This window comes from Microvirga terricola (assembly GCF_011777495.1).
Classification (GTDB): domain Bacteria; phylum Pseudomonadota; class Alphaproteobacteria; order Rhizobiales; family Beijerinckiaceae; genus Microvirga; species Microvirga terricola.
In genome coordinates this window covers 113,813-157,934 of record NZ_JAATJS010000007.1, presented here as the reverse complement: position 1 = coordinate 157,934, position 44,122 = coordinate 113,813, and the positions used below count along the sequence as shown (strand labels likewise).

Sequence of the window (44,122 nt, the reverse complement as noted above, 5' to 3'; positions counted from 1 at the left end):
CATTCCCGGCAAGTCGAATGCGGAAGATCACGTGTCGAACTCCACCTGGTGCGGGCGCAAGGCCCGCACCGTGGTCGAGAACGTGGAGCAGATCGTAGCGGGCGAATTGCTGATGGCGGCGCAGGCGCTGACCCTCGTTGAGCCGCTGGCGAAGGACTATCCGCTCGGCCGAGGCTCGCAGGCGGCGATCGGGGCTATCCGCGCAATCATCCCGCCCGCGCTCGACGGCGACCGCTGGTACGCCACCGAAATGCGCCAGGCGCTCGATCTCGTGCGCTCCGGCGCGGTGGTCGAGGCGGTCGAAAGCGCCATCGGCGGACTGGAATAAAGAAAAAGGCTCGGCCATGCCGAGCCCATCGCTGAAAGAATCGTCAGTAGCAGCGGCGAACGCCGCGGAAAACGACGCGCCCGCTCGGCGTCACTACGCGCTGACGCACCAACCGGCAGCGCGGCATGGGGCGCACGCCGCATTGGCGCACATTCTGATAAACAACGCGGCCGTTGGGAAGGACAGTTCTTACGCGGCGCACGACGCAAGCCGCATCCTCCACGAGAGACGGCGCTTGTCCCGGCAGCGCGTTGAACCGAGCCTGCGCTTCGGAGGCAGCCCAAAAGCTGCTGCCGAGCAAGAGAAGCATGGCGGCTGGAATCACAGCTCTCATGATGAATATCCTTCTTCTTGTGAGGGACTGTCGACAACGGCTCCGCTATGACATGGTTCCAATGAAGGTGAGATGAATCCCATGATGCCTCGCGTGACCATCCAGCCTGTCTCCGCCGACGATGCGGAGGAATTGATCATGGCTAATCTCGCAAGCATTGCGCTGCACGAGCCATGGGTCTCGCCCTGCCGCGATCATGCATCCTTCATGGCGTATCTCGCGCGTTGCGATGGAGAGAAGACCGTGGGGCTGATCGCGCGCGAGCGCGAGAGCGGGCGGATCGTCGGTGTGATCAATATCAGTGAGATCGTACGCGGCCTCTTTCTCAATGCCTATCTCGGCTACTACGGCATGGCGGGCATGAACGGGCGCGGGTTGATGGCCGAGGCCGTTGCGCTTGCGGTGACTTATGCCTTTCACACGCTCGGCCTTCATCGCGTGGAGGCGAATATCCAGCCAGACAACAAGGCATCGCGCGCGCTCGCAGAGCGACTGGGCTTTCGCAAGGAGGGATATTCACCGCGCTATCTCAAGATCGCGGGCGAATGGCGCGACCACGAGCGTTGGGCAATTCTGGCGGAGGAGTGGGACGCCGCGAAAGGAGAAGTTTCGCGCTAAAGCTTCTTTTGCAGAAAGACGCGACTATTACCCACCGGGTAATCCGGCAGCTCGCCGAACCGCACATAGCCGAGGCGTTCATAAAGCACCGCAGCTTTGGGGTTGAGCGTGTCGAGCCATGCGGAGTGGCAGTCGCGACGGCGCGCTTCATCCTCTGCCATCGCGATCATTCGCGTAGCGAGACCTAAGCCACGCAATTGATCGGGCACGAAGAGAAGCTCGATGGCGAGCCATCCGCTTGCCGTGCGGCCCAGAAGGCCGCCAAGCGCCGCGCCGCTCTCAGGATCACGAAGCGCAATCGCGATGTCTTGACCCGGAGCCGAGTTATGAAAGAGAGCGCCGTTGTGAGCGCGAAGGCCGGTGCGGATCGTCCGGTACAGATCGCTATCGGACTCGCCCGGCGGCTCGAAAGCCGGATGCGGCGCCTTTGCGGCGGCGTTCACGCGACGATCCTTCTGACTGTTTCCAACAGTACACGCGCCGCGACATCTGCATCCTCGACCGTGATCGACTCTGCGGGGTTGTGGCTGATGCCGCCCTTGCAGCGCACGAAGAGCATGGCGACAGGGCAAAGCTCCACCATCGCCATCGCATCGTGACCCGCGCCGGACGGCAGATAACGTAGCTCGAGGCCGAGGGATGAGACGCCTGCCTCGAATGCGCTCATGAGGCCGCGATCCATGGGTGTCGCGGGAGAATCCATAAAGGGATCGAAATGGAACGTCACGCCGCGCCGCGCGGCGATGGCTTCGCATTCCCGCACGATCTCGGCGACCATCGCGTGGCGCACCACATCGTCGGGCGAGCGCGCATCGAGCGTGAAGTCGACCCGCGCAGGAATGACGTTGATCGCGCCAGGTTTCACCTGTGCGACGCCGACGGTGGCCACCGTGTCGGGCTGATGCGCGCCGATGCGCTCGATGGCGAGCGTCATCTCCGCGACGGCGGCGAGCGCATCGCGGCGCATATTCATCGGCACTGTGCCGGCATGGCCCGCTTCGCCGGTGACGAAGGCACGCGCGCGGGTTGCGCCATTGATGGCGGTGACGATGCCGATGGGCCGGTTCTCGACCTCCAGTAACGGCCCCTGTTCGATATGCACTTCGAGATAGCCGCGATAGCGCTTGGGATTGCGCGTGAGCGCGGCAATGCCGTTCGGATCGCCGCCGAAGCGCGCCAACGCATCGCGCAATGTCACGCCGGCCGCATCCTCGCCGTCGAGCCAGGCCGGGTTGTAGCGGCCGGAGAGTGCGTAGGACGTTGAAAGATTCGTCGGGAAGCGTGCATTCTCTTCGTCCCCGAAGGCAATCACTTCGATGGGGCAGGAGGGAACGATGCCTCGCGCCTTCAAAGCCTCGGCGATGACGATGCCGAGAATGACGCCGAGGTTGCCGTCATAACGGCCCGCATCGACCACGGTGTCGATATGCGAGCCGATGATGAGCGCTGGCGCATCGGGGTTGCGTCCCTCGATGCGGCCAACGACGGAGCCGAGCGTATCGATATGCGCTGTCAGCCCCGCCTCCTGCATGAAGCCGCGCGTCGCCTCCGCGGCAGCGCGATGGGAGGGCGAGAGATAAAGCCGCGTCAGGCGCTCCGGCTCGTCGCTGTAGCGGGCGAGCGCATCGAGCAGCGCCATGGCGCGACGGCCGAGGGAGAGGTCGGAGGAGTGCGTCATGGCAAGAAGAGTTTCAGGAACCGCTGCGCTTCGCAAGAGGCTTAGGCGGCGACGCCGAGTTTCTTCTGCAGGCTGGTCGACGAGGTCGTGTATTGGAAGGTCAGCCGTTTGTCGGGATAGACGTAGCGATGCACCCGCTGCGCCGCGAGCGCGCCTTCATGGAAGCCGGAGAGAATGAGCTTCAGCTTGCCGGGATAGGTGTTGATGTCGCCGATGGCGAAGATGCCCGGAACGTTCGTCTCGAACTTTTCCGTGTCCACCGGGATCAGGTTTTCGTGCAGGTTCAGGCCCCAATCGGCAATGGGACCGAGTTTCATGGTCAGTCCGAAGAAGGGCAGGATCACATCGCAATCGACCTTGAAGGTCGAGCCGTCGTCCTTGCGGATCACCGCGCCTTCGAGCACGGGCGCGTCGCCCACGAGAGCGGTGACCTGCCCGAGGTGCAGATCCATGTCGCCAGCGGAGACGAGAGAGCGCATTTTTTCCACCGTGTGCGGCGCGGCGCGGAAGGCGTCGCGGCGGTGGAGAAGCGTCAGGCGTTCAGTGATGGGCTGAAGGTTCACGGTCCAGTCGAGGGCGGAATCGCCGCCGCCGATGATCAGCACGCGCTTATCGCGGAACATCTCCATGCGGCGCACGGCATAGAACACGCTGGTGCCCTCATAGGCCTCGATGTTCTCGATCGGCGGCTTCTTGGGCTGGAACGATCCGCCGCCCGCCGCGATGATCACCGCCTTGCAGAGGAAGGTCGTACCGTTCTCTGCGGTTTTCACGCGGAACAGAGGCGCTTCGGGCGTGCCGAGGGATTCGAGGCTTTCCACCATCTCACTCAAGTGGAAGGTGGGATGAAACGGCTCGATCTGCGCCATCAGATTGTCGACGAGGCCCTGCCCCGTGACCATCGGAAAACCGGGAATGTCATAAATCGGCTTTTCCGGATAAAGCTCGGCACACTGGCCGCCGACCTTGGGCAGAATGTCGATGAGGTGACATTTGATGTCGAGGAGCCCCAGTTCGAACACGGCGAAAAGGCCGACCGGCCCCGCACCGATGATGACGACGTCGGTTTCGATTTTGTCGGTCATGACAGGCTCCTTCGGCCTTTCGAAAAGCACGGTCCTACGCGTTTGGCAATGCGCCCAGGCCTGGCAGCTCTTCCTGATGTGGTAAGGTCTCGGCCCGGCGAAAGTTCGGCTTGCTGGGCGTGGCCTTGGGTGACACAGTTGAGGCAAATAGTCTCAAAGCGATGGCTCCATGCTTCTCCCGCGCCTTCATGCCCTATCCGACGGTTGCCGTGCCGGAGGAAAAAACCGGCCCGCTCTCAGGCCCCATATGCTGGCGCTCTCCGGCATCAAGACACGGACCGCTCCGACGGTGCGCAAAATGTTGGAGGCCGGCGCGCGGTTCGTCGGCAAGACGATCACGGACGAACTTACCTTCTCCATGAACGGAAAGAACGCCCATTTCGGCACCCCGGTGAACGGGGCCGCACCGGGGCGCATTCCGGGGGCTCCTCGTCCGGCCCGAATGAACCTGGTCACGGGCGGCAGAGTTACCGGAACGGGGGCCATGGGGGAATGATATGAGCCATCCAGACGTCCACCCGCACGCGCCGCATGTGGTGGTGGCAAGCTGTTGCGTGCTGGGCGAGGGAGCCCTGTGGGATCACCGCACCGGCACGGTCTATTGGGTCGACATCAAGAACCCCGGCATCTGGCACTACCAGCCCAAGACGTTGAAGCACGATCGCATCGAGGTGCGCGAGCCCATCGGCTTCATCGCCCTCACCGCGGACCCGGACATCGTCATCGCCGGGTTCAAGTCGGGCCTCGCAAGGCTTCACCTGTGGGGCGGCGAGGTGCAGCCCCTCGTGGCGCCCGAACCGGACAAGCCCGACAACCGCATCAATGACGGCCATGTCGGCCCTGACGGTCGTCTCTATTTCGGCACCATGGACGATCTGGAGGTGAGCCCGACTGGCTGTTTCTGGCGCTGGGACGGCCATCGTCTGACGGCGTTGCGTGAAGGCATCGTCATCACCAACGGCCCGGCCTTCAGCCACGACGGGACGGTGCTCTACGCCACCGATACGGTCGGCAGGATCGTCTATGCCCACGATATCGTCGATGACGGGCTGGGGCCGCCCCGTGTGTTCATCCGCTTTGAGGAAGGATGGGGTTTTCCCGATGGCATGACAGTGGATGCGGAAGGGCATCTGTGGATCTGCCATTGGGGTGCGTCCCGCGTCTCGCGCTTCGCACCCGACGGCTCGGTGGAGCGGATCGTGCCCGTGCCGACCGCGCAGGTGACCAAATGCGCGTTTGGCGGCCCGGATCTTACGACGCTCTACATCACCACCGCGGCCATTGGGCGTGATGCCCACATCGATCCGATGGCGGGGCATCTCTTTGCTGTCGAAACCGGCATTCCGGGCGTGAGGGCGAATATCTTCAAGGGATAGCCAATGACCATCGAGCGGTTCGGCTCCGTCGACGGAAACGACGTCCTGGAGATCACGCTTAACGGTCCGAACGGGGTGGACATGCGCGTGCTGACCTGGGGCGCGGTGATCCGCGATCTCATGGTGCCTTTGACGGATCGTCTGCAGCGCGTCGTCCTCGGGCTGAATTCGATTGAGGATTATGCCGCCCATTCGCCCTATTTCGGCGCCATCGTCGGACGCTACGCCAACCGTATCGGCCATGCGCGCTTTCACCTGGGCGGACATCTGTTTAGGCTAAATGCGAATGAGGGGCGAAACCAGCTTCACGGCGGCGCGAAAGGATTCGGCACCCGCGTGTGGACCTTGATCGACCATCAGCCATCAAGCGCAACACTGGCGCTGGTTTCCGCCGATGGCGATATGGGCTATCCGGGGCGTCTCGTCGCGACATGCACCTACGAACTGAAAGAGCCGTGCACGGTGCGGATCGTGCTCGAGGCGGTCTGCGACAAGCCGACGCCGGTCAACCTCACGACGCACAGCTACTTCAACCTCGACGGCAGCGTGGACATTTCGTCCCACCATCTGATGATCGCCGGGCATTTCATCACGCCGACGTCGCCCGATCTCATCCCCACAGGCGCAATCGAAGGCGTGGCCGACACGGCCTACGATTTCGCGACCTTGAGGCCGATTGGCGCGGCGCAGCTCATGACGCACCGCATGTCCTACGACATCAACTACGTGCTTCCCCACCACTCCGGCGATTGCGCCCATGCGGCGACGTTGAAATCGATCAGGAACAGCTTGGCCATGGAGCTTTGGACCACGGAACCCGGCGTTCAGTTCTATGACGGCCACATGCTCGATATTCCGGTGCCGGGCCTAGGCGGCGCGCATTATGGCCCCCATGCCGGCTTGTGCCTGGAGCCGCAGCGTTTTCCGGATGGCCCTAATAAGGCCCACTTTCCACCGTGTATCTTGGAGCCGGGTCAGGTGTCGCGTCAGGTCAGCGAGTTGCGTTTCGCGTTGTCGGACGAGCACCACAGGCCCGGCTGAGCTTATCTGTTGAACAATCGAGGGAAAGCCGACGATGCCTGTACTAGACGCGAAAGCTTTGGAAACGGACCCGGAGGGTGCGGCTTTCCTGCTGAGCGTTCTGCGTCAGCAAAAACCAGCGAACTCTTCGCCCCGGAATATCGAAAGAGACATTCAGGTTCAGTTCCGCTGGCTCAGGCGTCGCACAAGACTTCTGCAGGTCAGTCTGCTCGGGCTTTAATCCTCCGCTGTCCTCATGCTGCGGGCGTCGTCGTCAAGCCGCGCTTGGCGAGAAGCGCCTCCGCCGACGGCAGGCGGCCACGGAAGGCCGTATAGGCTTCTGCCGGATCGCGCAGGTTTCCTGCGGAATAGATGAAGCGCTTGAGTTTCTCGGCCATCTCCTTGTTGAACGCGTCGCCCGTTTCCTCGAACGCGGTGAAGGCATCCGCGTCGAGCACTTCCGACCAGAGATAGCTGTAATAGCCGGACGAATAACCGTCACCGGAAAACACATGCGCGAAATGCGGCGTGCGGTGGCGCATGATGATCTCGCGCGGCATGCCGATGCGGGCAAGCGATTCCTTCTCAAAGGCGGAGACATCGAGATCGCCCGAGATTGTGCGCTTGTGCAGATCGATGTCGACAAAGGCCGAGGCCAGATACTCGACCGTCGCAAAGCCCTGATTGAAGTTGCGCGCCGCCATCAGGCGCTCCAAAAGCGCTTCCGGCATCGGCTCGCCCGTCCGGTAGTGCGTGGCGTAGCGGCGCAGGATATCGGGCTGCGAGAGCCAGTGTTCATAGAGTTGTGAGGGCAATTCGACGAAGTCGGTGGAACCGCTTGTGCCCGCAAGCAGCGGATAGGTCACGTTGGAGAGCAGCCCGTGCAGCGCGTGGCCGAATTCGTGGAAGAGCGTGCGCGCGTCGTCGAAGCTCAGCAATGACAGTTCGCCCGGCGAAGCCTTGGCGAAATTCATCACGTTGACGATGATCGGGCGAATGTCGCCAGAGAGTTTTTCTTGCGAACGGAAGGCGCTCATCCAAGCGCCGCTGCGCTTGGAGCTTCGCGCGAAATAGTCGCCGATGAAAATGCCGACCGGGTTTCTGGCCGCATCTGTAACCTGCCAGGCACGGATATCCGGATGATAGCGCGGAAAATCCTTCAACTCTTCGAAGGTCAAGCCGAACAGGCGCTGCGCCGTGTCGAAAGCCGCATCGATGATGCGGTCGAGCTGGAAGTAAGGCTTGATGGTGGCTTCATCGAGGTTGTGCCGCGCCATGCGGACTTGATCGGCATAATAGCGCCAGTCCCACGCTTCGATTTCGATGTTGTCGCCTTGCGACTGTGCCTGCGCCTGCAGATCGTCGCGCTCCCGCTGCGCGCGGGCGCGGGCGGGCGTCCACACTTCGTTGAGGAGCTTGAGCACCGCGTCCGGCGTTTTCGCCATGGTGTCGGCGAGCTTGAAATCGGAGAACGTGGCGTATCCCAGAAGCTTCGCGCGCTCGGCACGCAGACGCACGGTCTCGGCGATGCTCGCCTTGTTGTCCGTCGCACCGTTGCCATCGCCACGCGCGGCCCAGGCCTTGAAGGCCTGCTCGCGCAGATCGCGGCGGCTAGAGAATTGCAAAAAGGGTTCGATGCTGGAGCGCGAGAGCGTGATGGCATGCTTGCCCTTCAGGCCCGCATCGTCGGCCGCTTGTGCAGCGGCTTCACGCAGGAACGACGGCAAGCCCGCGAGATCCGCTTCCGTTTCGAGCACGAGACGGTAGGACTTCTCGTCGGCCAGCACATTCTGCGAGAACTGCGTACCGAGGCTCGCAAGACGTTCCGTAATCGCGGCGAGTCGCTTCTTGCCCTCCGCGTCGAGGCGCGCGCCCGCGCGCACGAAAATGGTGTGATAGCGGTCAAGGACGCGCGCCTGCTCCGGCGTCAGGCCGAGGCTGTCGCGGCGCTGAACAAGATCGTCCACGCGCTTGAACAGCGCTTCGTTCATGAAGATGCTGTTGCGATGCTTGGCGAGAAGCGGGGCCATCTCGCGCTCGACCGCCTGGATCGCCTCATTGGTATGCGAGCCCGCGAGATTGAAGAACACGCCGCCGACGCGCTTGAGCGCCATGCCGCTTTTCTCCAACGCATCGATGGTGTTTGCGAACGTCGCGGGAGAAGGATTGTCCGCGATAGCCGCAATCTCCGCCTGCTGCGCGGCCAGCGCTGCATCGAAGGCCGGCTTATAGTGCTCGGGCGTGATGCTCTCGAAAGGAGGGATGCCGAAGGGCGTGGTCCAGGGGCGCAGGAGCGGGTTGACGTTGTGAGACATGTCGGATGCGGTCATGGATGATGTCGTTGGTAACGTGGATGTTTCGATTCTTAGCGGTCTCAGCGCCTGCCCGAAAGGGGCGAGGCGTCATGTCCCGCGAGATAATGCCCGAGAAAGGCGACGACCCGTTCCAGGGCATCGGTGCGCGCGTCCCCACGGAAGCCGTGTCCCTGGTCGGGATAGACCATGATCTCGTGCGGCACGTCCTGCTGGCGCAGAAGCGCTTCGACCGCATAGGCGTTGGCGACGGGCACGATGGCATCGAGCGCGCCGTGGAGGACGAGCGTCGGCGGCAGATGCGCGTCGGCGGCAATCGCACCCTGCGGCAGCGGGCCGAAGTAATGGACCAGGGCCTTGATGCGCCGGTCGGCACTGGCGGCGGCAAGCCCCAGCGCGGCGCCCAATGACACGCCGATGATACCGATCCGGCTAGTATCGACCTCCGTGCGGTCCGCGACCCAGGCGAGGGAGTCGTTGACCGTCTCGAGCCAGATCTGGAAGTTTTGAAACAGCGTGTTGAAGGAGGCACGGTTCTCCTCCGTCCGGTCGAGATAGTGGATCAGATTGACCTGAAAGCCCGCCGCGGCCACGACCTGTGCGCCTTCATAATACTGCACGTTTTCGCTCAACCCATCGGCGCCGTGCAGCATGACCACGGCGGGAGGGCGCAACAGTCCCTCCACTTGAAGCGTCTCGACGGCGATATCCTTGCCGCCGCTCGTGAAGGTGCGGCGTTCCAGCGAGATCGGCATAGGGCTTAGCTTTCCCTCCTGGGCGAGAGCGACGGGAGCGACGGCGAGGGCGGCGCTCATCAAGAGCATGCGACGGGATATCGGCATGGGAGCTTCGGATTTCCAGGCGCGAATGGTTCGGACCTTAAGAGTTTAGACCCAGGGGATAACGGCCAAGCGGGCAAAAGGTCCCAAAACCGGTTGCTGTCTCAACGGCCAAGGATCGTTCCACGGCGGCGCACGTTGTCAGACAGCTGCAGTTTGATACCGGACTGGAGAATGATGACGCCTGCCGAACCGAACAGGTCTCAGCCATCATCGGAGATTGACGTCGAGCCCGCGCGCACGCCCGAGACCAGGGGCCTGATGACGCTGGTTTTCGGCATCGTGGTTTTCATGGTGCTCTATGTCGCGCAGGAGGTCTTTCTCCCCATCGTGCTCGCGATCCTGCTCGCCTTCCTGCTCGCGCCGTTCGTGGACCTGATGCGGCGGTGGCATTTGGGCCGCGTGCCATCGGTCATCATCGCCGTGCTCTTCGCCCTCGGCATCATCGCGGCGCTTGGCACTCTGGTCGGGTACCAGTTCGCGGGGCTCGCCAACGACCTTCCGCGCTATCAGGCGACCATCAAGGAGAAGGTCGGCACTCTACGTGAAAGGACCCTCGCTCGCCTGCCATCCGTCATCAGCGAAATCCGCAAGGCGGTGAAGGAAGAGCCCACGCCGCAACCCGCCCCTGCGCCGTCGCCCACGCCCCAAGCCGCTCCGCTTCCCGTCGAAGTGCATGAGCGTCCGGCAACGCCGCTCGAAATCGTGCGCAGTATCGCTGGTCCCGTTCTCCATCCCATTGCGACAGCGGGTATCGTACTCGTTGTGGTGATCTTCATCCTTCTCCAGCGCGAGGATCTACGTGACCGGATGATCCGGCTCTTCGGCGCGCGCGACCTGCACCGCGCGACAGAGGCGATTGACGATGCGGGGCGTCGGCTCAGCCGCTATTTCCTGATTCAGTTCGGCCTCAACGCGTCGTTCGGCATCATGATTGGGGTGGGGCTGTGGTTGATCGGCGTGCCAAGCCCGATTCTGTGGGGCGTGGTCGCGGCCCTGATGCGCTTCGTACCCTATATCGGCTCCTTCATCGCGGCGACCTTCCCCATTCTCGTGGCTGCTGCCGTCGAGCCGGGTTGGTCGATGGCCCTGATGGTGGCGGCGCTGTTTCTCATCGGCGAGCCGCTGATGGGGCAGGTCGTGGAGCCCCTCGTCTATGGCAGGGGCACGGGCCTTTCGCCGTTCGCGGTGGTGCTGTCCGCCATTTTCTGGACGTGGCTGTGGGGGCCTGTCGGCCTTGTCATCGCGGTGCCGCTCACGCTCTGCCTCGTCGTGCTGGGACGGCACGTGGAGCGGTTGGAATTCTTAAGCGTGCTCTTAGGCGACCAGCCTGCGCTGACACCTGCGGAAAACCTTTATCAACGCATGTTGGCGGGCGATCCGGACGAGGCGCTCGATTCCGCCGAGCACTTTCTAAAGTCCCGTGCGCCCTCGGCCTATTACGACGAGGTTGCCATCGAGGCTTTGCGGCTCGCCGCCAGCGATGCCGACCGCGGCGTGCTGACGGGTCGTCAACTGGCGCAGGTCAAGGAGGTCGCGCATGCGCTCGTTCAGGATCTGAACTCTTACGAGGATGTCACTGAGGGCGTGTCCACGCTTGAGATCGGTGAAAGTTGGAAAGCGGATGGCGCGATTTTGTGCGTGGCGGGTCGTGGACCACTCGACAAGGCGGCTGCAGCCATGCTGACGCAGCTTTTGGAAAAGCACGGCCTGGGGAGACGGACGATTCCCTATGAGGCCGTTTCCCGCTCCGCCGCTTTCAATCTCGATGTCGGTGGCGTGCAGATGGTGTGCCTCTGCGCTCTCGACATCAGCGGCACGCCCGCGCATCTGCGCTATCTGCTGCAACGGCTGCGCAAGCTCGTACCTGACATTCCGATTCTCGTCGGTCTGTGGTCGAAAGATAATGCTGTGTTGAAGGACACGAGTCTGCAAGCTGCCTTGGGAGCTGACTACTACGTCTCGTCCCTGCGAGAAGCCTTAAGTATTTGCGTGAAGCTTGCGAATGGCGAGGAGGAGCCGCGCGAATCTGGCTCCTCCGCCTCATCGGGGGATAGGCAGGCGGCAGGCGCATCGAAGCGCCGAGGCCTGCCTGCCTGACCCGCGCGGCCTTGTTAGGCCGCGGGGTTCTCTAGGAAGTTTTCTGCGTAGTGGCAGGCGACGTAACGCCCGTCCACCAGACGCGGCTGCGGGCGTTCCACCTTGCAGCGCTCCGTCACATAGGGGCAGCGGGTCGAGAACACGCAGCCCTTCGGCGGGTTGAGCGGCGAAGGCAATTCGCCCTTGAGCACGATGCGCGTGCGCTTGGTGCCGCTGACGCCGGGCGTCGAAGAGAGCAGTGCCTGCGTATAGGGATGCAGAGGCCGCTCGTAGATCTTGTCCTTCGGGCCCTGCTCGACGGCGTTGCCGAGATACATCACGAGCACGTCGTGCGCGATGTGACGAACCACGGCGAGGTCGTGCGAGATGAAGAGGTAGGCGAGGCCCATCTCCGCCTGCAGATCCGCCAACAGGTTCAGCACCTGCGCCTGGATCGACACGTCGAGTGCGGAGACCGGCTCGTCCGCCACCACCAGCTTCGGCGATAGCATCAACGCGCGCGCAATCGCGATGCGCTGGCGCTGGCCACCGGAGAACATGTGCGGATAGCGGTTGTAGTGCTCCGGCCGCAGGCCAACCTTCGCCATCATCGCGCGTGCGCGTTCAGTGCGCTCGGACGAGGACAGGGTGGTGTTGATGGCGAGCGGCTCCTCCAGGATCGTTCCCACTTTCTTGCGCGGGTTGAGCGAACCGTAAGGATTCTGGAACACGAACTGCACCATGCGGCGCAGATCCTTAGCCTTGCCGGCGGGTTGGTTGACCGCATCGATACCGTCCAGCGTCAGGCTGCCTTCGGTCGGCTTTTCGATGAGCGTGATCATGCGGGCCAACGTGGACTTACCGCAGCCGGATTCGCCGACCACAGCCAGCGTCTTGCCGGCTTCGACAGAGAAGGAAATGCCGCCGACCGCCTGCAGGCGGCCCGGCTCCTTGAACAGGCCTTGCTTCACCTCGTAGATGCGCTTCAGGCCCTTGGCTTCAACAACGGGAGCGCTCACGACGCGGCCTCCGTTCCAAGAGGATGATCGGCTTTCATGGCGGCGTCCCGGTTCGGGTCGCCGAGCGGATAATGACAGCGTACCTTGCCGCCAGCCCAATCGCGCAGATCGGGGCGCACGTTGCGCGAATGCTCGGTGGCATAGGCGCAGCGCGGGCTGAACAGGCAGCCGCGAGGACGGTCATAGAGACCCGGCACAACGCCTGGGATTGTCGCGAGACGCCCGCCTTCGCTGCGCTCCGGCAGAGCGGACAGAAGCGCTGCCGTGTAGGGATGCTGCGGCGAGGCGAAGAGATCCGTCGCGGAGCGCTCCTCCATGATCTGGCCCGCATACATCACCATCACGCGCTGGGCCGTCTCGGCGACGACGCCCATGTTGTGAGTGATCATGACGAGCGCCATGTTACGCTCTTTCTGCAGGGTCATCAGCAGGTCGAGGATCTGCGCCTGAATCGTCACGTCGAGCGCGGTGGTCGGCTCGTCGGCGATCAGGAGTTTCGGATTGCACGCAATTGCCATCGCGATCATCACGCGCTGGTTCATGCCGCCCGAAAGCTGATGCGGGTAAGCGGACAGACGGCTTTCCGCGGACGGAATGCCGACCTGCTCCAGCAGCTCGATGGCTCGGCGGCGCGCCGCCTTGCGATCCATGCCCTCATGCAGCCGCAGCGTCTCGGTGAGCTGGAAGCCGATGGTGAAGCAGGGATTGAGGCTCGTCGTGGGCTCCTGGAAGATCATCGCGACGTCCTTGCCCGTGAGCTTGCGGCGCTCGCGGTCGGACATCGAGAGGAGATCTCGCCCGTTGAAGGAAAGCTTCTTCGCCTTCACCCGGCCGGGGAAGGGGATGAGGCCCATGAGAGCCAGCATCGTCACGCTCTTGCCGGAGCCGGACTCGCCGACGACGCCCAGAACCTCGCCCTCGTCGAGCTTGAGGCTGACATCGTCGACGGCGCGCATGATGCCGCCTTGCGTCGGAAATTCGACCGACAGGTTTTCGATTTCGAGAAGGGCCATTGGTCAGCGCTTCAGTTTTGGATCGAGGGCGTCACGAAGACCGTCCCCGAGGAGATTGAAGGCAAGCACCGTGATGAGGATCGCAAGACCGGGGAAGGTCACGACCCACCAGGCGCGGAGAACGAATTCGCGGGCATCCGCCAGCATGGTTCCCCATTCGGGCGACGGTGGCTGCGCGCCGAGGCCGAGGAAGCCGAGCGCCGCCGCGTCGAGGATCGCCGTCGAGATGCCGAGCGAAGCCTGCACGATCAGAGGAGCGGTGCAGTTCGGCAGCACTTCCTTGAACATGAGGCGCAAGGTTCCCGCGCCGCTGACGCGAGCCGCGGTGACGTAATCCTTCGAGGTTTCGGTGATCACCGCTGCGCGGGCAAGACGCACGTAATGCGGCAGGATGACCAGCGCGACCGCCAGCATCGAGTTGATCAGGCCGGGGCCGAGCACCGCCACGATGACGATGGCGAGCAAGAGGCTCGGCATGGTCAGGATGATGTCCATCAGGCGCATGATGAAGATCTCGGTCGTGCCGCGCGCGAAGCCGGCGACGAGGCCGAAAATCGTGCCGGAGACGATCGAGATCGAGATCACGATCACGCCGATCAGCAGCGACAGGCGCGAGCCGTAGATCAGACGCGAGAGAATGTCGCGGCCGATGGCGTCGGTGCCGAGCGGATAGGTGATCGATCCGCCCTCCTGCCAGAACGGCGGCTTGAGCGCGATGGAGGTGTCGGTGAGGTAGGGCGAATGGGGGGCGAGAACGTCAGCCAACAGCGCCACGAGAACGACGCTGACAATGACAAAAAGGCCCGCCACTGCGCCGCGATTGGCGCTGAAATAGCCCCAGAACTCGCGGAGCGGATGGGGCGGCGTTGCCGTCGGTGCGGCAACGAGAGGAGCTTCCATGGTTTCTGCAGTCATCGGTTATGCCTGATGCGCGGATTGATGAGGCCATAGGTGAGATCGACGATGAGGTTCACGCTCATCACGATCGCGCCGACGAGAAGCAGACCGCCCTGCAGGACGGGGTAGTCGCGGCGGAAGATCGCTTCGATCAGCCACTTGCCGATGCCGGGCCAGGAAAAGATCGTCTCGGTCAGGATTGCGCCCGTGAAGAGAACGCCGACCTGCAGGCCGATGACGGTCACGACGGGGATCAGCGCATTGCGCAAGGCATGCAAGCCGACGACGCGGAAGCGCGACAGGCCCTTCGCCTTGGCGGTGCGGATATAATCCTCACCCAGCACTTCCAGCATCGCGGAGCGGGTCATGCGCGCGATGGTGGCGAGCGGCTGGGTGCCGAGCACGATGGTCGGCAGGATCAAGTGCCCCAGAGCCGACAGAAATGCCCCTTCATCCTCGGTGAAGAGCGTGTCGATCAAGAGGAAGCCCGTGACCGGCTCGACGTAATAGAGCACGTCGATGCGGCCCGAGACCGGTGTCCAGCCTATCTGCACGGAAAAGACCAGGATGAGGATGAGGCCCCACCAGAAGATCGGCATGGAATAGCCGGTCAACGAGATGCCCATGACCCCGTGGTCGAAGATCGAATTTCGTCGAACCGCGGCAACAATTCCGGCAGGAATGCCAAGCAGGAGGGCGAAGATGATCGCGCAGATGGCCAGTTCCACTGTCGCGGGGAACAAGGATTGGAATTCGGTGAGAACCGACTCGCGCGTCACGATCGACTTGCCGAGATCGCCATGCAGAACGCGCTCGACGTAGTAGCCGTATTGCACGATCAACGGTTTATCGAGGCCGAAGTCTTTCTTGAGCTGCTCATGGCGCGCGACGTCGATGCCGCGCTCGCCCGCCATGGTCTCGATCGGATCGCCCGGGACGAGGCGGATGAGGAAGAAGGCCAGCAGCGTGATCCCGATGAAGGTCGGAATGACGAGGCTGACGCGGGTGAGGATGAAACGGAGCATGTCTTGAATGGAAAAAAGGCGGAGCGGCAATGAAGCCGCTCCGCCGGAGGCCAATGTGAAAGCCTTACTTACCCTTGATGTCCACGCCGTAGAAGGTGTGGCGACCGAAGGGCGAGAGCTTGAAGTCGACCACTTCCTTGCGGACGGGCTTCAACTGCACGGCATGGGCGACGGTGAACCAGGGAGCCTGCTCCTTGAAGATCACCTGAGCCTGCTTGTAGAGCTCCGTACGGGCCTTCTGGTCGGACGTGACCTTCGCCTTGGTGACGAGGTCGTCAAACGGCTTGTAGCAGAACTTGGCGATGTTGGAGCCCGAAACGCCCTTGGCCGAGTCGCAGCCGAGGAGGGTGTGGAGGAAGTTGTCCGGGTCGCCGTTGTCGCCCGTCCAGCCCATTTGACCCATCTGGGACTCGCCCGCCTGAAGGCGCTTGCGGTACTCACCCCATTCGTAGGTCTTGATCTCGGCCTTCACGCCGATCTTGGCGAGGTCAGCCTGCATCAGCTCGGCGACGCGCTTGCCGTTCGGGTTATACGGACGCTGTACAGGCATGGCCCACAGGTCGGTCTCGAAGCCGTTCGGATAGCCCGCTTCGGCCAGAAGCTTCTTGGCGGCTTCCGGATCGAACGGATCGTCCTTAACGGCGTCGTTGTACGACCACATCGACGGCGGGATCGGGTTCTTCGCCGTCACGCCGCTCGACAGATACACGGCGTCGACGATGGCCTTCTTGTTCATGGCCATGTTGAGCGCCTTGCGGACGCGCACGTCGTCGAACGGCTTCTTCTGAGTGTTGTAGGCGAGGTAGCCGACGTTCAGACCGGCCTGCTCGAGGACCGTGACGTTCGGATCCTTCTTCATGGCGTCCAGGTCAGCCGGGTTCGGATACGGCATGACGTGGCATTCGCCCTTCTGGAGCTTGGCCCAGCGGACCGAGGCGTCCGGGGTGATCGAGAACACGAGGTCGTCGATCTTGGCCTTGCCGCCATAGTATTCATTGAACGCCTTGTAACGGATGGTGGCGTCCTTCTGGTACTGGACCAGGTAGAACGGACCCGTGCCGATCGGCTCTTGGTCGATCTTCTCGGGCGTGCCAGCCTTCAGCATGGCGTCGGCGTATTCCTTCGACTGGACAGCCGCGAATTCCATCGCGAGGTCGGCCAGGAACGGCGCTTCCGGCTGGTTCAGCGTGACCTTGACGGTGTAAGCGTCCACCTTCTCGACCGACTTGAGCAGCTTGGGCATGCCCATGTCGTCAAAGTAGGAGTGGTTCGGGCTCGTGACCTTGAAGAAGGGGTTATCCTGCTTCCACTGACGCTCGAACATGAACACGATGTCGTCGGCGTTCATGTCGCGGGTCGGCTTGAAGTTCTTGTTGGAGTGCCACTTCACGCCCTTGCGGAGGTGGAAGGTATAGACCGTGCCGTCAGCGGAGATGTCCCACTTCTCGGCGAGGCCGGGCTGCACCTGGGTGCCGCCGCGCTCGAACTCGACGACGCGGCTATAGATCTGGGTGCTGGCATCGAAGGAGGTGCCGGTCGTGTTCACGCCCGGGTAGAAGTTCTCAGGGCTGCCCTCGGAGCAATAGACGAGGGTTTTGGCCGCCAGCGGGGCGGCAGCCAGGAAAGCCGGGACGCAGATAGCTGCGAAAAGGGCTGATTTCTTCATATGAGGTCCTCTGAGACGGCCTACTGGTGGCCGTTCTGGGACGAAGTTAAGGTGCGAAGCCGCAACAATGTCAATGTGTCCTTACGGTTCGCGCCGGAATTCCCGAAAAATATAGCGTTTCATGCTTACCGGCGCCGCGTCCGCGGCGCCCCAAGTCTTGCCCGCGCTCGAATTGTGCGGCGCACAACGCTGCCGATCGCCTCGGTCTACGCTGGAAGACTGTCGCGCCCAGTCGGAGGGGCGTCGCTCGACTGGTACGGAAAAATTTCGATATTCGAACCTTCATCCACAACTTCCGCGTGGTGGCCCGCTCGGTTCGGGCCGCCTCGGGACGGAATTAGTATTGACGGGACGGCCGGATCGCCTCGGCGACGGCGTTCAGTCCAACGTTCGCTTCGTCGGAATAGCCGGTGCGCTGGACAGAACGGAAGACCGTCTCCGCATCCGTGTAGCGCCCCAGTTTAAAATAGGCCCAGCCGCGGATCAGCATGAGGTCGGTTTGTTCGGGGACGATCCTGGCGCGTTCGCTGAGTGCGAGGAGGGCCTCCGTGTATCGCCCCTCCTTGAAGGCGCCGAGTGCCCGCTGTGCCAGGATGGTGGCGTTCAGTTCCGTGCGGCGCTGGGCCGTCTGCGGCGCTTCGGACGCGGCAAGCGAAGCCTCCGAGGTCAGGTTTTTGCGCAAAAAGGCGAGTGTCTTGCCGTAGGTGGCTTCCTCACGCGTGCGGTCGCTGCCGCGCCGGATCGCCTGATCGAAGGCGGCGACCGCTTCCAGAGGTCGGTTGAGTTCCATCAGGCACCAGCCCAGGGTTAGCGCCGCATCGGGCGAGAGCGAACCTGGATTGCGATTGGTCGTGGTGCAATTGCGCGGCCCCGCGGAGCGCGGCGCTCCCTGCGTCGCTGGGTCACGCACCAGGTCGTGCTCCATGCGCTCGCCATACGACAACCGGGGTTCGGTCTCGGCTCGCGCATAGGCGGTTCGCGGAATCGCCGGTGCGCCCTCGGGGATGAGCACTGTCGCGGCGGGCGGCCGACCGCGATTGATGCCATCGGCCAGATCCGCGATGCGCTGCGAGCGGCTGCGCCATTGTGCGACGATCTTGCCGAAAGTGACGCGGTCGTTCAGGCGTTGGCTGGAAATCGCCACGCCGTAGGCCGAGGGCTCGTCGTTCGGCTTCCACTCCAGAGCCGTCAGGAACCAGTCGCGCGCCGTCCGGAACTGGCTGGTGTTGTAGGCGTACCAGCCGAGCGCCTGGCCGCCGTCGGTGAAGCGCTGTTGCGAGACGACGGGAACGATGCGGGCGACCACGCGGGGATCGAGGCGCGGTGGCGGGTCCTGACTCAACAGTGCGGTTGCGACGTCGAGATAGACCTTCAGATTGCCCGCGCCCTTGTCCCTCCAGTCGTAAGCAAAGGCCTCGGCATCCACGAAGCGATTGAGCGCCCTCAAGGACAGCGCGTAACCTTCCGCCGCCTTCGCGCCACCGTTGCGGTCGAGCGCGGTCTTGAAGAGCGCTAGCGCCTTTTCAGGATTGTTGTGGTGGTAGGCATAGTAGCCGAGAAGAATGACACTGCCCGGCTCGCTCGTTCCTTCCGCGAGCCGTTCGACGACAGCGAGGTCCTCGGCGGATACGGTCAACTTGCTGTCGGTGGAAGCGGTCTCGACCCGGCGGCGGGCGAGTTCGTCGCGAATGGCCCCGAAGTCATCCGGGTTCACGCCGCCCTTGCGCTCGAAGCGCAACAGGTCCGTCACCTGCTGCTCGGGGAGCAGCGTGAGAGCTTTCTGCAAGGTGCCGAGACGCTCGGCGGGGTTGTCGCAATTGGTCAGCAGATACGTGTAGACATCTCGGGCACGATTTTGCTGATCGGTCTTCGCGAAGGCTTCCGCCACGCGCCAAAGCACATCGACATTCGTGCAGGTGAGAAGCGTCGGCGTCTCGGTTGCGACCGACAGCACTGTCCGCCATTGGCCGTTGTCCGATGCGTTGGTCAAGCGTCGGCGCGACTCGAAGGTATCGAGCGCAGCAACAAGATCTGCCGGCGGCTTCCATTGTGGGTCGGAAGCCTGCCGCTCGGCGATGACCGCGCGTGCTTCCGCGATCTTGTCCTCGCTATAGAGCGCCCACAGTCGGTCGATGTCCGGGTCCTTGACTGCGACGGGGCCGCCTGAGAACTGCGTCAGATCGCTGGGCGGCGACCAATTGGGATAAAGCGCGCGTAGGCGCGCGATTTCCGCATCGACGCGGCGCGTGTCACCTTGCGACGCGAAATAGCGCAGGGCCGACTCATCGACCTGCAGCTGCGGCGCGGATGTGAATGCCGGATTCGTCGTCGATTGCTGTGCGAGAGTTGCGAAGGCGATGCTGCTCATCGCAATCGCTATGACACCGCGTGCTACAGGCATTGTGGATACCTTTCGCTGATGAGCGACATGGACAGCAGATAGAGCGTCGAGGGATAATAGAGCTTCGGCTCGAACATCTTCAGCATGCCGGGAAGAGGCTTTCCATCGAGAGCGCAGGCGAGCATCGCGGACAAAACGGCGTAACCTTGATCTGTCAGTCTTTCGCGAGGCTGACCGGTGACGACATTGACCACGGCGACACCTTCCTGACTTGTCGACCAGCGCTGATTCAGCGTTCTGAGCCACTCTAAATCGGTCATCCCCGCCCTTAAAAGGTAAAGAGATATCCTCAATGAGTTATAACCGAACTCGGGCGGAAAGCCGTCGGCGGGTTGCGTTTGCAGCTTTGTGCGAACCGAAACCCAGTCGGCGGGAAGGCGTGCTCTACCCGACGTCGCCTGATACAGCAGGCTGACGCCCTCCTTCCAGACTCCGCTCCAGTCATATTCTGGCGCAAGAGGCGCGAGCACCGGAAACGCCTCGAAGATCCAATAGGACAGATTGACGACCGGCCCATCCGGACGATCGTCAGCACCAAATCCCGTGGTCGCGGGAAGCAAAAGAGGCGCGTTGTTGTGGCGCGCAAAATTGTTCTTGCCGATGGCTCGCGCCATCTTCCGTGCAGCGGCCGTATAACGGGTGTCCTTCCATGCGGCGCCGGCCTTCGCCAACGCGTAGGCGACGAGAATGTCGCCGTCGCTGGCGTTGTTGCGGTCGGACACGCGCGGCCGGGCGGAGGGATCCCACTTCCACGCGACCAGCCCGTCGTCGCGGATCAGCAGTTCGGTCAGCGTGAAGGTCCAGATCTTCTCGAACGTGCGCCGGTCTCCGGCAGCGAAGGCGAGAAGCAGGCCGTAACCCTGCCCTTCGCTGTGACTGATATTGCCGTTCGCGTTGTCGATCACGCGGCCGCTATCGTCGATGAAGCGGGAGCGGTAGGCCTCCCAGTCGGCAGTGCTAATCGTCCCGGCCATTTGCAGCGGCTTGGCGCTCAATGTCGGGCCGGATGGCGCGGCAGGCGAAGTCGCGCCGAGCGCCAGAGCAAACCCGGCAATGAGCTGCAATCCACGTTTGACGCGCACGCTCATGACCGGCGTCCGAGACGACTCAACAGGAGGTGCGTCGCCAGCCCCAGCACGATGCAGCATGCCACCATGAGAAGCGCGTATTGAAGAATGTTGATCGACATCCAGTTCGCCGCGACAAGGCGCAGATTGAGGAACGAGAATGGTTGCGTCTGGACGAAGCTGAACGTGGTGGCAGGTTGAATCTCGAACTTGTCGTCGTTCCAGTCGAGCGCCGCGGCGCGGCCTGAGACTTGCGCCCACACAGGAGGGGCGGTGAGCCGTACCATCTCTTCGGCGAGAGCGTCAGCCGTCCGCGCCGTCACGAGGGTCCAGGTGCCGGAGCCTTCTCCGCGGCTTTGCGCCATGATCAGGGTCGAGCGCTGCGGCGGGTCGAAGGTGCTCGTCGCGCGCTCTTCAAACGACAAGGAAGCGAGCGAGAGGTTGAAGGTGTGCTCGGTCCACTCCTTGAAGGTGTCCAAAGTCCGCTGGATGATGCCACGCCTTTGAAGCGTGTCGGCCCAGCGGCGACGCACTTCGTCTGTCGATGCGGGATCGCCCCGATCCAGCGCGATCCGGTTGGGCGTGATGGTGAACTCCGCGCTCGCGACCTGTTGGCCCGCAGCGCTCTCTGTCACGGGTGTGACAGGGCTTGGCGGATTGAGGCGGTTCGGCGTCGGCGACGATTGCCAGACTGTGCGCAAATTCTCTGGAAGATTGACGCGGGCGAGTAATCCCGCGGGGAGTTGATCGACGGAACCGACGAAGAGAACCGACTGATCGCCGCCGGTGGCAGCGGCGGCGAACTGCGCCCGCACGGGCGCGCCGGAATCCCGCGCCATGCGGGCCAAAAGGGTGCCGGCCGCGGAATAGTTCAGCGGATCAGGGCGGGCCAGCACGACCGTCGCGGGAAGATCGCCATGCGGGAAGCTGCCGGAACTGAATGCGGCGAGATCCGGACGACGGCCGACGCGTCCGAAATTGGGAATGGAGAGCGAAGTCGAATCGAAGAGCGCGAAGCGGTTTGTTTCCGACAATGTCTCCCCGGGCGCGCAACGCTCATCGGCATCGGTCAGAAGAACGGCTTCGAAAGAGAGCTGATTGATGCCTGGCTTGAAATGCCGCATCGGGATGCGGACGGGCTGGCGTCGGAAGATGTTGCCGCGAGACGTAATGGTCATCGTCGTGCTGATGCGACCATTCACGTAGATGTCCACGTGGCTGCCCGGCTTGACGTTGGCCGTGTGTGCGGAATCGAGGAATAGCGTCGCCTCGCCGTAATCCGTGGCATAGAAATCGGATGGCAGGTTGATGGCGAAGCGCGCGCGGAAACGTCTACCTGAGAATTCCTGCGTCGGGATGCCGAGATCCGCAAAGCGAACGGACCGGTTACCGTAATAGGTCGGGATTTCCGGCCAATGCCAGGAAGCGGTGTCGATCCGGTCGCGCTCCATGCCGATGGCATTGAGAACGGGCGCGCCGACGATGTTGATGGCGGTGTCGAGATCGTTCCACGTCGGACCGGACACAATGAGGGACGGGGCGTTGGAGCCCGCCTCCTGCATCATGATCGCCAGCGGCTGCGTGGCGGCGGCGTCTGGGAGAGCGGCGACCAGGCCGCGCAATTCGCTTGCAACGCCCATGACGACCTTGATCGTGCCGACAGGCGAAGGGCCGGGGTCCGATTCCATGACGCGGATGACGGGATGCGCATAATGCCCGCGCAATGCCACCACCTGCACGAGACGAAGCAGGCGATCGCGGATTTCCGGCCGGTAGATTTTTGGTGCGACGACGCGGATGGTGGTGATGCCGGTGGCATCGAGACCGACGGCGGGAAGATCTTCGAGGCTGCGAAGAGTCTTGGGGGCGCCGTCGGCAAAAATCAGCTTCGTGCTTGCCGAATCCACGTCCGTCCAGAGTTCGTAAGTCGCCCTGACGGTGCAGTCCGTACGATGGCGCTGCGTCGCCTCCATGCGGATGATGTTTTGGCCTGCGCGTAGCAATCCGGCGCGGATGGGAATGATGACGCGCTGGATTCCTTGCGAGGACGAGATCGGAATGTCGACCACCGGCTCGCCATTGATCGAGGCGCGCAGGCGCGACGCCTCCGGCATCACCACGACAGCGTTCTGATATCCGATGGATATGCTGGCGCCACTCGCCGCTTCATCCTGGGTCAGATTGGACGACCAGGAGCGCGTGTCCACCTCGCCGTCGAGGCGAAGGGTCGCAAAGGGTAGAATCGGCCGCTCGTGGCGCGTCACCGGGCGCGCAGCTGAAGCGACAGTTGCGGGAGCCGCGGTAGGTTTACTTGTCGGCGCAGCGGGGCGTGCGGTCGCTGGGCGACCCTGAGGTGCCATCTCGAAGGGTGAAGTCGAGGGAGCCTGGGTCGCCGGTGTCGCCGCGGGCACAGTCGGGCCCGCCTGCATGTCGAACTGCGCGGGCGCAGCGGGCTGCACGGGTGTAGCAGCCGGCGCCGCCGGCTTGTCCGGAGACATACTGAAAGATGTCCCTTGCGCGAAGGCCGGTTCGCCGCCGAGCCCTGCGAGCGCAAGTATGGATATAATCAGGAGCGCGCGCACAACGACCTCTATTTTGCCGGCGGGGTAGCGACGACGGGGGCCGGCTGGACCGACGCGCCGAAGCGCTGCAGACCCGAGAGGTATGCCAGTCCGCGTCCCGTCTGGTAAATCGCGACGGTGAGGAACCAGAGCGTGCCGCGCAAGATCCCGATGTCCTGATGGCGGCGCTTCTGGAAGTGACTCCATTGCTCCGCATTGGCGAAGACCAGATCGGCGATGAGGCGGTGATGATCCGGCGTCTCGGTTAGGAAACGGCAACCGATCAGGACGCCCTTGTCGTCCATGCTCATTTTGCGCACTTCCATCGGCAATTGATTGGTCGGAAGGTCGGAATAAGGCTTGAATTCCAGCGTGCCCAAAGCCCCGCGCTTGAGCCCCGGCAGGGCCGACTCCGACAGCAGGAGGCTGATTCCGCCGACGGAGACGTCGCGGATCATCGCATGAACGAACTCGCCATCCATGAGGAAGCGGCAGGGACGCTCGGCAACGACACGGTGGCTATGGCGCCGCGTCGCGCGCTCCGACACGACACCGAGCGCGCAACCCGCGATGATGAGGTTGACGAGATTCCAGGCCCCAGTGACGAGTGTAACGTCAGCCTTGTAAGGCTCTGCCCAGACACGCACGATGGTGGCGATGACGCCGAGAACCAGAATACCGAAGATGATGAAGTATGGCGCACCGAGTTCCGAAACGCGGTTTCTGTCCATCGTCTCGTTCTTGGAGGTGACCTTGAAGGTCGGCTTGCTGGGATTGGCGATGACGGACAGCACCGCGGGCAGCAGGTAGACCATCTGGATGAATTCATACAGATCCGAAATCCACGGCCAGCGGAAGCGGCCGTAGAGATAGTTCTGCATCATGAAATTCACTATCATGTAGGTCGTGGTGTAGGCGAGGAATTCGCCGCCCGACGCGATGAAGATTTCAAGCGAGAAGAACAAGTAGCAGAGCGGCGACACCAGGAAGCAGAACCGGGTGAAGGGGAACAGCCAGAACAGCGCGCTCGACATGTAGCAGAGCCGCTGCGGCAGGCTCAGCCCGCGTTTGAACAGCGGGAAGCGGTAGCGCATGATCTGGATCATGCCCTGCGCCCAACGCGAGCGCTGGCCGATGAAGCTGGCGAAGCTGTCCGGCTGCAATCCGGCGATCAGCGGCTTGTCGACGTAAATGCTTTTCCAGCCGCGTGAGTGCAGTTCGAGCGCGGTTTCGCAATCCTCGGTGATGCTCAGGCCGCTGAAGCCGTTCGTCTCCTGCAGTGCCTCGCGGCGCAGCACGGCGGCCGAGCCGCAGAAGAAGGCGGCGTTCCATTTGTCGAGGCCGCGCTGAATGACGCCGTAAAACATTTCGTTTTCCGACGGCATGGTCTGGAACGTGCCGAGATTCCGCTCGAGCGGGTCGGGGTTGATGAAGAAATGCGGCGTCTGGACCAGGAAGAGGTCCTTCTGAGTATTGAAATAGCCGACCGTTTCTTCAAGGAAGTTTCGCGCAGGCGCATGGTCGGCGTCGAAGACGGCCACGAGGTCGCCCGTCGAATTCTCCAGCGCGTTGTTGAGATTGCCGGCCTTGGCGTGTTCGTTGCGCTTGCGGGTCAGATATTTGACATCCAGGGCCGCGCAGAGCGCCTGAAGCTCCGCCCGACGCTCGCGAGCTTCCCTCGCCAGAATGGCATCGTGCTGCTCGCATTTCTGGTCGGTCCCGCCATCGTCGAGCAGCCAGACAGTCACCTTGTCTGCGGGGTAGGACATGGCTTTCGCGGCGGCCAGCGTCGAGGCGAGAAGCGATGCGCTTTCGTTATAGCTCGGCACGAAAACGTCGACCGTCGGCAAGTGGGAGTAATCGACCTGCGGCGGCTTGCGCGAGCCCAAGGGGTTCGAGACTACGAAGAGGCTGAGAAACAGCATCATCACGCTGTACATCTCGGCCGCGTAGAGCAGAAAGGCCGGGATGTAGTTGGCGAGTTCCGTGATGGGCGGCAAGGTGCTGGTGGTGCGCCAGAAGACGTAGCGAAGCACGATGGCGGTGCCGAGCGCCAGGGCGATCAGGCGCCAAATGCCCTGCGCTCTGAAGAACTTCAGAACGACCATGCTGGCGACAACAACCAGGCCGGCGATGAGATGGGCCTGGAGACTGATGGGAAGGGCGACGAGCAAGACGATGATCGCAGCCGCGACGGCCCAAAAGGCCACAATGAGACCCTTCTGCATCACCTCATTCTCGGTCGGTTGGTTGTTGCGTTACGTTACGCTCATAGCGCAACGTTTCTTGAGTATCTATTACTATCTTCACTGTATTTCGTTGCCGTTCGAGGCAAGCTTAATGCATTTACAGTAAAGAATATTATATCAATACTATTGACTGGGCGGCGGAGGCACCAATGGGTAGCCGGACAAGGGGTTTCGCTCCGCCGCGGGCAGAGCCGCCGGTTCGAGGATCGAGGCTCTCGGCCGCGGTGCTGTGCGGATAACGGGGGCGCGGGGCTGTGTAGGAGGCAAGACAGCGCCGCTATAGGCTTCCATCCCGGTCGGATAGATCGGCGCGCCGAGCTGTCCGAGTTGCGGCTCGACGGGTGGCGGCACGAGGTTTGATCCCCAGATGTCCGACGGGAAATAGGCAGCGATCGTGAAGCCGTACATGGCACGCAACAACTGCTCCTCGGTTGCGCCGGCGGCGCAGAGGCGCAGGCGAATCGAGATCCCGTTGTTGGTGGCGAAGAACGAGGCCTGGTTGTGCTCGATCTGCTGCCACGCGTAGAGGCAGACATCGCCGCTCGCAGCGCGGCCCGTCGCAAATCCGAACGGCCCGTACTTATTCTGCACGTAGATGAGCGAAATGTTCATGGGGACGCCGGGGAGGCGCTCCTCCATTTCCTCCTGCATGCGATCATGCGTCAGAGGATTGAGCTTCAAAGTGTCTTCGACCTCCGATTGCATCCCCGCATCGTTGATGAGGTTCACATAGAAGGCGTTCTGGCCGGCTGTCCGCGACGTCGTCGACAGGGCGACCTCCTGCGAGACGCCGTTGATGAATTTGCGTTGCAGCACCGCGACCACGCTCAAACCGCCGGGCGGTGGCAGAATAATCGCTTGCGCCGCCGACACCTCGCCGGTGAGAGAAGCGTAGCGAATTTCGGGACGGGCCGCGCATCCCGCGGCCGTCGCGACCAGGGCGGTGAGGGCCGCAACTTTGGCAAGGTCGCGAATGCGCGTCCTCACGTGTCCGGGGATGGAACGGAGATACACCTTGCTGCGCGACAGCGGGGGGCGGATCCCGTTCGGAGGCAGTGAAGAAGGCATGAAGATGAATTGACCTGCAGCTGACCGGGATAAGGGAATAAATGATTAGTCACTGATGGGCAAATATGGTTAACGAAGCGTAAGCATAAAAAAAGGGGACAGAATTTGCCCCCCGAGACAGGAAATTAGGCGCGCTGCACGCTGCAGCCGCCGGCGAAGATCCCGCTGAATCAAAGAATCAGCTCAGGGAGGTGACAATTTCCGCAAGGGAATCGACAACAATTCGCGTAATTTTGCTGCCCTTCTCCGCCGAGGCGAGGCTCGGATCGCCGACCACGCCCGATCCGCCGGATATTTCCGCCATGGTGCGGAAGAGAGCCCCCTTGCCGCCACGCAGGAGATCACTGTTCGCCCAGTCGTGAGTCATCACGTGACTGTGCCCCGGCACGCGATCCTGCCGCACGCTGGCGGGATCGATGTAAAGCATGAGCGAGGTTTCGAATTCGCAGGCATGGCCGACGCCACCGAAGCCGCTTTCCTGCACCTGCAACAGGGCTTCCGTCGCGATCCGCCACCAGGTCAGCATGGCGATGCGACATTCCGGATGCTCCGCGCCGAAAGATTCCAAGATGACCTGACCGATGGCCTGGTTGCCGCCATGGCTGTTGAACAGCACAATATTGCGGAATCCGTGCGCTGCGACGGATGAGAGAATATCGCTCACATAGGCAAGGAGCGTCGTGTGTTGGACGGTGAGCGTGCCGGCGAAACTCATGTGATGAGCCGAGGCGCAGACAACGACCTGCGGCAGGATCAAAACCTTGTCAGCGTGCCTCGCATCCAGCTCGTTCAGGAAATGCGCGCCGATCCGTGCGTCGGTCTCCAGTGGAAGATGCGGGCCGTGCTGCTCGATGGCGGCGATGTTGAGGATGACGGGAATCGACCTGTCGAGCGCGTCGATTTCGAGCGTCGTCAGCTTCTCCCATTTCATGGCTTCACCGCCCAGAGTTCGATTTCCACCAGGAAGTCGCGCAAGAGCTTGGTTTCCACCGCGGTGCGCACGGGAAGCGGCGCGGGCATGAACTCCGCATAGACCTCATTGAAGGCTGGCCAGTTGTTGAGGTCCGTCAGATACACATTGACCTTGAACACGTCGGCAAGGCTGCAACCGCCGCTGCGCAAGAGCGCGGCGCAATTCTCGATGGTCGCCCGCGCCTGGGCGCGGAAGTCGCTGCCGCCGATGGTGGTGCCGTCCTGCGCGACGGCGGTCTGGCCGGAAATCACGACGATGCGTCCCGGCTTTACTTCGAGGACGGGCGAATAGGGGCCCGCGCCCGCATGCAGGGTCGCGGCTGGTGCCCTTTTCACCGGCTCGGCGGACTTCATGCTTCCCATCGGGTTCGGCAGGTAGCCAAGGAAGCCGGCGATGCGCCAGCGCCCTTCCACGCGGCGGCAGAAATACTGCGTCTGCCAGCGTAACGTGACGGTCTCGTCGTCATTCAGACGAATGTCGCCGTCGAACTTTTTGCGCGCGAGCGCGAAATCGCCATTGATCTCGATGTCGCGAAGAGTCGTCAGGTCGAAGATCGAGCGGCGCAGGTCTTCGTCGCTGATCCGACCCTTCAGCTCCTTCGATCCGGTGAGCCACGCCTCACGATAGCGGGCGATGTCCGCGAAGGTCGCGCGCCAGCTGTCCGGGTTGTCGGAAAAACGGGCATCGATGCCGAAGAAGAGATCGGGCGCGAAGTCCTTGAAGTGGCTGTCCCAATCGCCGGCGACGAAGGCGTCGATGTCCCGATGGACGAGCATCTCCCAAATGGCGTGGCGCGCCTCGTCGGCTTGCGGAAACGGATTGACGTCGGACATGGCGGGCCCTTTAGCGGATCGTGCGTTCGGAGACTTTGAATCGGCGAATAGCGTCTTCGTCCAGCTCGATTCCGAGGCCCGAACCCTGCGGCACCCGAATATGCGGGGGCTCGACCGCGAGCGGCGTCTTGAGAAGATCGTGCGAGCGGATCATGCGGCCAAAGATGTCACTCGGCCAGATGCAGCTCGCGGCGGCCGCTGCCTGATGGACATACATCGCTTCGAGAATGCCGAGATCGACCTCCGATCCATGCCAGCAATAGAGCCCCGCCATGGAGGCGAGGTTCGCGAGCGACTGGAACTTCGCAAGGCCGCCGTTGAAGTTGAACCCGTCGACCGCGCCATGGGCGATGGCGTTCACCGCCTCATAGGGACGCTGGCCCTGGAAGACGTAAGGCAGGGAGACGTGGAGCACGATGGGGATGGATGAGAACTGGCGCAGGCTCGCATAATCCTGAATCATCCAGCGCGCGATCGGATCTTCCAGCAGCAGGACGTTGCCGATCTCTTCGAGCCCACGGATGATCGGCCGCGCGCTGCCGGAATTCTCCCAACGCTGGTTGGGGTCGAAAATCACCTTCATCCCCGGCGCGTATTCCTTGATCTTGGCGCACCAGGCCACGACGTCGTCATCGAGATCGCACTTGAACTTGATAGAGTCGAAACCCTGCTGATAGTATTGGCGCGCCCAGGGGCCTATCTCGTCCACCGTGCGGTGGCTCGACCACGCGCCGATCTTGACGTGGCCGCGCACCGCGCCGCCGAGCAGGCGATGCAGCGGAACACCGAGGGACTTCGCGTAAGCATCCCAGATTGCGCATTCGAAGCCGTCATATTCGCGGCAGAGCGCAATGGGCAGATCCTGAAGCGGCAGGTCCGCGATGCTCTGGCCGAGCAGCATGTTCGACACGCCCTCGATGATGTTCCAGTTGTGATCGCGGTAAAATTCCGACAATCCGACGGTGCCATCCTTCAAGGTCATCCGCATGATGAGCTTCGGCAATTCGTCGAACTGCACCGACCACGCCTGCTTGCCGGCGACGGGGAGCATATGGAGCGGCTTGTTCAGGCTTTCCGAATTAATGACGCCCGGATGGGCGGGAACGATCACCTCTTCGAAATCGAGGCGGACGATGGTTTTATCTTTGGAATCCATAGCGCACCGGCAGGGTTGTCGGGGTGAGGAGACTAAGAGCAAAAACGTAGTTTAACAACGCAATTTCGCGCGCATCGGCGTTCACTTTCTCAAAAAATTGCGTCAAGCTACATTTTCGGTGGGATCGGGAAACAGGCCATGAGCAAAACCATCATCGTGACAGGCGGGGCGGGCGACATCGGGCAGGCGCTGTCCACGCGCTTTCTCGCCGATGGCCACAAGGTCGCGATGCTGGATAGGGACGAGGGCGCGCTCGCGGGTGTGATTTCCGCTCTCAGCTCGCCTCAGACCCTCTTCGGCGTCGCGGCGGATGTGACGGATCTGGAATCGGTGCGCGATGCGATCTCCCGTGTCGAGGCGCGGTTTGGTGTGGTCGATGTGCTCGTCAACAATGCGGGCGGCGTCGTCAGCCCGACGCTCCAGACCACCGGCGAAAAGGAATGGCTCGCCGATATCGACCTCAATCTCAACGGGGCCTGGCGCTGCGTGCGGGCCGTTCAGGACGGCATGATCGCCCGCAAGAGCGGGGTGATTCTCAACATCTCCTCGGTCAACGGCTCGGGGATTTATGGTTATCCGGCGTATAGCGCCGCCAAGGCGGGGCTTGGACAGTTGACCCGGTTTCTTGCGGTGGAATTGGGAGGGCACGGCATCCGCGCCAATGCGATTGCGCCCGGCAGCGTGAAAACGCAGGCCTGGAAGGCGCGGGTCGAAAAGAACCCGGAAATCTTCGAGCGTCTGAAGCGCTGGTATCCGCTCGGCGACATCTGTGTGCCGGACGATATCGCCGGCGTCGCCGCGTTTCTCATCGGCCCGGATGCGCGCATGATCACCGGCGCGGTTCTTCCCGTCGATGGCGGGCTCTCGGTCGGCTCGACGATGATGGCGCGAGAGTTTTGCGGCGTGGAGTTCTAAACCCGCGCTTCAATCGCCGATCGGTTGCGCCTCGGTGTGGCCGTGGAGCGCGAGCAACACTGTCCTGATGCGATGGAGCTTGCGGGCGGAAGCCGGCTGGCGCAGCGCGCCGACAAGGGCCGAGAGACAATCGATGACGAGCATCTGGCCGTAGCGCGTGCGGTTTGGAAAATTGAAATGCACCTCGTCACCCGGAACGGAGAGCGGCAGCAGGGTGGTGGCGTGCGCGGCAAGAGGGCTTTGCGGCTGCGTGATGGCAATGACGTTCGCACCCCGGCCGGCCGCAATCTCGGTGGCGTCAACCAATGAGCGCGGCTTTCCGGTGACTGAGAAGATGAGAAAGGCATCGTTCCTGTCGGCAATGGCCGCGAGCATGCGCTGCTTGTAGGGATCGGCGGAGGATGTGACGGAGAGGCCGAAACGGAAGAGACGGTTCTCCATCTCCTGCGCCATGATTGCCGAACTGCCACCGACGCCAAGGCACGCGACTTTATCGGCTTTCGCGATGATGCTCGCGGCCCCCGTCAGCGTCTTCTCGTCGAGCCCGGCGAAGGCTGTGGCGAGAGCATCGGTTGCCGATTGATAGACGTGCCGCGCGGTGCTGTCCGTATCGCCCGCCTGCACCCTGCGCTCGGCCTCGATATACATGCGTCCGACGGCGAAATCCTGCGCCAGCCGCAGCTTGAAGTCGCTGAACCCGTCGCAGCCCACGCGCCGTGCAAAGCGCATGATCGTCGGTTCGCTGACGCCGGTCTGTGCCGAGAAAGCCTTGATGCTGATACGTGTCGTGCCCTCGATGTCCTGAAGCACGCTTTCCGCCACGCGACGCTCGGCCTTCTTCAGGTTGGGCACGATCTGTTCGATGGTTTCGATCAGGTTCGTCGGGCGGTTCATCCTGCCATCCTGGCTCGCAAGGCCCGACGCCGCTTAGAACCGGATGCCCAGATAGGTTCTGTCATCGGCCCAGGTCGTCGCGGTCGATCCTTTGGGCGATGGATACAGGATCACCTTGGCGGGGTCCAGCCGCTCGGCCTCGGCGAAGGCGTCTTCCCAGGACGCGACGCCGAATTCGTCGCCGGGCTTGAAATAGCCGTCCGAGAAAATCTCGATGGTTTCGACCGAGGAGCGTGGCAGCTTTTCGATGCGGATGAAGTGCTCTGGCACGTCGAACCCGTCGAGGCAGGGATAACCGAGAATGGTCGAAGGGTCGTTCTGATAGCCGCCTTGCGCGTTGACGATGCCACCGCGCACGAGATTTTCGATGTGGTCGCGCGGCACATGCGGCAGGTCGCTCGCATTGGTGTCGATGGCTCGCTGCTCAATGAGCGCCATGTCGGCCGCGGTCAGTAAGCCGGCGAATGATTCGACGGGTTGACGCGTGCCGTGCCAGGTGATGCGGCGGGACGTCTGTTCCTGCTGCAACGGATCGGAGGTCTTCTCGCCGATCACCGGCCACGCCTGTCGGCGGAGCGTCGAGGTGATGAGGTCGAGATCTTTTTCCATGCGCAGGATGTTACGCCCGTTGATGCGCACGCCGCTGTCGCCTGCGAGCACGATGTCGATGGTGCCATCGGTGACGAGAACGAGGGCGAGAGCGGCGCCAAGCCGCACGTTCCAGTCAGTCTGCACCTTCTCAAACATGCCGTGCGCCTTGTAGGCTTCGACAATGCGGGCGGTGAGCGCGCGGACGATGGCGTGGCCGTCGTTGGTCGCATCGGGCGCGCTCAGCATATGTTCGAGCGCATTCTTGACGATGATGGCAGCGTACTGACCGGAGAGCACGCCGTCATAGCGCGTGCCCAGCCGGTCCGTGACGCCGTCGATCACCGCATAGGCGCGACCCGGCAGGATGACGAGGCGATCCTCGTTGGTGTGAGGCGCGGAAGGATCCTTCGCCTCGGAGAAAGCCTCGATCAGCATGTCGGGTCGTCTTCTTGTTGTCTTCGTTAGGTGATCAGCGGTTCTGCAGAGCCGCCTTCCACTTGGCGATCCAGTCGTTGCGGCTTTGCGCGACCTTCTTGATGTCGTAGTCGACGAGCTTGATCTCGCTCATCGGCTTCAGGCCTGCACCCGTCACGTCCTTGCGCACGGAGCGGCGGCCGATTTCGGAGACGAGCTGTTCCTGAACCGGCTTGGACAAAAGCCAGTCGATGAACACCTTGCCGTTCTCCGCATGGGGCGCACCCTTCACCAGCGCGACGCCGTCGGCCACCGTGGAGGAGCCGTCCGCCGGGTAGACGATGGCGATGTTGCCGCCGCCCTTCACGTAATCGAGCGCGTTGTCTTCCAGCGTCAGGCCGACGAGCGCCTCGCCGTCATTGACATAGCGCGGAACCGCGCCAGAGGAGTCCGACAGGTTGGTGTTGGCCAGAATCTTGTTGTTGACCTCCCAGCCCTTGTCGCCATAGGCGATCAGCACCGTCGCGAGCTGCTGGAACGAGGAGCCCGAGGTGTCGGCGCGGGCGGCCGAGATCTTGCCCTTCCACTTGGCATCGCCGAGGTCCGCCCAGCTCTTCGGATAATCCGCGGGCTTCACTTCCTTGTTGTTGACCGCCAGCACGAGCAGGATGCCGGTGTAGGGAATCCATTCGGGGCTGACCTTGTAGGCCGGCACGAGGACGGCGTCGTCCTTCGGCGTGTAGGTCGCCAGAAGATCCTTACTGTCTTCCAGCTGCTCGCCGCCGATGCTCCAGATCACGTCGGCCTTCGGCGCGGAGGATTCGGCCTTCACGCGCTTGATGATGTCGCCCGAGCCGGCCTTCACCACATCGAGCTTGAGGCCCGTTTCTTTTTCGAATTTCGGAGCCAGCGCATCGACAATCGACGCCTTGTGGGCCGTGTACACAACCACGGTCTTGTCCTGCGCCATGGCGACGACGCTCATCGATGCCAGCAGGACGCCTGCCGTCAAACCGACCTTCAACATTCTATCCCTCCCGAGAATAGGTAGCAAAGCTACGGCATGTTGCTGAAACCGATAAGTTTTGTAAAGTCGGGGCTATAGAAACGTAGTTATACTAAAACCAGGAGTGGGGCGTGGCGGATCTGAAAATCCAGGGTTTGGCCAAGAGCTATAAGGACGTGCGCGTCCTCGAGAGCATCGATCTGGACATCGCGTCGGGCGAGTTCTTTACCCTTCTCGGCCCGAGCGGCTGCGGAAAAACCACGCTGTTGCGGACGATTGCCGGTTTTCAGAGCCAGGATAAGGGCGAGATCATCGTCAAGGGCGAGCGCATCGGCACCAAGCCCGCGCACAAACGCGACATCGGCATGGTGTTCCAGGACTACGCGATCTTTCCGCACCTCACGGTTGCGGAGAACGTGGCCTTCGGCCTCAAGGCGCGCTCGCTGCCCAAGGCCGAAATCGAGCAACGCGTCATCGAGAGCCTGAAGATGGTGCGCCTCGACGGCTATCAGAACCGGCTGCCGGCGGAGATGTCGGGCGGCCAGCAGCAGCGCGTCGGCCTCGCCCGCGCCATGGCGATCCGCCCGACGCTGCTGCTCATGGACGAGCCGCTCTCCAATCTCGACGCAAAGCTGCGCATCGAATTGCGTGAGGACATTCGCGACATTCAACGGCGGCTCGGCATCACCACCATCTATGTCACGCACGATCAGGAAGAGGCGCTCGCCGTCTCTGACCGTATCTGCGTGATGAACAAGGGTCATGTGGAACAGATCGGCACGCCGTTCGAGATTTACCGCAAGCCCGTCCGCCGTTTCGCTGCCGCCTTCGTCGGCACCATGAACTTTTTGCCCGCGCGGCTGGATGGCGGAAACCTTGTCGTCGGCGGCCAGTCGGTGGCGTACCCTCACGTCGAAGGCTCGGGCGAGATCGAGGTCGCCATCCGCCCTGAAAACGTTCTGCTCGCCGGAGGAGCGGGTGAGGGCGCGGCCATTACGCTCAAAGGTGAAGTCCGTAAGGTGACTTTCCTCGGCCGTGAGGCCCATTACACCCTTAAAACCGAAGCGGGCGAAATCGTTGCGCAGGTGGCCGACCCGGCGCATGATTTCGTCACTATGGAAGGGCGCATGGTCGATATCCGCCTGCCGCTGAGCAAAGTCGCGCTCTTCCGTCCGAACGGAGACGTCGTGAAGGCGGGGTCGGCGCGATGACGACACGCTTTCGGTTTGATCTTTGGACGTTCGTGCTGATCGCGGCGTGGATCGTCCTTCTCATCCTCCTCGTCTGGCCACTCTCCTCGATCTTGCGGGCGAGCCTTTTGGACAATGACACGGGGGCTGTCTCCCTCGTCCATTACATTCAGATCTTCACGACGAAGGTCTATCAGCGCGCCATCGGCAACACCTTCATCGCCGGCATCGGCGGCATGACGGGTGCGCTCATCCTCGGCGTGACGCTCGCTTTCGTGACGACACGCTTTCACATCTATGGCCGCGCGATCATCCAGACACTGGCGGTGATCGCGCTCGTCGCGCCGCCCTTCATCGGGGCCTACGCGTGGATCGTTCTGTTCGGCGCGAGCGGCGTGGTGCGAAAAGGCCTTGCCACCATCAGCGTGTCTATTCCGCCGCTTTATGGCGTTGCAGGCGTCATTCTCGTCTTCAGCTTCAAGTTTTTCCCGCACGTCTTCCTCATCACCTCCGGCGCACTGGGGGCGATCAACCGTTCCGTCGAGGAGGCGGCGGAAAGTCTTGGCGTGTCGCCGATGAAGCGGCTTTTCACGGTCACGTTGCCATTGATCCTGCCGGCTATCGCGGCGAGCGCGCTTCTGACTTTCGTTCTCTCGATCGCGGATTTCGGAACGCCGCGCATCATCGGGCGCGATTTCAACGTGCTTGCGACGGAAGCCTTCAACCTCTTCGGCGGCGAGGTCGGCGGCAATCCCGGCATGGCCTCGGCGCTCAGCATCGTGCTCATCGTCTTGTCGATGATGATCGTGTTCGGGCAACGCTGGGTGCTGCGCAAGAACGTCTATTACAGCAACCTGATGAAGAAGCCCGAGCGCAAGCGCGTCATCGGACTCAAGGCGGTGGGGCTTCATGTCCTGGCCTACGCCATCGTCCTCTTCGGTGCCTTGCCCGCGATCATCGTGGTGCTGTTCTCCTTCCGCCGCACCAGTGGACCGGTCTTCCAGCCGGGCTTCAGCTTGCAGAGCTATGAGAAGGTGATTGCCACGGTTTCGGCCCCGATCTGGAACACGTTGATGTTTTCCTCCGCGGCGGTTGTTGCGATCGTGATCAGCGGCACGCTGATCGGTTATCTGATCTCGCGGCGTCCGAACATCGCGACTGGGACACTCGATGCCTTGCTCATGGTGCCCTACATCGTCCCCGGCATCGTCATGGGCATTGCCTTCATCACGCGCTTCAACGATCCGCCGATTGCGTTGACTGGCACCGGCCTCATCATCATTCTCGCCGTCTATGTGCGACGTCTGCCGTATTCGGCGCGCTCGGTCGCGGCCTCGCTGAAACAGGTCGGGCCCAGCCTGGAGGATGCGGCCGTGTCGCTCGGCTATTCGCCGGGCAAGGCCTTCATGAAGGTGACGGTGCCGCTGATCGTGCCCGGCATTCTCGCCGGGGGCCTCATGAGCTTTGTGACGGCCATGAACGAGCTGTCATCGTCCCTCGTGCTCTATGTCGGCAGCACGATCACGATGCCGGTGCGCATTTACCTGTCCGTCATGGATGGTGAATACGGCACGGCCTCGGCCCTTTCCACCATCCTTTTGACCATGACAGCGGTTGCGGTTTATGCCGCCTTCCACCTGTCGGGCCGCAAGGAGAGCGCCCTCCTTTAACGGAGGGGCGGCCCTTTTTGACAGTTTCACGTCGCGCTCCATGCGCGGCGTGCATAGGCTTGCTTCAATTCCCATCTTGACCTTTCGCGGTGCAGCATAAAGAATGCACACGCAACCAGTGAGCGTTCGCCCCACGGTTGCCCGCGCCGCGCCCCAATCCTTTTTCCAGTCGTTTTCCCTCCTGCGTTCGCTTCTGAACGCGGGCCGCTATCCCTTCCCGACCTTCTGGTCGGCTTTTGGAAGTCCTTTTCCATGAAATCCGCTTTCGTCCGTAACGCCACCGTCCTTGGCATGCTTTCGGCTATCGGGCCGTTTGCCATCGACATGTATCTCCCGGCCTTCCCCGTCATCGCGCGCGAGCTTCACGCCGATGTCGGTGCCGTGCAGATGAGCCTCACTAGCTTCTTCCTGGCCGTGGCGATCTGCCAGCTCGTTTATGGTCCGGTGTCGGACCGCGTCGGCCGCAAGCCGCCGCTCTATTTCGGCCTGATCCTGTTCATCTTCGGCGGGATCGGGTGCAGCTTCGCGCAGGATGCGAGCACACTCATCGCCTTCCGCTTCCTGCAAGGTGTGGGGGCCTGCTCGACCATGGTCATCACCCGCGCGGTCATTCGCGATCTGCATACGGGGGCCGAGGCAGCGCGGCTGATTGCGACGAGCATGCTGGTGCTCAGCGTCTCGCCCATTCTCGCGCCGCTTGCAGGTAGCACGCTGACCGAATTTTTCAGCTGGCGCATCATCTTCTGGGCTATCGTCGGCATCGGGCTCATCGGCCTCGTGATCGTCGCTTCCCTCCTGCCGGAAACGCGTAAAGCGGGCACGGTCACCGGTGGCGTCGGTCATGTGCTGCGGACCTATCGCGACCTGTTCAAGGATTGGCACTTCCTCGGCCTCGTCTTCATGGGCGGGCTGGGTCAGGCGAGCTTCTTTGCCTATCTCGCAGGCTCGTCCGTAGTGTTCATCGAGCACTTCGGGCTGTCTCCATCGCGCTACAGCCTGATCTTCGCCGCGAATGCGATTGCGTTTATCGGCGGAGCTCAGTTCAACAGCTTCCTCATGCGCCGCTTCGGGGCGGAGCGTGTGGTTCGTGCGGCGCTCTCTGTCTTTGCCATTCTCACGACGCTCCTGTGCGTGCTCACGCTGGGCGGCATCGACAATGCCTATGTGCTGTGGGGACTTCTGTTCGCCGCCTTCGGATCGCTCGGCCTCGTCATTCCGTCGACGGCGGTGCTGGCGCTGGAGTCGCACGGGCCCGTCGCGGGCACGGCGTCGGCGTTGATGGGAACGCTGCAACTCGGCACGGGCGCCACTGCCATCGTGCTCGTCAGCGCTTTCTTCGATGGCACGTCCCGCTCCATGGTGACGGCCATTGCCGTTTGCGGCCTGACGGCCTTCACACTGAGCCGGACGGTGCTGAAGCCGCGGGCTTTCCCATCCACTACCGCGTCTTCGCAATGATCCAGTCGCGGAAGGACCGCACTAGCGGTGCTTCCGCCTTGGGTTCCGGATAGGCGAGATAATAAGCGCCGCCGCTCAGTACGCTTTGGGGGAAGAGAATTTCGAGTCTTCCCGAGGCAAGCTCTTCCGCGATTAGGAAGTGCGGAATTAGCGCTGCGCCGAGGCCCGCCACGGCGGCGGCGGCGACCATCGCGAATTGCTCGAAGCGCGGCCCCCGCAAGGGATTGCCGACCTCGACCTTCGCGCTGGCAAACCATTCTGCCCAGGCGGTGGGGCGTGTGGATTGCTGGAGCAGCGTCGCGCGGGTCAGGTCCTGGGGCGTGGCGATGCGCTCCCGCTCACGATAGGCCGGACTGCAGACCGGCACGACCTCCTCGTTCAAAAGGAGTTCACACACGGCTCCCGGCCAATGGGGCTGGCCGAAATGGATGGCAGCGTCGAAGGGGTCGGCGGCGAAATCGAAAGGCACCAAGCGCACGCCGAAATTCACTGTCACATCCGGGTGACGGGCAAAAAATTCCGGCATGCGGGGAATGAGCCAGCGGGTGCCGAAGGTCGGCAGAACCGCGAGGTTCAGGACGCCCCTTGTGCCGGACAAGGCGATGGCCTGATGGGTCGCGCCTGACAGGTCCGAGAGCGTGTTGCGCACATTGGCCGCATACATCCGCCCTACATCGGTCAGCACCACCCGCTGCCGCGACCGGCTGAAGAGAGACACTCCTAAGGATTCCTCCAGCTGTTGGATCTGGCGCGAAACGGCGCTTTGGGTCAGATTCAACTCCTCGGCGGCGCGGGAGACGCTGCCGTGGCGGGCCGTGGCCTCAAAGGCGAGGAGGTTGCCGATATTGGGAAGAAAACCGCGACGAAGCACTCAAGTTCATTCCGTTTGCGAATAACCTGCTTCGAAGATGTCGCTTTACAAGCGACCTGTCCAGCGCGACTTTCGCGCCCAAATTCAACCCGGGTTGCAAACGCCCGCGAGGCCAGCGGAAGCGTTGCAGGAAAAGGAATTTCATCATGACTGGCGCGCATGAGGATCTGGCGAAACTGCACTGGGAAGACCCGCTGCTGCTCGACGACCTCCTGACCGACGACGAGCGCATGATCCGCGACACCGCCCGCGCCTACGCGCAGGACAAGCTCCTGCCGCGCGTGATCGAGGCCTACCGCGAGGAAAAGACCGACCGGGCCATCTTCAACGAGATGGGCGAACTCGGCCTCTTGGGCGTGACGCTGCCGGAGGATTACGGTTGCGCGGGGGCATCTTACGTCGCCTACGGCCTCGTGGCGCGTGAAGTAGAGCGGGTCGATTCCGGCTACCGCTCCATGATGAGCGTGCAATCCTCTCTCGTCATGTATCCGATCTATGCCTACGGCACGGAAGAGCAGCGCAAGAAGTATCTGCCGAAGCTCGCCTCGGGCGAGTTCGTCGGCTGCTTCGGCCTGACGGAGCCCGATGCCGGTTCCGATCCTGGCGGCATGACCACCCGCGCGGAAAAGATCGACGGTGGCTATCGCCTGAAGGGCACCAAGATGTGGATCTCCAACTCGCCCATCGCGGACGTGTTCGTGGTGTGGGCGAAGTCGGCGGCGCACAACAACGAGATTCGCGGCTTCGTGCTCGAGAAGGGCATGAAGGGCCTCTCCGCGCCGAAGATCGGCGGCAAGCTCTCGCTGCGCGCGTCGATCACCGGCGAAATCGTCATGGACGGCGTCGAGGTGTCGGAAGACGCATTGCTGCCGAACGTGTCGGGCCTCAAGGGTCCCTTCGGCTGCCTCAACCGTGCGCGCTACGGCATCTCCTGGGGCGCGATGGGTGCGGCGGAGGATTGCTGGCACCGCGCTCGCCAATACACGCTCGACCGCAAGCAGTTCGGTAAGCCACTGGCGCAGACGCAGCTCGTGCAGAAGAAGCTTGCCGACATGATGACTGAGATTACGCTCGGCCTGCACGCATCGCTTCGCGTCGGCCGCCTGTTTGACGAAGGCAAACTTGCGCCGGAGATGATCTCGCTCGTCAAGCGCAACAATTGCGGCAAGGCGCTCGACATCGCGCGCATGGCCCGCGACATGCATGGCGGCAACGGCATCCAAGAAGAATACCATGTGATGCGCCACGCGCAGAACCTGGAGACGGTCAACACTTATGAGGGCACGCACGATGTGCACGCTCTCATTCTTGGCCGCGCGCAGACCGGCTTGCAGGCGTTCTTCTGAGGCAGGCGGGCCGCGACATGACGAAGCCGCTTGAAGGGCTCAAAGTCCTCGAACTCGCGCGCATTCTGGCCGGCCCCTGGGTCGGCCAGCTTCTGGCCGATCTCGGCGCGGATGTGGTGAAGGTCGAGCGGCCGGGCGCGGGTGATGACACGCGCGGCTGGGGCCCGCCCTTCATCGAAGGCGCGGATGGCGGCGATCTCTCGGCGGCTTACTTTCACTCCTGCAATAGGGGCAAGCGCTCGATTGCGGTGGATTTCGAGACGCCGGAGGGGCAGGACCTCGTGCGCAAGCTCGCGGCGCATGCGGATGTGGTGATCGAGAACTTCAAGGTCGGCGGGTTGAAGAAATACGGGCTCGACTATGAGAGCTTGAAAAAGATCAATCCGCGCCTCGTCTATTGCTCGATCACGGGCTTTGGCCAGAACGGGCCTTATGCGGCGCGTGCAGGCTACGATTTCATGATCCAGGGCATGGGCGGGATCATGGATCTCACCGGCGATCCCGAGAGTGAGCCGCAGAAGATCGGCGTGGCGTATGTCGATATCTTCACGGGGGTCTATTCCGTCGTAGGCGTGCTCGCGGCGTTGCGTCGCCGCGACCAGACGGGCGAGGGCGCGCATCTCGACATGGCGTTGCTCGATGTGCAGACGAGCGTTCTCGCCAATCAGGCCATGAACTATCTCGCCTCCAGCAAGTCACCGAGGCGCATGGGCAATGCGCATCCCAACATCGTACCCTATCAGGTGTTCCCGGTCGCCGACGGGCATGTGATCGTCGCGGTCGGCAACGATGGGCAGTTCGCGCGCTTCGTCGCCGTGCTTGGGCAGCCCGAGCTGGCGCAGGACGAGCGTTTCAAGACGAATGCAGGGCGCGTCCGCAACCGGCCCGAGCTCGTGCCGATCCTGACGGCGCTGACGCTCAAGACGACGCGCGATGCGCTGCTCTCTGCGCTCGAGGCTCAGGGCGTTCCGGCAGGGCCGATCAATACGGTGGCGGATGTCTTTTCCGATCCGCAGGTCATCGCTCGTGGGATGAAGATCGACTTGCCGGCGTCGGCGGCGAAGGGGGCGTCGATTCCCTCTGTGCGTTCGCCGATTGTGATGGATGGACAGCCGATGGCGGCGGTGCGCCCCTCGCCGCGTCTGGGCGAGCATACGGACGAGGTCCTGAACGACCCGTCATGGATGGCGTAAAAAGGCCGCAGCCTTTTTTGCGCAACCCTTAGGCGGCGATGCCCTTGTGGAGCAGCCGGTTGACGGAAGCGACGATGCGAGCCCGGTCTTCCTCGGAGAAGGGGCTCAGGTCGTGCATTTCGAGGTTGGTGAGCCCTTCCACGGCAAGCCAGGCCAGCAGGCTTGCGTCGAGGTCCTCGCACGTGTCCTTCAGGTTCCCGAAGGTTTCCTTGACGATGTGACGGACCGGCTCCAGCAGGCGCGGATTTTCCGATGAAGCGGCCAGGAGACCGTTGGCGATCTCCCGCATGTTGCCACAGTGCAGGTTGAGAACCGTTGCTGTACAAAGGCGGGCTTCCAGATTCGGGCCCGGCTCCGCTTTTTCCCGAAGCGCCTCTTTCTGAGTAGACGCTTCATCGATCATGCGCTGGATCATGCCTTGCAGCAGCGCATCCTTGGAAGGGAAGTTGTAAAGGAGTCCTCCCTTGCTGAGGCCGGCCCGCTCGGCGACGGCGTCGAGGGTCAGGCGGCCCGAGCCGATCTCGCTGACAAGCTCCGCGGCGGCATCGAGAATTCTCTCGCGGGAATTTTTTCTGCCTCGGATGCACTTGAACATTGGGAGAACTCTTGCACTAAACCGTCCAGCCGGTATATAAATGCGCCCGCCGCCTTGGCGTCAAGGGTTTGTTGAGCTAAGGCCTCGCCTCCACAAACATGTAGGGTCCGGTCCCTCCGGACTTTGGAATATCGGAAAAGCCCATGAAACGGCGCATCGTAGTCTCTGTTGTCTTCCTCTTGGCTATCCTGCTCTGCGCCGGGTTGGTTGGGTTTAACCTTTTCCGCGACAAAATGATCAAGGACTTCTTCGCCAACATGAAGCAGCCGCCGCAGGCGGTGTCCGCTGCCAAGGTGGAGGCGAAGACCTGGAACCCGGGCATCCGTGCGCTTGGAACGGCGAGGGCAGCCAACGGCGTTGAACTCGCCGTGGAGACGGCCGGCATCGTCAAGCAGATCAATTTCAAGTCGAACCAGCGTGTCGACCAGGATACGCTCCTGGTGCAGATCGACGATTCGATCGACCGGGCGGACCTGCAGGATGTCAGCGCCGCCGTGAGGCTTGGCGAAGCGAGCTTCGAGCGCGCCAAGACCCTGACCTCGCGCGGCTACGGCACGGAGGCCTCCTATGACGAGGTCGTGGCACGCCTCGCCACCGCCCGCTCGCGTCAGTCGCGCATCCAGGCGGTCATCAACCAGAAGGCCTTGAAGGCGCCGTTCGCCGGCGTGATCGGTATTCCGCGCATCGATGTCGGCCAATATGTGCAGCCGGGCACGGTCGTTGCGACTTTCCAGGATCTCCAGTCGATGAAGGTCGACTTCACGGTGCCCGAGCAGCTCGCAAGCCAGATCAAGCTCGGTCAGGAGGTGCGCCTTGGCGTCACCGAGAGCGCGTTGTCCTTCTCCGGTCACGTGATCGGCAAGGACCCGCGCGTCGACCCCAAGACCCGTCTGGTGTCGGTGCAGGCCATCGTTGAGGAGAACAAGGACGGCGCGATCTTGCCGGGCCAGTTCGTCCATGTGGAAGCGATTCTTCCGGCTGAGCCGAATGTCGTGACCGTGCCGCAAACGGCTGTCATCACGAGTCTCTACGGCGACTATGTCTTTGCGATCGAGCAGGAGGAGCGGGCCGGTAAGCAGGTCAGCGTCGTCAAGCAGGTCTTCGTGAAGACTGGCCGCCGGCGCGAGGGCGTGGTGGAAATTCTCTCCGGCATCACGCCCGGCCAGCAGGTTGTGGCTTCGGGTCAGAACAAGTTGCAGGCCGGTTCGACCGTGCAGATCAACAACACCATCGATGTGACGAAGTTCGACGCGACGAAGCTTGCGAACGGACAATAGGCAATAGAGCCATGAGTTTCACAGAGCTGTTTATCCGCCGCCCCGTCCTGTCGATGGTGGTGAGCCTCCTGATCCTGCTGCTTGGTGCGCAGGGTCTGATGAGCCTTCAGGTGCGTCAGTATCCGGAGGTCGAGGAAACTACGATCACCATTACGACGGCCTATACGGGCGCCAGTGCCGACCTGATGCAGGGCTTCATCAGCACGCCGATTGCGAAATCGGTTTCGAGTGCTGAAGGCGTCGACTATGTCACATCGCAGAGCCGCCTTGGCCTGAGCACGGTCTCCGTGCGCATGCGCCTCAACACCGATCCCAATGCCGCGCTCACCGAAGTGACGGCGAAGGTGCAGCAGGTGCGCGCGCAGTTGCCGAAGGATGCTGACGATCCGGTCGTCGTGAAGGGCACGGGCCAGACCTTCGCGCTGATGTATCTGACCTTCGCCTCATCCGAAATGAATCCGGAGCAGGTGTCGGAATTCCTCACTCGCGTGGTGCAACCGCGCTTCGCCACCCTTGAGGGCGTTGGCAATGCGGAAATTCTCGGTGGTCGCGACTTCTCCATGCGCGTCTGGATCGATCCGATCCGTCTCGCGGCCCGTGGGGTGACCGCAGGCGACGTGGTGGCTGCGATCCGCAACAGCAACTTCCTGGCAGCACCCGGCAAGACACAGAACGAGTACGTGGCCTACGCGCTCGAGATGCAGACCACGTTCCAGACACCCGAGACCTTCGGCACCCTACCGATCCGCTCGAACGGCGATCAGGTCGTACGCCTGCGTGACGTGGCGGATGTGGCGCTCGGCCCGAAAAGCACGGACGTGAAGGTCAGCTTCAACGGCAAGGAAGGCACCTTCATCGGCATCACGCCGACGCCCTCCGCCAACCCGCTCACGGTTGCCGCCGCGGTCACGAAGGCCATCGACCAGATCCGTCCGACCCTCCCGAAGGGCATGACGGTTCAGATCGTTTACGATGCGTCGAACTTCATCTCCGCGTCCATCGAAGAGGTGTTCAAGACCATCGGTGAGGCGGCGCTCATCGTCGTGATCGTGATCCTGCTCTTCCTGGGCTCCTTCCGCTCGGTGTTGATCCCCATCGTGACGAT

At 62.6% G+C, this 44,122-nt stretch carries 38 protein-coding genes (1 of these 38 only partly in view); 14 read left to right on the top strand and 24 right to left on the bottom strand.

Annotated features, from left to right (window positions below; translation table 11 throughout):
- Window positions 1–328 (top strand): aromatic amino acid lyase (locus tag HB375_RS17100; protein WP_167674232.1); only part of this gene is annotated, 328 nt, incomplete at its 5' end.
- A gap of 43 nt (window positions 329–371) precedes the next feature.
- Here the strand turns inward: HB375_RS17100 and HB375_RS17095 are convergent.
- Window positions 372–662: a hypothetical protein gene (locus tag HB375_RS17095; protein WP_167674230.1), complete on the bottom strand. Its 291-nt coding sequence runs from the start codon at window positions 660–662 to the stop codon at window positions 372–374.
- Window positions 663–743: 81 nt separating this feature from the next.
- On the opposite strand from HB375_RS17095, the gene HB375_RS17090 reads away from it, so the two are divergent.
- On the top strand, window positions 744–1,280 hold the full coding sequence (locus tag HB375_RS17090; RefSeq protein ID WP_246728557.1) for a GNAT family N-acetyltransferase: 537 nt from the start codon (window positions 744–746) through the stop codon (window positions 1,278–1,280).
- Here the strand turns inward: HB375_RS17090 and HB375_RS18540 are convergent.
- The 3 genes from HB375_RS18540 to HB375_RS17075 are packed head-to-tail and all read right to left on the bottom strand — an operon-like array spanning window position 1,277 to window position 4,043.
- Window positions 1,277–1,723: a GNAT family N-acetyltransferase gene (locus tag HB375_RS18540; protein WP_167674228.1), complete on the bottom strand. Its 447-nt coding sequence runs from the start codon at window positions 1,721–1,723 to the stop codon at window positions 1,277–1,279. The two genes, HB375_RS17090 and HB375_RS18540, sit on opposite strands and share 4 nt — an antisense overlap.
- Window positions 1,720–2,958 carry an allantoate amidohydrolase gene (locus HB375_RS17080; RefSeq protein ID WP_167674226.1) on the bottom strand — a complete coding sequence of 413 codons (1,239 nt, stop codon included), beginning with the start codon at window positions 2,956–2,958 and terminating at the stop codon, window positions 1,720–1,722. The genes HB375_RS18540 and HB375_RS17080 overlap by 4 nt, the downstream gene beginning before the upstream one ends.
- Before the next feature lie 41 nt (window positions 2,959–2,999).
- Window positions 3,000–4,043 carry an NAD(P)/FAD-dependent oxidoreductase gene (locus tag HB375_RS17075; protein WP_167674224.1) on the bottom strand — a complete coding sequence of 348 codons (1,044 nt, stop codon included), beginning with the start codon at window positions 4,041–4,043 and terminating at the stop codon, window positions 3,000–3,002.
- Window positions 4,044–4,212: 169 nt separating this feature from the next.
- Here HB375_RS17075 and HB375_RS17070 point away from each other — a divergent pair, with 169 nt between their 5' ends.
- The 3 genes from HB375_RS17070 to HB375_RS17060 are packed head-to-tail and all read left to right on the top strand — an operon-like array spanning window position 4,213 to window position 6,460.
- Window positions 4,213–4,539, top strand: coding sequence for a hypothetical protein (locus HB375_RS17070; protein ID WP_343232435.1), 327 nt, complete (start codon window positions 4,213–4,215; stop codon window positions 4,537–4,539).
- 1 nt (window position 4,540) lies between these two features.
- Complete coding sequence (locus tag HB375_RS17065) at window positions 4,541–5,419, top strand: SMP-30/gluconolactonase/LRE family protein (RefSeq protein WP_167674222.1); 879 nt, start codon at window positions 4,541–4,543, stop codon at window positions 5,417–5,419.
- Window positions 5,420–5,422: 3 nt separating this feature from the next.
- Entirely contained in the window at window positions 5,423–6,460 is a 1,038-nt protein-coding gene (locus HB375_RS17060) for an aldose epimerase family protein (protein ID WP_167674220.1), read from the top strand.
- A gap of 233 nt (window positions 6,461–6,693) precedes the next feature.
- Here the strand turns inward: HB375_RS17060 and HB375_RS17055 are convergent, their stop codons facing one another.
- Together HB375_RS17055 and HB375_RS17050 are read right to left on the bottom strand one after the other, a co-directional pair.
- Complete coding sequence (locus HB375_RS17055; RefSeq protein ID WP_167674218.1) at window positions 6,694–8,769, bottom strand: M3 family metallopeptidase; 2,076 nt, start codon at window positions 8,767–8,769, stop codon at window positions 6,694–6,696.
- A 44-nt stretch (window positions 8,770–8,813) separates the two neighbouring features.
- A complete protein-coding gene (locus HB375_RS17050) occupies window positions 8,814–9,593 on the bottom strand; it encodes a dienelactone hydrolase family protein (protein WP_246728556.1) in 780 nt (259 codons plus the stop codon).
- 174 nt (window positions 9,594–9,767) lie between these two features.
- Here HB375_RS17050 and HB375_RS17045 point away from each other — a divergent pair, with 174 nt between their 5' ends.
- Window positions 9,768–11,690, top strand: a complete 1,923-nt coding sequence (locus HB375_RS17045) for an AI-2E family transporter (RefSeq protein ID WP_167674254.1) — start codon at window positions 9,768–9,770, stop codon at window positions 11,688–11,690.
- A gap of 14 nt (window positions 11,691–11,704) precedes the next feature.
- Here HB375_RS17045 and HB375_RS17040 read toward each other — a convergent pair whose 3' ends face one another.
- The 13 genes from HB375_RS17040 to HB375_RS16980 all read right to left on the bottom strand — a co-directional run bounded on the left by HB375_RS17040 (window position 11,705) and on the right by HB375_RS16980 (window position 29,597).
- Complete coding sequence (locus HB375_RS17040) at window positions 11,705–12,688, bottom strand: dipeptide ABC transporter ATP-binding protein (protein WP_167674216.1); 984 nt, start codon at window positions 12,686–12,688, stop codon at window positions 11,705–11,707.
- Entirely contained in the window at window positions 12,685–13,701 is a 1,017-nt protein-coding gene (locus HB375_RS17035; protein WP_167674214.1) for an ABC transporter ATP-binding protein, read from the bottom strand. Before HB375_RS17035 ends, HB375_RS17040 begins: the two co-directional genes overlap by 4 nt.
- Before the next feature lie 3 nt (window positions 13,702–13,704).
- A complete protein-coding gene (locus HB375_RS17030; protein WP_167674212.1) occupies window positions 13,705–14,616 on the bottom strand; it encodes an ABC transporter permease subunit in 912 nt (303 codons plus the stop codon).
- Window positions 14,613–15,623: an ABC transporter permease subunit gene (locus tag HB375_RS17025; RefSeq protein ID WP_167674210.1), complete on the bottom strand. Its 1,011-nt coding sequence runs from the start codon at window positions 15,621–15,623 to the stop codon at window positions 14,613–14,615. Before HB375_RS17025 ends, HB375_RS17030 begins: the two co-directional genes overlap by 4 nt.
- 64 nt (window positions 15,624–15,687) lie before the next feature.
- Window positions 15,688–17,289 (bottom strand): ABC transporter substrate-binding protein, encoded by a 1,602-nt coding sequence (locus HB375_RS17020; protein ID WP_167674209.1) that lies wholly within the window; start codon window positions 17,287–17,289, stop codon window positions 15,688–15,690.
- 337 nt (window positions 17,290–17,626) lie between these two features.
- Window positions 17,627–19,690, bottom strand: coding sequence for a tetratricopeptide repeat protein (locus HB375_RS17015; protein WP_167674208.1), 2,064 nt, complete (start codon window positions 19,688–19,690; stop codon window positions 17,627–17,629).
- Window positions 19,681–20,778: a family 8 glycosyl hydrolase gene (locus HB375_RS17010; protein ID WP_167674207.1), complete on the bottom strand. Its 1,098-nt coding sequence runs from the start codon at window positions 20,776–20,778 to the stop codon at window positions 19,681–19,683. The genes HB375_RS17015 and HB375_RS17010 overlap by 10 nt, the downstream gene beginning before the upstream one ends.
- Window positions 20,775–23,255: a cellulose biosynthesis cyclic di-GMP-binding regulatory protein BcsB gene (locus tag HB375_RS17005; protein ID WP_167674206.1), complete on the bottom strand. Its 2,481-nt coding sequence runs from the start codon at window positions 23,253–23,255 to the stop codon at window positions 20,775–20,777. Before HB375_RS17005 ends, HB375_RS17010 begins: the two co-directional genes overlap by 4 nt.
- Window positions 23,256–23,347: 92 nt before the next feature.
- Complete coding sequence (bcsA, locus tag HB375_RS17000) at window positions 23,348–25,546, bottom strand: UDP-forming cellulose synthase catalytic subunit (protein WP_167674205.1); 2,199 nt, start codon at window positions 25,544–25,546, stop codon at window positions 23,348–23,350.
- Window positions 25,547–25,690: 144 nt separating this feature from the next.
- Window positions 25,691–26,554 (bottom strand): cellulose biosynthesis protein BcsN, encoded by an 864-nt coding sequence (gene bcsN / locus HB375_RS16995; protein WP_167674204.1) that lies wholly within the window; start codon window positions 26,552–26,554, stop codon window positions 25,691–25,693.
- Window positions 26,555–26,813: 259 nt separating this feature from the next.
- Window positions 26,814–27,566: a creatininase family protein gene (locus HB375_RS16990; protein WP_167674203.1), complete on the bottom strand. Its 753-nt coding sequence runs from the start codon at window positions 27,564–27,566 to the stop codon at window positions 26,814–26,816.
- Window positions 27,563–28,441 (bottom strand): Rid family hydrolase, encoded by an 879-nt coding sequence (locus HB375_RS18535; protein ID WP_167674202.1) that lies wholly within the window; start codon window positions 28,439–28,441, stop codon window positions 27,563–27,565. The genes HB375_RS16990 and HB375_RS18535 overlap by 4 nt, the downstream gene beginning before the upstream one ends.
- 10 nt (window positions 28,442–28,451) lie before the next feature.
- Window positions 28,452–29,597 (bottom strand): mandelate racemase/muconate lactonizing enzyme family protein, encoded by a 1,146-nt coding sequence (locus HB375_RS16980; protein ID WP_167674201.1) that lies wholly within the window; start codon window positions 29,595–29,597, stop codon window positions 28,452–28,454.
- A 138-nt stretch (window positions 29,598–29,735) separates the two neighbouring features.
- Between HB375_RS16980 and HB375_RS16975 the strand changes: the two genes are divergently transcribed.
- Entirely contained in the window at window positions 29,736–30,512 is a 777-nt protein-coding gene (locus HB375_RS16975; protein WP_167674200.1) for an SDR family oxidoreductase, read from the top strand.
- A 9-nt stretch (window positions 30,513–30,521) separates the two neighbouring features.
- Here HB375_RS16975 and HB375_RS16970 read toward each other — a convergent pair whose 3' ends face one another.
- Genes HB375_RS16970 through HB375_RS16960 form a run of 3 tightly spaced genes read right to left on the bottom strand, consistent with a single transcriptional unit; the run spans window position 30,522 to window position 33,438 of the window.
- The gene (locus tag HB375_RS16970) at window positions 30,522–31,406 is read right to left on the bottom strand and encodes a MurR/RpiR family transcriptional regulator (RefSeq protein WP_167674199.1); all 885 of its coding nucleotides are present in this window, start codon (window positions 31,404–31,406) and stop codon (window positions 30,522–30,524) included.
- A gap of 33 nt (window positions 31,407–31,439) precedes the next feature.
- On the bottom strand, window positions 31,440–32,432 hold the full coding sequence (locus tag HB375_RS16965) for a hypothetical protein (protein WP_167674198.1): 993 nt from the start codon (window positions 32,430–32,432) through the stop codon (window positions 31,440–31,442).
- A 34-nt stretch (window positions 32,433–32,466) separates the two neighbouring features.
- On the bottom strand, window positions 32,467–33,438 hold the full coding sequence (locus tag HB375_RS16960) for an extracellular solute-binding protein (RefSeq protein ID WP_167674197.1): 972 nt from the start codon (window positions 33,436–33,438) through the stop codon (window positions 32,467–32,469).
- Window positions 33,439–33,548: 110 nt separating this feature from the next.
- On the opposite strand from HB375_RS16960, the gene HB375_RS16955 reads away from it, so the two are divergent.
- The 3 genes from HB375_RS16955 to HB375_RS16945 all read left to right on the top strand — a co-directional run bounded on the left by HB375_RS16955 (window position 33,549) and on the right by HB375_RS16945 (window position 37,735).
- Complete coding sequence (locus HB375_RS16955; RefSeq protein WP_167674196.1) at window positions 33,549–34,628, top strand: ATP-binding cassette domain-containing protein; 1,080 nt, start codon at window positions 33,549–33,551, stop codon at window positions 34,626–34,628.
- On the top strand, window positions 34,625–36,277 hold the full coding sequence (locus HB375_RS16950) for an ABC transporter permease (RefSeq protein WP_167674195.1): 1,653 nt from the start codon (window positions 34,625–34,627) through the stop codon (window positions 36,275–36,277). Before HB375_RS16955 ends, HB375_RS16950 begins: the two co-directional genes overlap by 4 nt.
- 252 nt (window positions 36,278–36,529) lie before the next feature.
- Window positions 36,530–37,735 (top strand): multidrug effflux MFS transporter, encoded by a 1,206-nt coding sequence (locus HB375_RS16945; RefSeq protein ID WP_167674194.1) that lies wholly within the window; start codon window positions 36,530–36,532, stop codon window positions 37,733–37,735.
- Here the strand turns inward: HB375_RS16945 and HB375_RS16940 are convergent.
- Window positions 37,716–38,606: a LysR substrate-binding domain-containing protein gene (locus HB375_RS16940; protein WP_167674193.1), complete on the bottom strand. Its 891-nt coding sequence runs from the start codon at window positions 38,604–38,606 to the stop codon at window positions 37,716–37,718. The two genes, HB375_RS16945 and HB375_RS16940, sit on opposite strands and share 20 nt — an antisense overlap.
- Window positions 38,607–38,752: 146 nt before the next feature.
- Here HB375_RS16940 and HB375_RS16935 point away from each other — a divergent pair, with 146 nt between their 5' ends.
- Entirely contained in the window at window positions 38,753–39,952 is a 1,200-nt protein-coding gene (locus HB375_RS16935) for an acyl-CoA dehydrogenase (RefSeq protein ID WP_167674192.1), read from the top strand.
- Between the two features lie 17 nt (window positions 39,953–39,969).
- Window positions 39,970–41,145 (top strand): CaiB/BaiF CoA transferase family protein, encoded by a 1,176-nt coding sequence (locus HB375_RS16930; protein WP_167674191.1) that lies wholly within the window; start codon window positions 39,970–39,972, stop codon window positions 41,143–41,145.
- Window positions 41,146–41,173: 28 nt separating this feature from the next.
- Here HB375_RS16930 and HB375_RS16925 read toward each other — a convergent pair whose 3' ends face one another.
- Window positions 41,174–41,740 carry a TetR/AcrR family transcriptional regulator gene (locus HB375_RS16925; protein WP_167674190.1) on the bottom strand — a complete coding sequence of 189 codons (567 nt, stop codon included), beginning with the start codon at window positions 41,738–41,740 and terminating at the stop codon, window positions 41,174–41,176.
- Between the two features lie 143 nt (window positions 41,741–41,883).
- On the opposite strand from HB375_RS16925, the gene HB375_RS16920 reads away from it, so the two are divergent.
- The gene (locus HB375_RS16920) at window positions 41,884–43,017 is read left to right on the top strand and encodes an efflux RND transporter periplasmic adaptor subunit (protein WP_167674189.1); all 1,134 of its coding nucleotides are present in this window, start codon (window positions 41,884–41,886) and stop codon (window positions 43,015–43,017) included.
- Window positions 43,018–43,028: 11 nt separating this feature from the next.
- Window positions 43,029–44,122, top strand: the beginning of a protein-coding gene (locus HB375_RS16915; RefSeq protein ID WP_167674188.1) for an efflux RND transporter permease subunit. It continues 1,996 nt past the right edge of the window; 1,094 of the gene's 3,090 nt are visible here — the first part of the coding sequence; the start codon lies at window positions 43,029–43,031; its stop codon lies off the right edge, out of view.

What these genes read in the sequence shown, in the direction of transcription:
- HB375_RS17095 (WP_167674230.1), bottom strand. Translation starts at nt 662, where the DNA reads ATGAGAGCTGTGATTCCAGCCGCCATGCTTCTCTTGCTCGGCAGCAGC.
- HB375_RS17090 (WP_246728557.1), top strand. Translation starts at nt 744, where the DNA reads ATGATGCCTCGCGTGACCATCCAGCCTGTCTCCGCCGACGATGCGGAG.
- HB375_RS17080 (WP_167674226.1), bottom strand. Translation starts at nt 2,958, where the DNA reads ATGACGCACTCCTCCGACCTCTCCCTCGGCCGTCGCGCCATGGCGCTG.
- HB375_RS17075 (WP_167674224.1), bottom strand. Translation starts at nt 4,043, where the DNA reads ATGACCGACAAAATCGAAACCGACGTCGTCATCATCGGTGCGGGGCCG.
- HB375_RS17070 (WP_343232435.1), top strand. Translation starts at nt 4,213, where the DNA reads ATGCTTCTCCCGCGCCTTCATGCCCTATCCGACGGTTGCCGTGCCGGA.
- HB375_RS17065 (WP_167674222.1), top strand. Translation starts at nt 4,541, where the DNA reads ATGAGCCATCCAGACGTCCACCCGCACGCGCCGCATGTGGTGGTGGCA.
- HB375_RS17060 (WP_167674220.1), top strand. Translation starts at nt 5,423, where the DNA reads ATGACCATCGAGCGGTTCGGCTCCGTCGACGGAAACGACGTCCTGGAG.
- HB375_RS17055 (WP_167674218.1), bottom strand. Translation starts at nt 8,769, where the DNA reads ATGACCGCATCCGACATGTCTCACAACGTCAACCCGCTCCTGCGCCCC.
- HB375_RS17050 (WP_246728556.1), bottom strand. Translation starts at nt 9,593, where the DNA reads ATGCCGATATCCCGTCGCATGCTCTTGATGAGCGCCGCCCTCGCCGTC.
- HB375_RS17045 (WP_167674254.1), top strand. Translation starts at nt 9,768, where the DNA reads ATGACGCCTGCCGAACCGAACAGGTCTCAGCCATCATCGGAGATTGAC.
- HB375_RS17035 (WP_167674214.1), bottom strand. Translation starts at nt 13,701, where the DNA reads ATGGCCCTTCTCGAAATCGAAAACCTGTCGGTCGAATTTCCGACGCAA.
- HB375_RS17030 (WP_167674212.1), bottom strand. Translation starts at nt 14,616, where the DNA reads ATGACTGCAGAAACCATGGAAGCTCCTCTCGTTGCCGCACCGACGGCA.
- HB375_RS17025 (WP_167674210.1), bottom strand. Translation starts at nt 15,623, where the DNA reads ATGCTCCGTTTCATCCTCACCCGCGTCAGCCTCGTCATTCCGACCTTC.
- HB375_RS17020 (WP_167674209.1), bottom strand. Translation starts at nt 17,289, where the DNA reads ATGAAGAAATCAGCCCTTTTCGCAGCTATCTGCGTCCCGGCTTTCCTG.
- HB375_RS17015 (WP_167674208.1), bottom strand. Translation starts at nt 19,690, where the DNA reads ATGCCTGTAGCACGCGGTGTCATAGCGATTGCGATGAGCAGCATCGCC.
- HB375_RS17010 (WP_167674207.1), bottom strand. Translation starts at nt 20,778, where the DNA reads ATGAGCGTGCGCGTCAAACGTGGATTGCAGCTCATTGCCGGGTTTGCT.
- HB375_RS17005 (WP_167674206.1), bottom strand. Translation starts at nt 23,255, where the DNA reads ATGTCTCCGGACAAGCCGGCGGCGCCGGCTGCTACACCCGTGCAGCCC.
- bcsA (WP_167674205.1), bottom strand. Translation starts at nt 25,546, where the DNA reads ATGCAGAAGGGTCTCATTGTGGCCTTTTGGGCCGTCGCGGCTGCGATC.
- HB375_RS16990 (WP_167674203.1), bottom strand. Translation starts at nt 27,566, where the DNA reads ATGAAATGGGAGAAGCTGACGACGCTCGAAATCGACGCGCTCGACAGG.
- HB375_RS18535 (WP_167674202.1), bottom strand. Translation starts at nt 28,441, where the DNA reads ATGTCCGACGTCAATCCGTTTCCGCAAGCCGACGAGGCGCGCCACGCC.
- HB375_RS16980 (WP_167674201.1), bottom strand. Translation starts at nt 29,597, where the DNA reads ATGGATTCCAAAGATAAAACCATCGTCCGCCTCGATTTCGAAGAGGTG.
- HB375_RS16975 (WP_167674200.1), top strand. Translation starts at nt 29,736, where the DNA reads ATGAGCAAAACCATCATCGTGACAGGCGGGGCGGGCGACATCGGGCAG.
- HB375_RS16970 (WP_167674199.1), bottom strand. Translation starts at nt 31,406, where the DNA reads ATGAACCGCCCGACGAACCTGATCGAAACCATCGAACAGATCGTGCCC.
- HB375_RS16965 (WP_167674198.1), bottom strand. Translation starts at nt 32,432, where the DNA reads ATGCTGATCGAGGCTTTCTCCGAGGCGAAGGATCCTTCCGCGCCTCAC.
- HB375_RS16960 (WP_167674197.1), bottom strand. Translation starts at nt 33,438, where the DNA reads ATGTTGAAGGTCGGTTTGACGGCAGGCGTCCTGCTGGCATCGATGAGC.
- HB375_RS16950 (WP_167674195.1), top strand. Translation starts at nt 34,625, where the DNA reads ATGACGACACGCTTTCGGTTTGATCTTTGGACGTTCGTGCTGATCGCG.
- HB375_RS16945 (WP_167674194.1), top strand. Translation starts at nt 36,530, where the DNA reads ATGAAATCCGCTTTCGTCCGTAACGCCACCGTCCTTGGCATGCTTTCG.
- HB375_RS16935 (WP_167674192.1), top strand. Translation starts at nt 38,753, where the DNA reads ATGACTGGCGCGCATGAGGATCTGGCGAAACTGCACTGGGAAGACCCG.
- HB375_RS16930 (WP_167674191.1), top strand. Translation starts at nt 39,970, where the DNA reads ATGACGAAGCCGCTTGAAGGGCTCAAAGTCCTCGAACTCGCGCGCATT.
- HB375_RS16925 (WP_167674190.1), bottom strand. Translation starts at nt 41,740, where the DNA reads ATGTTCAAGTGCATCCGAGGCAGAAAAAATTCCCGCGAGAGAATTCTC.
- HB375_RS16920 (WP_167674189.1), top strand. Translation starts at nt 41,884, where the DNA reads ATGAAACGGCGCATCGTAGTCTCTGTTGTCTTCCTCTTGGCTATCCTG.